Origin of the sequence: Fibrobacter sp. UWEL (assembly GCF_900142535.1) — a bacterium.
GTDB lineage: Bacteria > Fibrobacterota > Fibrobacteria > Fibrobacterales > Fibrobacteraceae > Fibrobacter.
Window position 1 is genome coordinate 57,672 of sequence record NZ_FRBE01000012.1, and the last position, 53,201, is coordinate 110,872.

At 49.4% G+C, this 53,201-nt stretch carries 43 protein-coding genes and 1 other RNA gene (1 of these 44 only partly in view); 25 read left to right on the forward strand and 19 right to left on the reverse strand.

Translation table 11 applies throughout. The annotated features are described in order from the left end of the window. Window positions 1–2,242: the 3' portion of a M26 family metallopeptidase gene (locus BUB59_RS09045; protein ID WP_143160308.1), read on the forward strand. Its footprint begins 452 nt before the window's first position; 2,242 of the gene's 2,694 nt are visible here — the last part of the coding sequence; its start codon lies beyond the left edge, outside the window; the stop codon is at window positions 2,240–2,242. A gap of 3 nt (window positions 2,243–2,245) precedes the next feature. Here the strand turns inward: BUB59_RS09045 and BUB59_RS09050 are convergent, their stop codons facing one another. The 6 genes from BUB59_RS09050 to BUB59_RS09075 all read right to left on the reverse strand — a co-directional run bounded on the left by BUB59_RS09050 (window position 2,246) and on the right by BUB59_RS09075 (window position 7,416). Then, a complete protein-coding gene (locus BUB59_RS09050; RefSeq protein WP_073228874.1) occupies window positions 2,246–2,632 on the reverse strand; it encodes a hypothetical protein in 387 nt (128 codons plus the stop codon). Further along, window positions 2,629–3,312 (reverse strand): HAD family hydrolase, encoded by a 684-nt coding sequence (locus BUB59_RS09055; protein ID WP_073228876.1) that lies wholly within the window; start codon window positions 3,310–3,312, stop codon window positions 2,629–2,631. Before BUB59_RS09055 ends, BUB59_RS09050 begins: the two co-directional genes overlap by 4 nt. A gap of 242 nt (window positions 3,313–3,554) precedes the next feature. Then, window positions 3,555–4,973, reverse strand: coding sequence for an Asp-tRNA(Asn)/Glu-tRNA(Gln) amidotransferase subunit GatA (gene gatA / locus BUB59_RS09060; RefSeq protein ID WP_143160309.1), 1,419 nt, complete (start codon window positions 4,971–4,973; stop codon window positions 3,555–3,557). Beyond that, window positions 4,973–5,296: a DUF4321 domain-containing protein gene (locus BUB59_RS09065; protein ID WP_073228879.1), complete on the reverse strand. Its 324-nt coding sequence runs from the start codon at window positions 5,294–5,296 to the stop codon at window positions 4,973–4,975. The genes gatA and BUB59_RS09065 overlap by 1 nt, the downstream gene beginning before the upstream one ends. 82 nt (window positions 5,297–5,378) lie before the next feature. Further along, window positions 5,379–6,056 (reverse strand): uracil-DNA glycosylase, encoded by a 678-nt coding sequence (ung, locus tag BUB59_RS09070; protein WP_073229011.1) that lies wholly within the window; start codon window positions 6,054–6,056, stop codon window positions 5,379–5,381. Window positions 6,057–6,066: 10 nt separating this feature from the next. Further along, window positions 6,067–7,416, reverse strand: a complete 1,350-nt coding sequence (locus tag BUB59_RS09075; RefSeq protein WP_073228882.1) for a THUMP-like domain-containing protein — start codon at window positions 7,414–7,416, stop codon at window positions 6,067–6,069. A 69-nt stretch (window positions 7,417–7,485) separates the two neighbouring features. On the opposite strand from BUB59_RS09075, the gene BUB59_RS09080 reads away from it, so the two are divergent. The 6 genes from BUB59_RS09080 to BUB59_RS09105 all read left to right on the forward strand — a co-directional run bounded on the left by BUB59_RS09080 (window position 7,486) and on the right by BUB59_RS09105 (window position 13,913). Then, on the forward strand, window positions 7,486–9,108 hold the full coding sequence (locus BUB59_RS09080) for a glycosyl hydrolase 53 family protein (protein ID WP_083540258.1): 1,623 nt from the start codon (window positions 7,486–7,488) through the stop codon (window positions 9,106–9,108). A gap of 437 nt (window positions 9,109–9,545) precedes the next feature. Next, window positions 9,546–10,208: a hypothetical protein gene (locus BUB59_RS09085; RefSeq protein WP_159433356.1), complete on the forward strand. Its 663-nt coding sequence runs from the start codon at window positions 9,546–9,548 to the stop codon at window positions 10,206–10,208. 32 nt (window positions 10,209–10,240) lie between these two features. Beyond that, on the forward strand, window positions 10,241–10,495 hold the full coding sequence (locus BUB59_RS09090; RefSeq protein WP_073228892.1) for a chorismate mutase: 255 nt from the start codon (window positions 10,241–10,243) through the stop codon (window positions 10,493–10,495). 1 nt (window position 10,496) lies between these two features. Then, complete coding sequence (locus BUB59_RS09095) at window positions 10,497–11,645, forward strand: prephenate dehydrogenase/arogenate dehydrogenase family protein (RefSeq protein WP_073228896.1); 1,149 nt, start codon at window positions 10,497–10,499, stop codon at window positions 11,643–11,645. Beyond that, complete coding sequence (locus BUB59_RS09100) at window positions 11,645–13,021, forward strand: 3-phosphoshikimate 1-carboxyvinyltransferase (RefSeq protein ID WP_073228899.1); 1,377 nt, start codon at window positions 11,645–11,647, stop codon at window positions 13,019–13,021. The genes BUB59_RS09095 and BUB59_RS09100 overlap by 1 nt, the downstream gene beginning before the upstream one ends. 10 nt (window positions 13,022–13,031) lie before the next feature. Then, entirely contained in the window at window positions 13,032–13,913 is an 882-nt protein-coding gene (locus tag BUB59_RS09105; RefSeq protein WP_073228903.1) for an NAD(+)/NADH kinase, read from the forward strand. Window positions 13,914–13,951: 38 nt separating this feature from the next. Here the strand turns inward: BUB59_RS09105 and ssrA are convergent. The 5 genes from ssrA to BUB59_RS09130 all read right to left on the reverse strand — a co-directional run bounded on the left by ssrA (window position 13,952) and on the right by BUB59_RS09130 (window position 19,965). Then, window positions 13,952–14,311: a transfer-messenger RNA gene (gene ssrA, locus BUB59_RS09110) on the reverse strand. A 348-nt stretch (window positions 14,312–14,659) separates the two neighbouring features. Beyond that, a complete protein-coding gene (locus BUB59_RS09115) occupies window positions 14,660–15,670 on the reverse strand; it encodes an SDR family oxidoreductase (protein WP_073228907.1) in 1,011 nt (336 codons plus the stop codon). A 3-nt stretch (window positions 15,671–15,673) separates the two neighbouring features. After that, window positions 15,674–16,849, reverse strand: a complete 1,176-nt coding sequence (locus BUB59_RS09120) for an iron-containing alcohol dehydrogenase (RefSeq protein WP_073228909.1) — start codon at window positions 16,847–16,849, stop codon at window positions 15,674–15,676. A 438-nt stretch (window positions 16,850–17,287) separates the two neighbouring features. After that, window positions 17,288–18,169 carry a YicC/YloC family endoribonuclease gene (locus BUB59_RS09125; protein WP_073228912.1) on the reverse strand — a complete coding sequence of 294 codons (882 nt, stop codon included), beginning with the start codon at window positions 18,167–18,169 and terminating at the stop codon, window positions 17,288–17,290. A gap of 2 nt (window positions 18,170–18,171) precedes the next feature. Continuing rightward, the gene (locus BUB59_RS09130; RefSeq protein ID WP_083540259.1) at window positions 18,172–19,965 is read right to left on the reverse strand and encodes a homoserine O-acetyltransferase MetX; all 1,794 of its coding nucleotides are present in this window, start codon (window positions 19,963–19,965) and stop codon (window positions 18,172–18,174) included. A 207-nt stretch (window positions 19,966–20,172) separates the two neighbouring features. On the opposite strand from BUB59_RS09130, the gene BUB59_RS09135 reads away from it, so the two are divergent. Both BUB59_RS09135 and BUB59_RS09140 read left to right on the forward strand, forming a co-directional pair. Then, complete coding sequence (locus tag BUB59_RS09135) at window positions 20,173–20,589, forward strand: hypothetical protein (RefSeq protein WP_073228915.1); 417 nt, start codon at window positions 20,173–20,175, stop codon at window positions 20,587–20,589. Between the two features lie 11 nt (window positions 20,590–20,600). Further along, a complete protein-coding gene (locus BUB59_RS09140; protein WP_073228918.1) occupies window positions 20,601–21,107 on the forward strand; it encodes a flavin reductase family protein in 507 nt (168 codons plus the stop codon). 428 nt (window positions 21,108–21,535) lie between these two features. On the opposite strand, the gene ilvN is transcribed toward BUB59_RS09140, so the two are convergent. Together ilvN and ilvB are read right to left on the reverse strand one after the other, a co-directional pair. After that, complete coding sequence (gene ilvN, locus BUB59_RS09150) at window positions 21,536–22,030, reverse strand: acetolactate synthase small subunit (protein WP_073228926.1); 495 nt, start codon at window positions 22,028–22,030, stop codon at window positions 21,536–21,538. 21 nt (window positions 22,031–22,051) lie between these two features. Then, the gene (gene ilvB / locus BUB59_RS09155; RefSeq protein ID WP_073228931.1) at window positions 22,052–23,770 is read right to left on the reverse strand and encodes a biosynthetic-type acetolactate synthase large subunit; all 1,719 of its coding nucleotides are present in this window, start codon (window positions 23,768–23,770) and stop codon (window positions 22,052–22,054) included. 393 nt (window positions 23,771–24,163) lie between these two features. Here ilvB and radC point away from each other — a divergent pair, with 393 nt between their 5' ends. The 8 genes from radC (at window position 24,164) to BUB59_RS09195 (ending at window position 33,687) form a co-directional block, all read left to right on the forward strand. Then, the gene (gene radC, locus BUB59_RS09160; protein WP_083540260.1) at window positions 24,164–24,883 is read left to right on the forward strand and encodes a RadC family protein; all 720 of its coding nucleotides are present in this window, start codon (window positions 24,164–24,166) and stop codon (window positions 24,881–24,883) included. Between the two features lie 213 nt (window positions 24,884–25,096). Continuing rightward, on the forward strand, window positions 25,097–28,090 hold the full coding sequence (locus tag BUB59_RS09165; protein ID WP_143160311.1) for an OmpA family protein: 2,994 nt from the start codon (window positions 25,097–25,099) through the stop codon (window positions 28,088–28,090). Window positions 28,091–28,191: 101 nt separating this feature from the next. Continuing rightward, window positions 28,192–28,446 (forward strand): hypothetical protein, encoded by a 255-nt coding sequence (locus BUB59_RS09170; protein ID WP_073228938.1) that lies wholly within the window; start codon window positions 28,192–28,194, stop codon window positions 28,444–28,446. Window position 28,447: 1 nt separating this feature from the next. Next, window positions 28,448–29,260, forward strand: coding sequence for a thymidylate synthase (locus BUB59_RS09175; protein ID WP_073228942.1), 813 nt, complete (start codon window positions 28,448–28,450; stop codon window positions 29,258–29,260). Window positions 29,261–29,287: 27 nt separating this feature from the next. After that, window positions 29,288–29,776: a dihydrofolate reductase gene (locus tag BUB59_RS09180; protein ID WP_073228945.1), complete on the forward strand. Its 489-nt coding sequence runs from the start codon at window positions 29,288–29,290 to the stop codon at window positions 29,774–29,776. A 14-nt stretch (window positions 29,777–29,790) separates the two neighbouring features. After that, window positions 29,791–31,476 (forward strand): GGDEF domain-containing protein, encoded by a 1,686-nt coding sequence (locus BUB59_RS09185; protein WP_073228948.1) that lies wholly within the window; start codon window positions 29,791–29,793, stop codon window positions 31,474–31,476. Window positions 31,477–31,571: 95 nt separating this feature from the next. Continuing rightward, window positions 31,572–32,867, forward strand: a complete 1,296-nt coding sequence (locus tag BUB59_RS09190) for an MgtC/SapB family protein (RefSeq protein ID WP_073228952.1) — start codon at window positions 31,572–31,574, stop codon at window positions 32,865–32,867. A gap of 79 nt (window positions 32,868–32,946) precedes the next feature. Beyond that, on the forward strand, window positions 32,947–33,687 hold the full coding sequence (locus BUB59_RS09195; RefSeq protein WP_073229016.1) for a hydroxymethylpyrimidine/phosphomethylpyrimidine kinase: 741 nt from the start codon (window positions 32,947–32,949) through the stop codon (window positions 33,685–33,687). 148 nt (window positions 33,688–33,835) lie between these two features. On the opposite strand, the gene typA is transcribed toward BUB59_RS09195, so the two are convergent. After that, window positions 33,836–35,668, reverse strand: coding sequence for a translational GTPase TypA (gene typA / locus BUB59_RS09200; RefSeq protein ID WP_073228956.1), 1,833 nt, complete (start codon window positions 35,666–35,668; stop codon window positions 33,836–33,838). Window positions 35,669–35,772: 104 nt separating this feature from the next. Between typA and BUB59_RS09205 the strand changes: the two genes are divergently transcribed. Continuing rightward, a complete protein-coding gene (locus BUB59_RS09205; protein ID WP_143160312.1) occupies window positions 35,773–36,225 on the forward strand; it encodes a hypothetical protein in 453 nt (150 codons plus the stop codon). A 190-nt stretch (window positions 36,226–36,415) separates the two neighbouring features. Here the strand turns inward: BUB59_RS09205 and BUB59_RS09210 are convergent, their stop codons facing one another. Both BUB59_RS09210 and BUB59_RS09215 read right to left on the reverse strand, forming a co-directional pair. Continuing rightward, the gene (locus BUB59_RS09210) at window positions 36,416–37,663 is read right to left on the reverse strand and encodes a hypothetical protein (protein WP_073228961.1); all 1,248 of its coding nucleotides are present in this window, start codon (window positions 37,661–37,663) and stop codon (window positions 36,416–36,418) included. Between the two features lie 91 nt (window positions 37,664–37,754). Further along, window positions 37,755–38,246, reverse strand: coding sequence for a peptide chain release factor family protein (locus BUB59_RS09215; RefSeq protein WP_073228963.1), 492 nt, complete (start codon window positions 38,244–38,246; stop codon window positions 37,755–37,757). Between BUB59_RS09215 and BUB59_RS09220 the strand changes: the two genes are divergently transcribed. From BUB59_RS09220 to BUB59_RS09245, 6 genes are all read left to right on the forward strand, one after another. Next, the gene (locus BUB59_RS09220; protein ID WP_073228965.1) at window positions 38,241–38,978 is read left to right on the forward strand and encodes a hypothetical protein; all 738 of its coding nucleotides are present in this window, start codon (window positions 38,241–38,243) and stop codon (window positions 38,976–38,978) included. The genes BUB59_RS09215 and BUB59_RS09220 overlap by 6 nt on opposite strands. A gap of 26 nt (window positions 38,979–39,004) precedes the next feature. Further along, window positions 39,005–39,913 (forward strand): hypothetical protein, encoded by a 909-nt coding sequence (locus tag BUB59_RS09225; RefSeq protein ID WP_073228967.1) that lies wholly within the window; start codon window positions 39,005–39,007, stop codon window positions 39,911–39,913. Between the two features lie 18 nt (window positions 39,914–39,931). Next, window positions 39,932–44,023, forward strand: coding sequence for a C25 family cysteine peptidase (locus BUB59_RS09230; protein WP_234980011.1), 4,092 nt, complete (start codon window positions 39,932–39,934; stop codon window positions 44,021–44,023). Window positions 44,024–44,025: 2 nt separating this feature from the next. Beyond that, window positions 44,026–44,925, forward strand: coding sequence for a hypothetical protein (locus BUB59_RS09235; RefSeq protein ID WP_073228973.1), 900 nt, complete (start codon window positions 44,026–44,028; stop codon window positions 44,923–44,925). A 351-nt stretch (window positions 44,926–45,276) separates the two neighbouring features. Beyond that, window positions 45,277–45,618: a P-II family nitrogen regulator gene (locus tag BUB59_RS09240; protein ID WP_073228978.1), complete on the forward strand. Its 342-nt coding sequence runs from the start codon at window positions 45,277–45,279 to the stop codon at window positions 45,616–45,618. A gap of 15 nt (window positions 45,619–45,633) precedes the next feature. Continuing rightward, window positions 45,634–47,043 (forward strand): ammonium transporter, encoded by a 1,410-nt coding sequence (locus BUB59_RS09245; protein ID WP_234980012.1) that lies wholly within the window; start codon window positions 45,634–45,636, stop codon window positions 47,041–47,043. A 103-nt stretch (window positions 47,044–47,146) separates the two neighbouring features. Here BUB59_RS09245 and BUB59_RS09250 read toward each other — a convergent pair whose 3' ends face one another. From BUB59_RS09250 to BUB59_RS09265, 3 genes are read right to left on the reverse strand one after another with little or no spacing between them, the layout of a single operon-like run. Further along, entirely contained in the window at window positions 47,147–48,349 is a 1,203-nt protein-coding gene (locus BUB59_RS09250; RefSeq protein WP_073228980.1) for a hypothetical protein, read from the reverse strand. A 16-nt stretch (window positions 48,350–48,365) separates the two neighbouring features. Continuing rightward, a complete protein-coding gene (locus tag BUB59_RS15200; protein WP_143160313.1) occupies window positions 48,366–49,148 on the reverse strand; it encodes a hypothetical protein in 783 nt (260 codons plus the stop codon). Between the two features lie 9 nt (window positions 49,149–49,157). Continuing rightward, a complete protein-coding gene (locus BUB59_RS09265; RefSeq protein ID WP_073228989.1) occupies window positions 49,158–49,973 on the reverse strand; it encodes a TIGR02147 family protein in 816 nt (271 codons plus the stop codon). Between the two features lie 236 nt (window positions 49,974–50,209). On the opposite strand from BUB59_RS09265, the gene BUB59_RS09270 reads away from it, so the two are divergent. After that, complete coding sequence (locus BUB59_RS09270; protein ID WP_073228992.1) at window positions 50,210–53,053, forward strand: ATP-binding protein; 2,844 nt, start codon at window positions 50,210–50,212, stop codon at window positions 53,051–53,053. The last annotated feature ends 148 nt before the right edge of the window (window positions 53,054–53,201 follow it).

The window sequence follows — 53,201 nt, forward strand, 5'->3', positions numbered from 1 at the left end:
GGAAAACGGTAAAGTTTCCAATGTCCATGTGACCAACGGATTCGTCTATGGATATCGTTACGTTGGAGGCGTGGCGGGCCTTGTTTCTACAACGGATGAATACACGGTAGATTACTCTCTGGAGGATGTTTCTTATCAGGGGAGGGCTGTGGGTAAAAGAGATGTTGGCGGAATTGCGGGCTATGTAAGGGCCAATGTCAAGAAGGCTGTGTCGGATGTTTCAGTTTATGTGAAGGTGGAAAATGCCGGTGGAATCGCTGGCGATATGATTGCCTATAGCGATGGCTCCTGCTCTGTTGTGGAAAGTCAATCCAGGGTTGTTTTCCATTCGCTGGACTGGGGCATCGATAATGTGGGCGGAATTGCGGGTCGAGCAGACAATTGCGATTTGTATTTGAATAAGGCCAATGTGGATTTCAATGTGGTCAATCCATTTAGCCAGTATCCTATAGAAAGCAGCGTAGGTGGCCTTGTGGGATATTCTGACAATGGTCGAATTTATTTCTCCCGAGCTCAAGGTTCAGTATTTGGCCGGGCAACTGTAGGTGGCCTGGTGGGGAATAACGAAGGATCTCTTGCCTATTCTTACTTTATGGGTAACGTCAATGGCGGTAAGGTTGTAGGTGGCCTTGTGGGTATGAATAACAAGTCTGTGAACAATTGCTATGCCGTTGCTGCCATCTACGGAAATAAGGATGTGGGAAACCTGGTGGGGGACGGAAGTGAGCCGAAGAATTCTTTCTGGAATAAGGATGTTTCCAATTTGACGGTTGGCGATTATGGACTGTCTACAGAAGGGATGATCCAGTCTGCCGCTGATATAGGGAAGGAACTTGATAGTGAATCCTGGAGTTTTGAAATTGTCCCGGTTGCCATGCCTACTGCAGGTGGAAAGAGACCTGAGTCTCCGGAAGTAAAAGTTGCTGTTGGTGGCGATCACGAATTGTTTGGACAGTGGCTGGACTGGGCTGTATTCAATAAGGCTAGGGATTCCATCTACTTCGCCTATCGTGTGGGATACGTTTCTGGTATTGATACCATCTGGGGGACGTCCAGCTATATGGCCGTTCCTAACAAGATTGAAATTTCATCTTTTGAGGAGCTGGGTAAGATTGGTCGCGATGCGGCTTACCCGTTGGCCGCTCGATATGAATTGACTGCAGATATTGATGGGGCGGATATTCTCTTTACGCCTATTGGCGACACTCTGGATCCATTTACGGGAATCTTTAACGGGAACGGACATGCCATCAGTAACTTGAAAATCAATGAGCCCCGTCGTAACTATACAGGCTTGTTTGGGGTGACTAGTTACGGGACTATTGAAAACTTGAAACTTCATAATGCAGATGTGAATGGCTCTGTTGCTGTTGGCGCCTTGGTGGGTAATTCTAAGGATGCCATTATTCGTAATGTGAAGTCCGTTGACGGAAATGTGGTTGGCGTAGATTCCGTAGGTGGATTAGTAGGTGTACTTGGTTGGATTGACGAAGATGCTGGCTTTATGAATCAGGTTTCTGCAACAGGTAAGGTCACCGGACGTAACTGTGTGGGAGGGCTTGCCGGAACCAATACTTTCGTGGATGTGCAAAATTCCTATGCCATCGGCCTTGTGAAGGGCGTAAGCGATGTGGGCGGCTTGGTTGGCTTCAATTACGGCAACGCCCAATGGGCCAATGTCCAGACCTCCTATTTTGCTGGCGCAGTAGAAGGTAAAAACACCCAGGGTGTTGTTGGCTTTGAGGGGGATTCCAGGGATACTTTATGCTATTTCAATAAGGACCTGGTGAGAAATGATGATGATGCGTCTGGATTGACTACCAACGAAATGGTCCAGCAGGCATCCTTCAAGGGATTTGACTTTGATAATGTCTGGGAAATCCAGGAAGGAGTTTCTTATCCCTATTTCAAGGATATGGACGCTGTCATGCCTGGCGCCATGGGCGAAAGCGTTCGTCCTGAGAAGACGATGAACCTTGCGGAACCTGTTCCTGAGAATAAAACGCTTGTTGTTCTTCGCAAAGGCGTTAAGGCCAACGTGATGTTTGAAATCCCGCGAGAAGGTGAAGTCTCCTTCGCGGTCGTGGATGTGCAGGGACGTGAAATTCTCCGTAAGAATATGGGCCGCTTATCCGTAGGACCCCATGTGAAAATGATGAGCCTGGAAGATGCTGCGCAGGGGCGCTTTGTTGCCGTTCTTTCCTTGGATGGCGAAACAATAGAAAGCGTAACGCTGAAATAATCGTTATTGCTTTTTTCGTAGCTCCCGCATGGCTTGACTTGCCAATTCGTGCACTTGTTGCTGCTGGGAAAACTTGTGGAAAGGAAGAATCCGTAGGTCCACAAGATCCTGTTTTTCAAAGTTCAGTATGTACTGAACGTTGGATAGAAAGACGATTCTCTGTCCGGCGAATTTCTTGACGGCATGGTTCATGGCGGAAAAGATCATCTTGAATTCTGTGGTATTGAATTCTGAACAGGAGAAGGTGTCTATGGCTTTTCCGTCGGTGCTGTTTTTGGATTCATTGTCGAATATCTGAGCAATGTAGGCCCCGCCGCCGGCACGCTCCTTATGTCCATAATCGCAGCTGCCGCCTACCCAGACATAGATAATTTCTTTTTCGAATTTCATCGCAGCTCGGCCACCCAGTCATAATCGGGGGTAACATGAATGGTGCTGATCCCGCAGGATGCTGCTGCATAAATATTAGCCTTGTTGTCGTCCAGGAAAACTGTGTTTTGGGCGTTGGGAAGATCGCTTGCTGTCAAAGTGAAAATCTTCTGGAATGAACGGATGTAAATTTCCGGATTGGGCTTTTCCAGGTGCAATTCCTGACTGAGGAAAGTGTGATGGAAGCAATCGTTCACATTGTTGGGGCCATGGGCTCCTACGCCAACATTAAACCAATGGTCCAAGCAATATTTCCAGTGAAGGTCATTGGTGTTGCTCAATAGGAATACATTAGCCTGTTTTTTTATGGCACAGAGGGCGTCAATCTTTCGCTGGGGAATATTTAAACAAATGGAATTCCAGGCGTCAGCGACTTGCTGACGAGTCGGCTTCGTCTGACAATCCCCATGATTCATTGGGTTGGCTGCGTTGGGTTTGCATCTTGCAATAATGGCGTCGCAGAACTGTTCAGTGGTCAATTTTCCAAGTTGATAGTTCTGCATAATCTTTGCTGTTTCACCAGCGTCAAATCGCAGTTCTTCTTCAGGAACTCCCAGTGCCTTAAATCCATCCAGAGCTTTCTGCATGTTGATGTCCAGAATGACACCGCCTAAGTCGAAGATGTAGTTTGTGAACTTCATGTTTAAATACTTGCGCCTAGTTTATGTGCGATCAATATTAAAAAATTTCAGGGCCATTTCGTATTGCGTGGTGATGGCATCGAAAAGATTGGGGAGGCAAAGACTAAGGTGTCGGCTGTTGCAAGGGTTGCCAACGAGAATTAAAACCTTACTCATAATTGAACGCTAGAAAGAATTCGCGGATGTAAAAAAGAACTTGCTCCGAAGAACAAGTTCCTTTCAAATGGAAGAATCTTGAACGATTACTTGTTCAACTTCTCGGTTGCAGCTGCGACGGAGAGCAGGTCGGCTTCCTGGAAGGGCTTGCCAATCCACTGGAGGCCAACGGGCAGGCCGCCGGCCTTGCCGCAAGGAACGCTAACGCCGGGGAGACCAGCCAGGTTCAAGCTAACGGTGTAGATGTCGCTCAGGTAAACTGCCATGGGATCGCTTTCGTTCATGCCGCACTTCAGGGGGAGACCCGGCATAGTGGGGCTGGCGATTACGTCGCATTCTTCGAATGCCTTGTTGAAGTCGTCAGTAATGAGGCGGCGAACCTTCTGGGCCTGGACGTAGTAAGCGTCGTAGAAACCTGCAGAGAGAACGTAGCTACCCAAGAGAATGCGGCGCTGGACTTCCTTACCGAAGGCTTCGCTGCGGCTCATGGAGTACAGGTCGATAAGCTTGCGGGCATCCTTGCTGCGGTAACCGTAGCGAACGCCATCGTAGCGGCTCAGGTTGGAACTTGCTTCTGCAGTTGCAATGATGTAGTAGCTGGAGACTGCGTTACCGATGTTGGGGAGGCTCACTTCCTTGATGGTTGCGCCTTCTGCTTCCAACTTCTTCAGCATGGCTTCGATAGCAGCCTTGCATTCCGGGTCCAGACCTTCGGCGAAGTATTCCTTAGGAACACCGATGACCTTGCCCTTAACGCCAGCGTCCAGCTTGGCGGTAAAGTCTTCTGCAGGGCGGGTGCTGGTGGTGTTATCGTGAGCGTCAACGCCGACGATTGCGTTCAGCAAGAGGGCTGCATCCTTAACGGTAGAACCGAAGGGGCCAATCTGGTCCAGGGAGCTAGCGTAAGCCAACAGGCCGTAACGGGAAACGCGACCATAGGTGGGCTTCAGGCCAACAACGCCAGTGCAGGCTGCCGGCTGACGGATAGATCCACCAGTGTCAGAACCCAGAGCGCAGGAAACAGTGCCGCTGGCAACTGCAACTGCGGAACCACCGGAGGAACCACCCGGCACGCGGGTTTCGTCCAGAGGATTCTTTACGGGGCCGAAATAAGAAGTTTCATTGGAAGAACCCATGGCGAATTCGTCCATGTTGGTCTTACCGATGATGATGGCGCCTGCTGCTTCCAGCTTTTCGACTGCGGTAGCGGTGTAGGGAGCCACAAAGTTTTCCAGAATCTTGGAGGCTGCGGTAGTGCGAGTTCCTTCAAGGCACATGTTGTCCTTGATGGCCACGGGAATGCCGTCCAAGGCGCCCAGAGTCTTGCCTTCTGCACGACGCTTGTCGGATTCAGCGGCCTTTGCAAGGGCGCGTTCATTCAGAACGGAAATATATGCGTTTAAATTCTTAGTTGCATCAACCTTAGCGAGAGCTTCTTCAGTGAGCTTCACAGAAGTGGTGGCTCCGCTAGCCAGCTGAGCTTGCAATTCGTCGATAGTAATCATTACCTTTCTCCGGACCATTTCATAATATAAATGCCGACAACCATGCCGATGACGCTGGCAAAGTTAATCTTGAAACTGAAACCAAAGGCCAGTTTAATCATGTACAAGTCCAGAACCACGGGTTCCGGCTTGTCGGGAAAACCGATATTGAAGGGGAAGGAGGATACAAAGACGTTATGAACGATGTTGTTGTAACCGCCCGCATTCATCAATTCACCCAGCTGACCGAACAGCACGCCCAGGCATTCGCCAAGTACGCCACCGATAATCAGGCCCAGGACAATAAAAAGCACAAGACGTGCAAATGTGTTCTTTCTATTCATGGGAACAAATATAAAAAAAGCGGGTCTAGCCCGCTCGTATTGGAACAAGAATTAGGATTAAAACTTCCCTAATGAAGGCTAGTTACTTAATGCTCCAGTCAATTGTTTCCAGACCTTTACTTTCTAGGTAGGCGTTGGCCTTGCTGAAGTGTTTACAACCAAAGAAACCACGGTAAGCGGAAAGGGGGCTGGGGTGAGGGGCGGTTAGAATGAGATGACCCCGATTGGGAGCTACAAGCTCCTGTTTTTTTATGGCAAAGCTACCCCATAACAGGAATACCAAGTTTTCCCTCGTCTCGGAAAGGCGCTTGATGATGGTATCTGTAAACTGCTGCCAACCGATTCCCGCATGGCTGGCTGCCTGGTGGGCGCGTACCGTGAGGGAGGCGTTCAGCAGTAAAATTCCCTGCTGGGCCCAGGATTCCAGGTTGCCGTGGGGAGGGGGATTCAACCCCAGGTCATCGTGCAGTTCCTTAAAGATGTTAATGAGGGAAGGCGGAGGCTCAATCCCCATAGGGACGGAAAAGCAAAGCCCGTGGGCCTGTCCCGGATTATGGTAGGGGTCTTGCCCGATAATGACCGCTTTTACCTTTTCCACCGGGCAGAAGTCCAGTGCGGCGAAAATCTTGGAACCAGGAGGATAAATCACTTGTCCTGCGGCTTTTTCCTTTACCAGCGTGTCCTTGATCTGATGGAAGTAGGGCTGTTCGAACTGGTCTGCTAGCAGGTTCAGCCAGGATTCTTCAAGTTTTACGGTCATGGAAGTTTCCTTAGATTCGCTTGGCAAGAATGGCAATCTTTTCGCCCTTAAAGCGGGTGTAGAAAAGAATGGCGGATTCCTTGCCCTTGGGTTTTAGACGTTTGATTTCCTCGTCGGGATCCAGCTTTACGCCACGCAATTTCATAGTGAGCTTTCCCACGTTATGGCGTTTCAGCATGTCGCGTACAGCGCTAGTGGCGATCTCGCACTTGTCAAGAATCTGGAAGTTTGCAAATGCGGGTGCGGGCAGCGGGCTATCGCTTGTCACATAGGCAATGCCTTCGGATATCAGATGGGCGTCGGGAGCCGCCGCTACTGCAACGCTTCCAAACAGGTGGCTGCGAATGAGTAGTGCGGTAGGTTCGGCGATGAAATTGCTTACGGAACCCACAGGCAAATCGCTTTCGCTGGTGGCGTTGCGGAAACTACGTTCACAGCCGGGCAAGTCATGCTCGGCGTCCTTGTTGGAGGCCGCCTGAATGTCGCTGAGGGAACCGCTCCAGATGGCATCGGTGCCGTCTGCGGTCTTGACCACGTTGCCTTCCTTGTCTACCATAATGGCACGAACCTTCCCGGGGTTGATGGCCAACTTGCCGAACAGTACCAGCAGTTCGCGGCAGTCGGAGTGGCTGCCCAGATAGACCAGTTCCGCATCCTGCGGGATTTCGTCGGTGGGGTATCCCGGGGGAAGCTTTGCCATGCCGCCCTGATAGTGGCGGGAGATTTCCAGAACTTCCTCGAAGGTGGGCGTAAGATTGCGCAGGTCTCGCTGGTTTTCGCCTTCGACTGCGCGACGGGCCGGATCAATAGTGAAAAAGTCTGCGGGGCGTTTGGAATCTGCGTCTGCAGAGGAATTCTTGCGGGCCACTTCACGGACGTCGTCCAGAATGGTTTCGCCGGCGGTGCCACGGACCACCTGTGTGTTATAGCGATACATGGCTTGTCTTGCTTCGTCCAGATCGACTCCGATGACGTCGAAATCCTTCGGGATGAAATAGCTGTCGCCGCCCATCCCGCAGCAAAGATCGTGAACGACGGGGCGACCGCTCATCACTAGCCCCTGTTGGCCTGCGGACCATAAATTGGCTTTGTACTTGCCGATGTCCTGGGCGGTACTCTGTTCCAAGGCCAGCCTGTCGCACAGCAAGAACTTGTCGCTTTTCTTGCCCGCTTCGCCGTAAAACTTTTCGCGGAACTTGGGAACCAGGGCCATGTAATCCATAATGGCGGCGCGGTCCTCGTTGCTGTAACCCGCCTTGTTCAAGGCTGTGGAAATCTGCAAGGCGTCCATCTTTTTCTTGATGGCGTTCTGGATGAATTCCTGTACGGCAGGGGAGGTGAGCAAATCAAAGTCTTGCATACGGCAAATTTAAACATTGTTTACAAAAATAAACGAATCCAATCTTGCAAAATAGGATAGATTTGGGGTATGGGAAATTTTAAGGGAATAAAAAGGGCTTCGGCCTTCGGGTTGATGGTGACTGCCATGGTTGCCATTTCTGCATGTAGTGACTCCGATTCTGGAACTGGTTCAACATACGAATGTCAAACGCCTGGTGGGTGCGATGATCCTGGCTACATTTTGACCTCGTCATCTTCCAGTGTTTATGACATTGTCCCGGAATCTTCTTCTAATGTCATCCCCGACTCCGATCGGGGATCTAGCAGCTTGGAACCATCCCGTAGTTCTTCGTCTCATGTCGTCCCCGGCTCCGATCAGGGATCTAGCAGTGTGGAACTACCGGAAGTTTCGTCTTCCAGCGTGGTGTTTGATTCCGCTTTCTTTGGCGGTATTGAACCTCGCAGTTCCTCCTCTCATGTTATCCCCAGTTCCTCCTCTCATGTCATCCCCGACCACGATCGGGGATCTAGCGGCATGGAACCGCCTCGCAGTTCCTCTTCCCATGTCATCCCTGACCACGATCGGGGATCTAGCAGTGTGGAACCGCCGCCTAGTTCTTCGTCGGCACCGGCCCTCCCTCAGTATGCAAAGATTTTGGGAGTAGACATTTCCCAGATGCAGGAATTTGAAGCCAAGGGAACCCGCGTCTTGGATACGGATGGAACTCCCAAGGACGTTTTTGAACTGTTCCGCGATCATGGCTTCAACTATATTCGCTTAAAGACTTTTGTGGGTCCCAAGTCAAAGTACGGCTACGCTGCAGGTAGCTGTGACCAGGGGGCTGGAACCTTTGGTAGCAACTCCGAAGCCTTTGGTGACAAGGATCATGTGATTGCCTATGCCAAGCGTGCCAAGGCTGCGGGTATGAAGTTGTTGCTGGATTTCCATTATAGTGATAACTGGGCGGATCCGGGCAAGCAGATTATTCCCGAACGCTGGCGCAAGATCTCCAGTTCCGATGTGCTGGCGGATTCCGTTTATGCTTATACCAAGGACGTGTTGATCGCATTGAAAAATGCTGGTGCCCTGCCCGAAATGGTCCAGGTGGGTAATGAAATTACAAACGGCTTGCTTCGCGACGTGCCTAATGGATCCACCGACTGCTGGGGCAACAATGTGGACTTGGCCAACAGTTCCGTCAGCGGCGTCATGAGTAACGCCACGGGTATTGCCAATACAGCCAAGTATCTGGCTGCAGGCTCCCGCGCCGTGAAGGAAATCTCCAGCAGTATTAAGACAGTGTTCCATATCGAAAGTCCTCACAAGACTTCTACGGTGGAGTGGTGGATGAAATCCATTATCCAGAATTCCAAGGTTACTCCGGATGTAATGGCGTTCTCCGCCTATACAGCTTATGAGCACGGCAATCCTGATTCCTGGAAGACCCTCATGACTAATTTGGGGAAAACCTACACCAGTCTGGAATTTCTCATTGCGGAATACAATGGCGCTCAGACCAAGGATAGCTATAGCTTTGACGGATCCCGCGCTAAGACCCAGAAGGTTATGGAACAGGTCCCTCGTGGATTGGGTGCGTTCATCTGGGAGCCGGAACGTTCCGGAGCCTGGGGCACTTCCATGTTTGACTGGGTCGGGAACGATTTGAAGGCAAACCAGAGGGCCTTTGACGAGTACAAGGTGCTATTCTAGTTCACAAGTTGTTTATTCATTTTTGACGAAAAAATAAATTTCTGAGTAAGTAGGTGGGTGTCATGATTTGACACTCGCTTTTCTTATATTTGGGGTATGGATTTGAAGATTGTAAACTGTGATCCTTTTAATAATGCCTGTAAAGGGGTCTTTGTAAAATCCAAAAAAACTTTCGCGTGTGTATTGTTTTGTGTGGCTGTATTTGTATATTTGGCATGTACCATTAAATCGCTGTTAGAGGTGGAAAATTAAGCGCGTAATAGCGTGATTGCTGGCGGTCTGCCAGTAGTTAATAATGCGCTACGTATGGGCTTCGGCCTATGCGTAATCTGGTCCTTGGCCCTGTGGGCTTTGGCGGTTTTGGATTGACGTTTTTTTGACTAAAAATCATTTCGGGAGCAATGATTATGAACTACGATTACAAAAAAATTTCCGATATGGAAAATCGAACCGGCTTGAATGCTGAAGACTTTATCCTTCTGTGCGCTGCAAAGGGTGGTGATGATATTGCCTGCAGTAGGCTTTACCTGAACCATCAGGATGAAGTGGTGAATATGCACAAGTATGGTCCTGATGGAACCAACCCCAAGAATTTTGGCTTCAGCAAGAGTTACAACGGGGCTACCTACGAGGAGGCTTCCGGATACTGCTACCTGTGTTTCCACGAATGTGTGGCCCGCTATAACATGAATAGTGGAAAGGCCTTTATGGCTTGGGTTCGAGGCATTTTTGCCAAGCGAGGCCTGGACTGGGTAGAAGACCGCAATCCCGATCACTGGGATCGTGATGAGGAATCTGTACAGGCCGCCTCCGAAGATGTGTTCCGTCAGGATGACGTCCGCCCGGAAGTTTCCCATGAGGAAGAATTGCTTACTTCTGAGGGGGTGGAACAGATTCGTAGCTATATCAACAAGGCTGGGGACGATAACCTGAAGGAATTTCTGGAAGCCTGGCTTACTCTGGGCAATACCAAGAAGAATCCCATTACCGGCGTGGCTGCCGCTATGGGGGTGACTCGTCAGACCTCCCACAACTACATGAACGCTGTAAAGGCTCTGGCAAAGAGCCGTTTCGGCGAACATTTCTTTGGCCGCAGTTAAGACTGCAGGGGAGATTTTCTAAATTCCCGACCATGAAGATTGATGATTGGCGCATTCGTATTGATGAATTGAACGAGGAACTGATTGCCCTCCTGAACAAGAGGGCTACTTTTGCTACCGAAATTGGCAAGATCAAGAAAGAATTGGGCTTGCCGGTTTTGGATCAGGCCCGCGAGGACGCTGTGCTTGAAAAAGTAGGCTCCATGACCAAGGGCCCTCTTTCCTCCGATTCCATCAAGGAAATTTTCCGCACCATCATGGCTGAAACTCGAAAGGTGGAGGATTAAGATGGAACGCATCACGCTGGTTGGCTTTGGCCTTTTGGCAAGTTCCGTAGCATCCGCAATTAAGCAGGCGAACCTGCCTGTGAAAATCCGTGCGGTTAGTTCCCCTTCGACTCTGGAACGTGCCCGTCAGATGAACTTGGCGGACGAATTCTTCGGTTATGACCAGACCGCCGAATGGGTGAAGGACACGGACGTCATCTTGCTGTGCAGTCCTATCCTGCACATCTTAAAAACACTGGACGATCTTTCCAAGCTGCCCTCCGAAATCCTGCAGGCTTGTTCCAAGAAAATTCTGGTCAGCGATATTGGTAGTACCAAGGTGGAAATCTGCAAGGCAGGGACAAAACTGCCTGCGCCTTTCGTGTTTGTGGGTAGCCATCCTATGGCTGGTTCCGAAAAGCGGACCCTGGAATACAACGACCCCTCCATTTTTGAAAATGCTTACTGGTTTGTGTGCCCTCCTGACGGAACGAAGGAAGAAGACTACAAACCCTTATTGCAGTTGATTGACTTTGTTGGCGCCCATTCTGTGGTGTTCCCGCCGGAACATCATGATCGCACCATGGCATGGGTGAGCCATATGCCTCAGATGTTGAGCTCCACTCTGGCTGCCAACATCCCGGAGCGTCTGCTGAATTACAACTACCAGCATTATGCGGGCCGCGCCTTCCGCGATATGACTCGTATTGCCGCTTCCGGCTGGAATATGTGGCATGATATTGCGGTGACTAACCGTGGTGAAACCGTCCGCGCCCTCCGTGAAGTCCGTGAAGGTCTGGACGAGACCATCGCCGCCATGGACCGCCTCCAGGTGGTGAACGAAGGTAAGCCTGCTGAAAATGACTGCTCCGAAAATCTGGAAAAGGTTTTCAAGGCAGGAAATGACGGTCGAGCTAGTCTCTTTGCTCCGGGCCGTAATGCTGCCTCTTCCTTCTCCGAAGTGACGGTCCCCCTGAAGGATCAGCCGGGCGCCCTGCTTGCTGTGTTGAAACCCCTTGCAGAAGCGGGTCTCAATGTCCGTGATATTGAATTGATGAAGGTTCGTGAAAATGTGGCCGGCACCCTGTTGCTTGCCTTCAAGACGCCCGAGGAAGCCCGCCGTGCTATTCAAATCCTCGCTGTACTTGATTACGATGTAAAGGATCGCTAATGGATTTTGTGCTGAACCCGGATCGGGAACGCTTCCAACTGACTTTGGTCATGGCGCTGCTGGTGAATGGCCGCACGGTTCTTGAAGATTTCGCCTGGGCTGCAGGTGTGGAACGCTTTGCCAACGCCCTTAAGGAATTTGGTCTGGATTATGTCCAGCAGGGACACCAGCTGGTGCTGACGGGCAAGGGCTTCCAGTACGATTTGCCCTCCTTGCTTCCCATAGACTTTGACGAAGAATGCAATGTGATGCTCTGGACCCTGGCTTCCAAGGATGTGGAGCAAATCTACACCTTTGCCGCCGAAGCGGATGACGCAGGAATTGCGCAGGTCGCTAGTGCCAAGGAAACCTTGCAGAAGTACTTCAAGGTGAAGGCCGTTTCCGACGAACCGGCCAAGTTTACCTTTACCTTCGGGTATGATGAGCCTAGTATTAAAAAGGACTCCCTAGGAAACGTCGCCTATATCATGCGAAACCGTCTGCTGTTGCGCGGTTTGCTCCGTTCCGATTACATCACCTTCGAGGAAAAATCTACGGTTCACGACCAGTGGACCAAGATGCTGATGTATTTTGGCGTCAAGATGAAGTATGAAGGTCGCGGCATGGAGCAGCTCAGCGAGCTGGAACGTCGCATGATGATTGCCCGCGGCCAGAAGGTGGAGCGTACTCAGTTTACGGAAATGGCCGAAACGAAGGTCATTACCGCCCGTGAATATTATGTGCCTGGTGACGCGACGGAAGCTCTGGCTTTCGCCTTGCTTACCACCATCAGTAGCTTGCCCAAGACTGCGAAAGTCTGCGTGAAGAATGTGGACTTGAACTCTAGTCGCGCAGGTGCCCTCACTTGCTTTAAGCGTATGGGCGCAAGTTTTGAAACAGTAAGCCGTCGTGAACGTTATGGAGACGTGTACGGGGATATCGAAATGTTCCCTCTGAATCCCGGCAAGAGACTGCAGGGACGTCGCTTCTCGGAAGATGCAATCGCTACAGGCGTGAAGGATTATCCCTTCCTTGCGGTGGCCGCCTGCTTTGCTGAAGGTGAAACCATCTTGCGTCTCCCTAAGGAATGTCGCAAGGAACTGCGTCCCATTAACGACGCCCTGGCAGAAAACCTTCGTAAGACTGGTGCCGAAGTAGGCGTCTATGACGATGGTCTCGTCATTCGCGGTTTGGAAACTGTGGTGAATGGCAGTGACTTTGACGGTGGAGAAATTCCCGAAATCGGACTTGCCTTAAGCGTACTTTCCATCGCTCTGGAAAATGATGAACCGGTGGCTCACCGCGAAGTGGTGGAAAAGCGTTTCCCTGGAATTCTGGAAAAACTCAATCAGGTCATGAACCTGAAGAATGAAAAGCAGGAATCCGAAGAAAAGTAGGAAGGGTACCATGCAGAAAATAACCTTCAAACAGATTGGCATTATTGGCTGGAAGGAGAAAAGCCCTGAACTGGCTTTCGCTCTGGAACAGATTATCCAGTGGGCAACGGAACATCCTCAGGTGAAGTTCTGCGTTCTGGAAAACTTGAAGGAACAGGTGAAGGCTCCCATCAAGGTGGTGAAGGAACCCACCCTTCTGAAATCCGACTTGCTGTTGGCTGTTGGCGGCGACGGTACCGTTCTTTCTGCCGCACATCTGGCGTTGGGTCACAAGATTCCCATCCTGGGAGTAAATGCAGGGCACGTAGGCTTCCTGGCGGAAACCCGTATCAAGTGCCTCCCTCAGACTCTGGACGACCTGCTGGCAGGCGTGTTTAGCACCCGCGACCGCATGATGATCGACGCCACCGTTTTTCACGGCAGGAAGTGCATTGCCAAGCATACGGTGCTGAACGAAGTCCACTTCCGCGCCCACGCTCCCGAACGTATGGTGAACGTGAACGTGGAATACAACGGTACTGAATATACGGAATACTGGGCAGACTCCCTGCTGGTTTCTACTCCCACAGGATCTACGGCCTATAACCTGGCTGCAGGAGGCCCCATTATCCATCCCGCTACTTATGCCGTGGTGTTGACTCCCGTTGCTCCGGGAAGCCTTTCTGTCCGTCCTTTGATTATGTCCCTGACAGACAAGAAACTGGTGCTGAGGCCTGCGGAAAACAAAACCTTGGATCTTGTTTTCGATGGCCGTACTTGCATCCCTCTGGAACCTGGCGACCATGTGGTTTTGACTCAGAGCAAGTCCTTTACCACCTTCCTTCGCATGCGACACACTGGTTTTGTGGGCGCTCTCCGCGAAAAACTTGGCTGGACCGGAAAACGCGGCTAAGATTATCAAAAAGGCCCCGGTGAAACCGGAGCCTTTTTTAGTGGAGGTGAGGGGAGTCGAACCCCTGTCCAAGATCACATCCCTGTCCATTCCTACAAGCTTTCCCTTCGTATTTAAGATCTCGTCTGATCTACGCCCAAGAAGGTCGGCGCGGACTTCAACCAGCCTAGTAAATCTCGGATCCTGCACCCAGGCATTACAAGTTCCTATCCCATATTGCGTCCGGACGTACTACCCAATGGGAGTGGGTCGAGGCCCGGCGTAGCCGCTAATTAGGCTGCGAGTGCGTAGTTTTCTTCAGCACTTATTTTTTTTCAGACTTTTTAACGGGTGCCCTCGTCTGAGACCCCGGCTTGCAACTAACACTTCAGTAACCCTGTCGAAACCAGAGCACCCCCGATGTTATTTTTCAGTAATATAGCAAAAATCTTCAAGGCGAATGCCGTGCCCGAACGAATAACATTCGTTGAGGGCATGGTTGAGCCGTAGTATTTTCTTGAAAAATCGATTTTTGCTAAGTGCCCTGGTTGAGACAGGCCTGTCGACTGAATGGGAGCTGGCGACCATTCAGGCCCTTAAGCAAGCAAAGCTTGCGCAAGGCCCCGAAGGGGTGAGGTTGCCGCGAATAGCGGTGACCGAAGCAAACCAGGGCACCCCAAAATCCCGAGATAAACCTGACTCGACCAGATGGCTGATAGCAAACTTTCGTCGCTACATTCTTTTTATCGCTTCATCAGCGGTATTTGTCAAATCTTTTTGGCATTTTCCAGATTTGCGATGACCTTGTCGCACCATTCGTCGAATTCTGGATCGTCTTGCTGCAATTCCGGGTGGGCGAGAACGTTCTCGATGGTCTTCCGGATGCCTTGATCAAAACGTGTGGTGGCGCAGAATCCTGGAACAGCCTTCTTCAGTTTGGAATTGTCAAACACCACGGAGTTTGCCTTGTCCCCAAGAAGACTGCCGGTAAAGTCAAATCCTAGAGAATCTCCCACTGCGGCTAAAAATTCAGATGGCACATGGTATGCCTTCAATTCAACTCCCAGGACGTTGGCGATGGTCTGGTAAATTTGGTTCCAGGTCAGGCTTTCGTCACTGGTAATCTGGAAGGCTTCGCCGATAGCGTGAATGTTTCCCATAAGGCCGATAAAACCTTTGGCGAAGTCCTCGTTGTACGTCATGGTCCACAGACTGGTGCCGTCCCCGTGGATGATGACAGGCTTGCCTTGAAGCATGCGCTTGGCGACCTGCCAGCTGCCCTTTTTGCCATGTACGCCCAAAGGAATCTTCCGTTCATCGTAAGTGTGGCTGGGGCGAACGATGGTGACGGGGAATCCTTCCTCACGATACATCTTCATGAGGAATTCCTCGCCGGCGATTTTATTCCGGGAGTATTCCCAGTAAGGGTTAGACAGCGGGGTGCCTTCGGTAATGCGGTAATCCGAAAGAGGCTTCTGGTAAGCGCTGGCGGAACTGATAAAGATGAACTGCTTGGTCTTGCCCTTAAACAGACGGTAATCTCTTTCCAGGGCGCTTACATGGAATGCAATAAAATCACAGACTACGTCAAACTGCAGGGCCTTGATTTTGTCGGCCACATCCGCTTCGTTATAAATGTCCGCCACAATCTGTTTCGTTCCGACTGGTGCCTTGCGGTTTCCACGGTTCAGCAAATAGATTTCCCAGCCCAGTTCTAGGGCTAGGCGAGTGATTGCCATGCTGATGGTCCCGGTGCCGCCAATAAATAAAGCCTTCATGTCTTATACTCTTGCGTTAACTGCAATCTTGTAGATGGCGGTAATGTCATCTGCCTTCAACGGCTGGAAACCCCATCCGTCGCCGGGATTCATCTTGCGAACCATTTCGGGAATGTCCTCTTCCTTGGCGCCAAGTTCTGCAAAGTTGATGGGCATGCCGATGTTATGCAGGAAGGTGCGGAATGCCTTGATTCCTGCACGAGCCGTTTCTGCAGGATTTTCGAAGTTCATGGCACAGCCGAACACTCGGGTTGCCATCTGGCAGAATCGCATCACGTTATGGTTCATGACGTATTCCATCCAGGAAGGCATAATCACTGCGAGGCCTGCGCCATGGGCGCAGTCGTACTTGGCGGAAAGTTCGTGCTCAATGACGTGGCTGTTCCAGTCCTGACTGCGGCCTACACCAACGATGTTGTTGTGGGCCACCATGCCTGCCCACATGATGTTGGCGCGGGCATCGTAGTTGTTGGGATCGGCAATCACGCGGGGTGTTTCCTTCACCATGGTCATGAGCACCGCTTCGCAAAGACGGTCCGTGATTTCCACTTCGGTGGTGTTGGTGAAGTAGCGCTCGAATACGTGTGCCATAATGTCGGTGGCGCCGCATGCGGTTTGATAAGCCGGTATCGTGCAAGTGAGGGCCGGATTCAGCACAGAAAAGCGAGGACGAAGGCAATCACCACCAGTGCCCCATTTCAGCATGCCCTCTTCCTTGGTGATGACGGAATCGCCGGAGCCTTCGGAACCTGCGGCGGCAATGGTCAAGACGGTTCCTACTGGAAGCGCTTTAGATGGAGCTGCCTTGCCGCAGTAGAAATCCCAGAAGTCGCCTTCGTAGACTACGCCCAATGCGATTGCCTTGGAGCTGTCAATGGATGAACCTCCGCCAACGGCGAGAATGAAATCCACATTTTCCTTACGGCAAATTTCAATGCCTTCGTAAACCTTGGAATCCAGCGGGTTGGGGTGGACTCCGCCCAGTTCCACATGAGCAACGCCTGCTGCATCCAGAGATGCCTTGACACGATCGATAAGGCCCGACCTTACTGCGGAACCGCCTCCGAAATGTACCAGCACCTTGGTGCCGCCGTATTTCTTGACCAGAGAGCCGACTTCGTTTTCACGATCCTTTCCGAATACAAATTCCGTAGGACTATAAAAGTTGAAATTTTCCATTCCATTCCTCGCGTTTTTACAATGCTAAAGATATACGTATTGGACGCGAAAGCCAATTGTTTTTGGAGCGTTTCTGTACACAGCGGAAAACCACGGTCCGTATGCAAACCCAGCAGAATCAACCCGCTAGTGAGATTTTTAATGGTGTATAAAAGAAAAGGGCCGGACTCCTTGCGGAGTCCGACCCAGGGGGGTTAGGAGGCTCGTAACAAACTTTTTGGGAACTGCATTTTTCTTGAAAAAATTTTGCGCTTTTTATTTATTTCGCGCTCTTGGTTCCTTCTTGAAAAGAAAGATAACACTATTTACGGATTTTGGCAAATCAAAATGGCCTTTATTTTATGTAAAATTGTGTTATCTGTGCTAGCTGTATTTGAAAAAGCGCCGAAATTTTCTTTTTTGGGAGAAAATGTGACGTTTTTCACATTCCAAGCTGGATTAAGCAATGTTCAGAGACTGCTCTCTAATGCATTCCACTTCGTTCTTCAACTCAATTGCCAATGCTGCAATTTCCGCATCCTGGCACTTGGTTCCCAAGGTGTTTGCTTCGCGGCCCATTTCCTGAAGGATGAAGCCCAGGTTCTTACCTTGAGCGCCGCCTTCCTTGAGGGCATTGAGGAACAGCTTGTTGTGGCTCTTGAAACGTGTGATTTCTTCCTTAATGTCTAGTTTGTCTGCCATGATGCAGGCTTCCTGCAACAGGCGCACTTCGTCGATTTCGGAATCCTTCAACAGCACGTTAATGCGGTCGCGGAACTTCACCTTCCAGTTTTCAATACGCTTGGGGTCCAGAACTTCCACCTTGGAGAGAACTTCATTCAAATGGTTCACTCGGTTGGTCAGGTCGGCTGCAAGATTGGCTCCTTCCTTGGCTCGCATTTCGATGACTTTATCCAAAGCCTTGTTCAGCTCGTCGGCCAAATGCTTTTCCAATGCTTCTGCATCGGCGCCGCTGTCCGTGAACTGCAATACTTCGGGAAGTGCAAGGATGTTTTCCAATTTGATTTCACCAGCGATGCCGAACTTTTCCTGCATCGTCTTGGTGATGTCTACAAACTTTGCGATAGCTTGTTCGTTATAGCTGACAGGAACGTTGCCGCCAGAGCCTGCGCCCAGAGTGACGCTGAAAATCACGGAGCCACGAACCAGCTTATCCTTGATCTGATTCTTGAAGGAATTTTCAAGATAGGCCAAATTCTTGGGAAGTTTGCAGCTGATGTCCAAGAAGCGGTTGTTCACGCTGCGAACTTCAATCACGCAAGGAGCGCCCTGGAACATGGACTCACTCTTGCCAAAACCAGTCATGGATAAAATTGCCATAATTAAACCTTTTTAGAAACTACTGCAATAACGTGTTCTGCACCGAAGTTCTTCTGACCAATGGCGGTCAGGAACTTGCTCAGCAGCTGCTCGTTCTGGAAAGCCATCTTCTCAATCTTCAGGCCTTCCTTTTCGCACAAGGTATAGAAGTCCTTCACAGTGAGCAAACGGATGTTGGGAGTATTGTACCATTCGTAAGGCAGTTCCTTGGACTTAGGCATACGGCCGTGAAGCATCAAGGAACCACGGGCAGACCAGTGACCGAAATTGGGGAACGTAACGATAGCGCGCTTTGCCACACGGAGAATCTCGTTCAGCAAAGCCACCGGATCGCGAATTTCCTGGATGGTGCGGTTAATAATCGCATAGTCGTAGCTGTTATCCTTGATGTCGGAAATGCCACGTTCATCCAAGTTGCGCTGGACCACAGGAACGTCATTTTCCAGGCAGTCCATAATGTCCTTCATACGCTTTTCGATACCAAGGCCAGAGGCATTCTTGGTACGACGGAGGTAGTCAATCAAGTCGCCATTACCACAGCCAAGATCCAGAATCTTGGCCCCATCGGTAACCAGAGAGCCCAAGAGGTCGAAGTCCTTTTCGTCGTGGAAAACAGGAATGGTCTGCTTGCCGGTGAGAGCGTCAAACTTGCTGTCTAGGAAACGGCCTACCGCCTTGCCCATGTCTTCGTCTTCGATAAGGAAGCCGTCGTGACCGAAGATTGTGTCCAATTCCAGGCTAGAAACCACCTTGCCAGAATTCAGCAAGGCGCTGGTAATGCGACGGGATTCATGGGGCGGGAACAGCCAGTCGGTGGAAAGGTTTACGTTCAGTACTTCAGCCTGGACGTTTTCAAAAGCCTTTTCCAAGGACCCGTATTCGGTTTCAAGATCGAAGCAGTCGGTGGCGTGCGCGATATGCAGGTAGCTGTTGGCGTCGAAACGGTCCACGAACTTTGTGCCCTGGTAACGCAAATAACTTTCCAGCGGAAAATCTAGATCAAAAGGAGTGCTGTAAGTAATGGCGTGGTTCTTGTGTTCGTGATCCTGGGCGCGCTTGAACTTCTTTTCCATACCTACCGCACTGAGGTAGGTGATGTGTGCGAGCTTACGGGCGTTGGAGAGGCCCACGTCCGGATGGGCGGATTCGTAGTAATCGCCGTTATTGTAATTGGGGTCCTGGGTAATGATATCGCGGGCCACAATTTCAAAGCCAAGCGCCTGGCTGCTAAAGCGGGGAGACGTTGCGATGAGAACGCAGCGCTTAACCTGTTCAGGGTAATAGATTGCCCATTTCATGGCCTGGAAGCCACCCATGGAGCCTCCGATCACGCAATAAAGTTCCTTGATTCCCAGATGGTCGGCCAGTTCCTTTTGGGCATGGACCATGTCGCCAATGGTGATGGTGGGGAAGGTGCTGCCGTAAGGCTTGCCGGTGCGAGGATTAATGCTTGCGGGGCCAGTGGTGCCCTTGCAGCCACCCAGAATGTTGCTGCACACCACAAAGAAACGGTCCGTATCCACAGGCTTACCGGGGCCAATAAGGGGGTCCCACCAACCAGGCTTTTTATCATCGGGGGAATAATAACCGGCCACGTGGGCATCGGCTGTCAGCGGAGACGTAACCCACACGACATTATTCTTTTCGGCATTCAAGGTGCCGTAAGTTTCGTAACGAATTTCCAAAGCAGGAAGAGTCTTGCCGTTCTCAAGCAAGAAACCTTGGTCCCCATAATCCTTAACGAAGGTCTGGGGAACGACCGGGCAAAGACTACCATTATGCAAAGATTCACTCATGGGCGCAAATATAGAAAGATGTTATGGACGGGCCTGGATCCACAGGATTCAAGAGCCAGTATTTTGGAATAGGTTATGGCTATAATAAGAAAAAACTATAACTCGCAATACACTCGATTTATGACGTCTCTGGTTCTTTTTGTCTTCCTGTATTTATATTTGGAAACGTAGAATCATGATGTCATGAGTTCGCAAAAAGGAGTCCCCATGAGTTACAGAGTTCTTGTCCGTTTTGTAGGTGTAAGCAGCCAGCTTGCTGAACTGTACGATGCCTTTATGGAACAGTTCCCCGAAGCGGAACTCCCCAGCGAAGATTGCGGGGATTGGTATTCTGTAGACGATGTCATGATGGACGAATACGAATGTCGCTTCGAGGAACTTCCCGAAGGTGAATTGCTTGCTATGGACGGCTCCGTCATGGTGGAAGAAGACGAGTTCCCGGAGGAATTTTTCAGCGACTTGATGGACCGTTTTGAAAAAGTCTTCGGAGCCTTTAAGTGGTCCAGTTTTGACGTGGGGATGGGCTGCGGTACCAGCGATGGTTGGGGTGAATTCATCTGCGATTGGGCTGATGACGGCTCCGACGAAGCCAACGAAATCTCCGAAGCTGTCTTAGGATTTTAATAGAGGAAAAAATGATTGAATACAAAGTAACTTCTGCCGAAGATCTCCAGAAGAACCCTATCAAGATGATTGGTCAGGACTGGATGTTGATTGCCGCTGAAAAGGATGGCAAGATGAATGCCATGACTGCAAGTTGGGGCGGCATCGGCTTTATGTGGAATAAGCCTGTAGCCTTCGTGGTGATTCGCCAGACCCGCTACACCAAGGAGTTCGTTGACGCTGGTGAACGCTTTGCCCTGAACTTCTTCGATGGAGACTGCAAGCAGGAAATGGGACGCATCGGTAAAGTCTCTGGCCGTGACGAAGATAAGCTTGCTGTTACCGGCATGAAGGCTGAAATGGCTGAAGGTGTGCCCGCTTTTGAAAAGGCTACAAAGGTTCTAGTCTGCAAGAAACTTTTCGCGCAGAAGTTCGACGAACAGAGCTTTATCGACAAGAGCATTCTAGATCGCTGGTACGCAAGTGATACCATGCATACCTTGTATATCGCAGAAATCGAAAAAGTGCTGGAAAAGTAATGCCTCAAAGTCCTGAAGAAAAGCTCGATAGTCTAGAACGGAATCTAGATGAAATTCTAGCTGTTCTTGAATTGGATTCTGAAGAGTCTAGGAATGCGTGGCAGTCTTTGGCTTCATCCTTGACGGCGTCAAGAGTGACGGGGGAGGAGCTTCGGCGAAAATGCAAATGGTTTATACCATTGCTTCGTAAAATCATTAAGATTCCGTTAGTCCGAAACTTTTTTGCCTATGTGATTGACCTTACGATAAAGCACTCCTGGTTGAAGAAATTGTAATACAGAAAAACCCTCGGCGTTAACCGAGGGCTTTCTAGTTTCGTTCGATAAAATGCTGTGAGCGAAAAAGCCCCTGGTTGTTACACCAGGGGCGTTCGCGAGAGACTTTGCTTACGAGATGAATTTATTTAGACTCTAGCAAAGTCGGTCTTTTTAGGTCTTGTCTTCACCGCGGAGCATGATGACCTTACCGGTGCGGATGTATTCGACGATTTCGAACTTCTGGCACAGGCTCTTCATTGCATCGATCTTATCGGTGTTACCGGTAATCTGGATGATCATGGAGTTTTCGGTCATGTCAACGGTAACAGCCTTGAAGTGATCGCAGAGCTGCAGGATTTCGGTACGCTGTTCCGGAGCGCAACGAACCTTGATCAAGGCCAGTTCCTTTTCCACCACGTTCATGTTGGTGTGGTCCTTGGCTTGCACAACGTCAACCAACTTTTCCAGCTGCTTGATGATCTGCATCAGGATTTCGGGATTACCGTGAGCCACGATGTTCATGCGGCTGAAGTTGTCGTCCAGCGTGGGGGACACGACCAGGGAGTCGATGTTGTAACCACGGCGGGAGAACACCAGAGCAATGCGAACGAGCACGCCCGGGCGGTTTGCAACTAACAAACTAATAGAATGAGCTTTAGAAATCATTTTTAAATCTCCTTTCCGCGATTAGGTCGATCCGGTCGGCTTTTCGAGCTGAGCCTTGGGCTGTTCAGTAATCATGGAGGTCAAAGGTGCACCTGCCGGAATCATGGGGAACACGTTGTCTTCCTTTTCGCATTCACACCAGATAACGATAGGACCGTCGTTATAGTCCAGAGCCTTCTGGATCATGCGTTCTGCATCGGCAGCGCGCTTGATGCGGAGACCCGGGATACCGTAGGCTTCGGCGAGCTTGACGAAGTCAGGGTTACCCTGCATGTCAACGCTGGAGTAACGGTGGTCGTAGAACAGTTCCTGCCACTGACGCACCATGCCCAGGTACTTGTTATCGAGGACGAAAATCTTGATGGGCAGCTTGTGGAGTGCTGCGGTTGCAAGTTCGAATTCGGTCATCTGGAAGCCACCATCGCCGCTGAAGCTGCAGACGGGCCAGCCGGTAGTGTTACCGAATGCTGCACCGATTGCAGAGGGCAGGCCGAAGCCCATGGTGCCTGCGCCGCCACTGGAGTGGAGCTGGCGAGGATTGTTGATCTTGAAGAACTGAGCAACCCACATCTGGTGCTGACCCACGTCGGTAGTGACGATAGCCTTACCCTGGGTAAGATCGCTGACGGTCTGCACAATGTGCTGCATACGGAGACCGCCCTGCTTGGGGTAGGTCAACGGGAAACGCTTCTTCCAAGTCTGGCAGGTCTTGACCCATTCTGCGGTGTCCAGCTTAGAAACGAGGGGCAGGAGCTGTTCCAGAACCATCTTGGCGTCGCCGCACATGAACACATCCGGCTGGAGGACCTTGCCTTCTTCGGCGGGGTCGATGTCGATGTGCATCTTGATGGCGTCCTTGCAGAACACTTCAAGCTTACCAGTGATACGGTCGTCCCAGCGAGAGCCGATGGAAAGGATCAAGTCGCAATCCAGAACGGCCTTGTTGGCGTAGACGGTGCCGTGCATGCCCAGCATGCCGAGAGAAAGTTCGTGATCGGAGGGGAAGGTGCCCAGACCGAGAAGAGTGCAAGCTACGGGAGCCTGGAGTTTTTCGGCAAGTTCCTTCACCTGGCGAGCTGCGCCAGAAATCATTGCACCATGACCCACCAGGAGGAGGGGCTTCTTAGCCTTCTTCAGGTATTCAGCAGCCTTTTCAACAGCTTCGGTAGGAGCGTAGGTGGGAATCTTGTAGCCCGGAAGGTCCATCTGGTCGGTGAACGGAGCGGTGCAGGCACCTGCGGTCACGTCCTTGGGGAGGTCAATCAGCACGGGACCCGGACGGCCGGTACGTGCAATGTGGAAAGCTTCCTTCATGATGCGGGGAAGATCGTTGGGATCCTTCACCAGGTAGGAGTGCTTGACAGCAGCGAAAGTCATACCGCTGGTATCGCATTCCTGGAAGGCATCCTTACCCAGGTTCGGAGTGGTGGTCTGAGCGGCCAACACAACTATAGGGCTAGAATCCATAAGAGCAGTGTAGATACCGGTGAAGGTATTGGTAGCGCCCGGACCGGAAGTTACCAGGGCAACGCCCACCTTACCAGTCTGACGAGCATAGCCGTCGGCCATATGAGTTGCACCCTGTTCGTGACGAGTCAGGACAACCTTGATGTTGGAATCAAGAATTGCGTCGAACATGGGGATTGCGGATCCACCAGGATAGCCGAAAATGGTGTCGATGCCTTCACGCTTGAGGCATTCGATGATCACTTCTGCACCGCTTAAGGTTTTATTTGCCATAAAATTTCCTTTTCGGATGGTTAAACTTTCAAATTTTATGCCGAAAATATAGTCAAAGAATCTATAAAGGGAAGTGGTTTGTCTAATAAAAATTTAAAAAAGTGATAAATATTGGGCTAAAGTGTGACTTTTGGTACAAAAATGGGTGTAAAAAACTGGTTTTTTAGATGAAAGTTTTGAAAAACAATGTTTTGTACAAATGAAAAGAGCTTTGTTTTTTACGCATCGTGAAAAATCTGTCTAGTATTTTTATGAAAACTCGTGATTTTACACCCTGCGGACCTATGGAAAGAATCGTTTTTATTCTTGTAAACAAGAATTTTCAATAAAAATTCGTTTAAATGGGGTGAAAGAATCGTGTATAGGAGAAAACAACTTTAAAAAAGGACTCCTATGAATGGATATGTATGCGATCATCCTCTTGTAACCCCTCAAAATTACCTTCCTGTGCTGAATGGACTCCTTCCTCGGGAAAAAATGGAGCAGTATGGACCAGCCTCCCTGAGCAATGAGGAACTTTTAGCGTTGATTCTTGGCAGTGGGTGCCAGAATTGCGATGTTTTCGAGCTTTCTCGCAGACTTTCGGAATATCTTTCTACGGAAACGTCTGTACCCACGCTGGCTAACCTTCGGAAAATTCGTGGATTGGGAAAGGTGAAGGCCTTGCAGATCCTCGCTTGCCTGGAACTTTCGGGCCGATACATTCTGAGTGATAAGGCAATTCCTGTAAGTGCTCCGGAAGATTTGATGTCCAGGCTTTCTTATTTAAAGTATGAGGAACAGGAACATTTGGTGCTTGTAACTTTGAATTCCGCCAATTACGTCATTCGTGTCCATGAATTGACTACGGGGCTGGTGAATCAGACTCCGGTACATCCGCGGGAGGCATTCGTGAAGGCCATCGAGGATCGGGCGGTTTCCGTTATTTTCGCCCATAACCATCCGTCGGGATCCATGTCGCCTAGCCCCGAGGATATGGCGATTACCCGTACTCTTTGTATGTCGGGAAGGGTGCTTCAGATTCCCGTGTTAGACCATATCATCGTAGGAAAACGCGGTTTTACCAGTATTTGCAGGTCCCATTCCGAAATTTTCGAGGCGTCCTTCGCTTGAAAAGCGGATGTGGGATGATGTGAAAATCACAACGGAAAAAACAAGTCCAAAGGTGTAAAATTTTATTTTCAATAGGCTTTTTTGCCTTTTTTTGTGTGATTTTCCACGCTTTTACGGCTGCCGAGTTTGGAGCAAATGTTAACATAAATTATATTTAACGTAGTTAATTCGGGAATCTTTGTTTGGTAGGATTCCCATTCTTAAGGAGACGCTATGAAAAAAGTAGCTATGGGCGTTGCCCTTGCTTTGGCAGGTTCTGCCTTTGCAGCGCATCCCCAGACAATCAATAAGGAAGGCTTCGTTGGTGTCAACAAGACCCAATCAGCTCAGTCCTTGGGTAGCTCCAAGCTGGTGTTTACCCTTTTGGGCGATGGAACATTCGGCAACGACATGTTCCCGAACAATGATTTTACAGGTACGGCTCTTCAGCAGAAGTTCACGCTTGGTACCTCTTCTCAGACTATTGACGCTCCTATTTCTGACTATATGGGTGCAAGCGCCTATGTAGGTTTTGCAATTGGTATCGGTAGCTATTTTGATCTTGGTGTGACCTTGCCGGTTTACTATGATCAGATGACCGCTGAAGGTGTTGTTAGCAATAATGGGGTTCCTGCCTCTACGGAATCCGGTGCTGTTACTGCTCCGATTACCGGCGTCAAGATGGGTTATGTAGGTAACCTGAAGGGTGACTTGAAGTTCCGCTTCCCCCTGCCTGATGACCAGCCCATCGACATGGCTATTTTTGGTGGTGTGGAAGCTGGTACCGCTAACGTAACCAAGCAGGGTCTCTGGATCCGTCACTTGAGCTACATCAACAAGAACACTGGCGTTGCAATGCCTTTCGGTACCAAGAACACCTCCCTTAAGGGTGGTCTTGCAGTTACCGCAGACTTTAGCAAGCTGGATGGTGGTGACGGTTTCCCGTTCCTCGTTCATATTAACGGTGGTTACAACTACGTGATGAACACGGACTACATGTCCAACCCGTTCGTCAGCGCCGCTGCAGAAGTTTATGTCATGGACTTCCTGTCCCTGTTTGCAGAATTCTTCTGGGATATGCAGCTCGATCCGTTTGATTACTATGGTGCAACTGTGGATTCTCTCACAGGCGCTCGCATCCCTGGTTTGGAACAGAAGCTGGATAACAAGGCTATTACTGGTGGTGTCGTATTCCACCTGCCTATCGGTATGGACATCCACCTGGGTGCTTCTTACTACCTGGGCGGCAAGGACAACTTCCTGAACGATGTTTACGTATTGTCTAACGGCGAACGTAAAAACGAAAATATTGGTACTGCCGGTGAATTCAGCGTGAAGGCTGAACGTATCCGCGCAACTCCGCAGTACACTGTCTACGGTGGTTTGACTTGGAGCGGCTTCCTGCTTGCTCAGGACCGCGATGGCGATGGCGTTGTGGATGATGAAGATAACTGCCCGGATGACTATGGTCATCGTCTGAACCAGGGTTGCCCGCTGGGTAATCCCGATGCTGACGAAGATGGCGTTTGCGATGCCTGGGTTGCAGAAAAGGGCTTCCAGTCCGAATTTGCTGACGTCTGCGAAGGCGTTGACCAGTGCCCCAACGAAGCTGGCGAAGGCGATGATGGTTGCCCGCTGGATGACCCGGATCCGGATAAGGATGGCGTCTGCGATGCTTGGGTAAGCCAGAAGAAGCTTTCCAAGAAGTTCAAGGATATTTGTGAAGGTATCGATGAATGCCCGAACCAGGCTGGCTCTGCTCAGTTTGGTGGTTGCCCGACCAAGCAGCCGGATCCGGATGGTGACGGTCTCTGCTCTCCGTGGGTAACTGACGAAGGCGCTCTGGATCAGTTTGCTGGCGTATGTAAGGGTTACGATATGTGCCCGGGCGAAGCTGGTGCTGTTGCAAACAAGGGCTGCCCGTGGGATGATCCTGACTCCGATAACGACGGCCTCTGCGATGAATGGGTGACCCAGAAGAAGATGGGCTACTACTTCGAAAAGGCTGCTGAAGATGAAAACCTGAAGGCTGAATACGCAATTACCAAGACCTGTAAGGGTATTGATAAGTGCCCGACTGAATTCGGCCCTGCAAATAACGAAGGTTGCCCGCTGGGTAATCCGGATACTGACCAGGATGGCATCTGCGATGCTTGGGTTACCGAACGCGGTATGCTCGACCAGTATGATGGTATCTGCTCTGGTATCGATAAGTGCCCCAACGAAGCTGGTGAAGCCTTTGCTGAAGGTTGCCCCATGGACAATCCGGATGCTGACGGTGACAGCCTCTGCGCACCGTGGGTAACTGAAAAGAATATGCTCGCACAGTTTGCTAATGTCTGCCACGGCCTGGATAAGTGCCCCGTGGAAGCAGGTCCCGAATGGAATAAGGGTTGCCCGGCCGAAGATCCGGACCCGGACCAGGATGGTGTCTGCTCTCAGTGGGTGACCAAGCAGAAGATGCTTGACCAGTTCAAGGATATCTGTACTGGTAAGGACCAGTGTGAAGACGAAGCAGGTCCTGCATGGAATAAGGGTTGCCCGGCTGATGATCCGGACCCGGACCAGGATAGCCTTTGCTCTCCGTGGGTGACCAAGCAGAAGATGCTGGAACAGTATAAGGATGTTTGCCATGGCTATGACCGTTGCGAAGACGAAAATGGTCCTGAATGGAACAACGGCTGCCCGTCTGACGAAGATCCGGATGCTGATAAGGATGGCGTCTGCTCTGAATGGGTGACCAACAAGAAGCTCCTGAAGCAGTTCGAAGGCGTCTGCTCTGGTATCGACCGCTGCCCGGATGTGGCTGGTGACGATGGCCATGGCTGCCCGAAGAAGGCTCCTGAAAAGCTCGATGGCGTGACCTTCAAGTCTGGTAAGGCAACTCTCGAATCCAACGCTAAGAAGATCCTGAAGTCCGTCGCTAAGAAGCTTGTCGAAAACGACGAATATAAGGACCTCAAGATTGTGATTCAGGGCCATACCGACAACGTCGGTAAGGAAGCCAAGAACATTAAGCTGTCCAAGCAGCGTGCCGAAGCTGTGATGAAGGAACTCACCAAGGCTGGCGTGAAGAAGGATCGTATCAAGGCAATTGGTATGGGCCCGACTTGCCCCGTGGATGATAACTCCACCGCAGATGGCCGTGAAATGAACCGTCGTATCGAAATGCTCTTCGTGAGCCCGGACGATGACGGCGAAGGCTGCCACAGCAACTACGTTCCGTAATTTTACTGAACAGTTCTGAAATTAAGCTCCAGACGCAAGTCTGGGGCTTTTTTTGTGGAAATTTTTCAAATTTACGGATATATTATTATATCTTTACTAGTATGACCAAACTCGACGAAATTTTGACTGCTGTTGACGCTTCCAATCATGATGTTGTGGAAATGAATCCTGAACACCTGAATCACAAGATGGTTCAGAAGGCTCGCCTGGGTAAGAAACCCGTGCCTCGCCATACTCAGGATTTGATTACGGATGCCGTTAACGCTCTCCTGAAGGAAAAGGACGTGGAATCTCCTAAGACGTACAAACGTTCTGAAATCTTCGGAGAACTGCCCCCGAAGGATGGGGAGGTTTAATATGCAGCAGTATCTGGATCTTCTGAAAGATATTATGGAAAACGGTGTGGACCGTTCCGACCGTACCGGCACCGGTACTCGCTCCGTATTTGGACGTCAGTGCCGCTACGATCTGTCCAAGGGTTTCCCTTGCCTGACTACCAAGAAATTGCATTTGCGCTCCATTATTCACGAGCTCTTGTGGTTCCTGATGGGCGATACCAATATCAAGTATTTGCACGATAACAAGGTGACTATCTGGGATGAATGGGCCGATGAAAACGGCGACCTGGGTCCGGTGTACGGTCACCAGTGGCGTAGCTGGCCTACTCCCGAAGGTGGACATATTGACCAGATCAAGAATCTGGTGAACAGCCTGAAGAATAATCCGGATTCCCGCCGCCATCTGGTTTGTGCATGGAATGTTTCTGAAGTGGACAAGATGGCTTTGCCGCCCTGCCACTGCCTGTTCCAGTTCTACGTCGGTGGGGTAGGTGCAAGCGGCAAACGTAAGCTTTCCTGCCAGCTGTATCAGCGCAGTGCCGATACTTTCCTGGGGGTTCCGTTCAATATTGCAAGCTATGCTTTGCTGACCTTGATGCTTGCTCAGGTTTGCGATTACGAACCGGGTGAATTCATCCACACGCTGGGCGATACACATCTGTACTCCAATCACTTTGAACAAGTGAAGGAACAGCTGTCAAGAACGCCTCGCAAGCTCCCGACGATGAAGTTGAATCCGGATGTGAAGGATCTGTTCGACTTTAAGTTTGAAGATTTCGAGCTTGTGGATTACGATCCTTATCCAACAATCAAGGCGCCCATCGCGGTGTAGAGAACAACATAAAGGGATGTGTAGGTTATGTTGATTTCTGCTATCGTTGCGATTTCTGAGAATAACGTCATCGGTCGTGACGGACATCTGCCCTGGCACTTGTCTGCAGACTTGAAGCGTTTCAAGGCGATTACTACTGGCCATTCTATTGTTCTTGGTCGCAAGAACTATGACGATATTGGACGTCCGTTGCCCAATCGTACGAACTATGTGCTGACCCGGAACGCTTCCTTCGAGGCGCCTGGCTGCATCGTGTGCAACTCTCTGGATGCTGCAATCAAGGCTGCTGAAGTTGCCGGTGAAACGGAATGTTTTATTATCGGTGGTGCGGCGGTTTATGGCGAAGCCATGCCTCTTGTTAAAAAACTTTATGTCACTCGCGTGCTGGCTCAAGTTCAGGGCGATGTTTTCTTTCCGGATTGGGGAGAGGGGTGGCGTAAGGTAAGCGAAGAGCACTTTGGTATCGACGAAAAGAATGATTACGAAACTTCTTACGAAGTTTGGGAGCGAGTCTAGGCTCGAGGTTGCCCATGGTCAGTAAGCGAGACAAAATCCTTTCGTTCCTGGCATTTGTCGTGCTGCTATGCGTAGCATGGGGCTTTGTTGCGACACTTCAGGAACGGGGTGCTTCTGATAACACGGTAAGTTTGGATGATGGCTGGAACGTTACCTATCTGGAAAATACTTACCATGTTGATGACGCGTCCTTGTTCAAGGTTCCGTTTAGGGCTCAACGTGGAGATACCATTGTTCTTGAAAACGTGGTTCCCACATACATGCCTGATCATGCGGTGTTGCGTTTTAGAACCTACCATTCCGCAGTAGACGTAGCCGTAAATGATAGCGTGTTTTATAGCTATGGCTTTGATGATCCGAGAGAAAAGCCGTTCCTTGGAAGTGGCATCAATTATGTACTGATGCCAATGAATCCTATTGGTAAGAAGCTTCGAATTCGAATGATTGTTTATTCGGATGATTCCTTTAATGCGTTCCCTCACTTTGATTTCTTGCCAGAAGAAAAATCCATAAGTGATTACAATGCGGTTCATCTTAAAGAAATTGTCATAGGACTGTTCCTGGTTATTTTTGGAGTGATTGCTATTCTTGCAAGCGCTTTTGGAGGCGTTTGGTTCAGGAGATCCTTCCGCATGTTCATGATTGGCTGCGTCGCTTTCCTGCTGGGGCTCTGGACGTTGTGCTATACGAAGTTGATCCAGGCTTTCTCCATGGATTTTGCTTTCAATTCACTTTTGGAATTCTATACCCTTTATCTGACTCCAGTTCCGTTTGCCCTATTGCTGTATGACATGTGTAAGACTTCGGAAAAGGCATGGCATGGAATTGTCTTGAAAATTTTTGCGATTGCGGGAGCCTTGTTTGTTTTGGTATCGGCAGTCCTTCATCTGGAAGATATTGTGCAGGTCCACGATACGCTTTCTTTCTTCCATATCTATATCTTTATTGGATTCTTGTTTGTTATAGTTCATGTTCTTCCGTATCAAAAGAATACGAACCTTTCTGGAAAAATTCTTTCTTTGGGTGTGGCGATCTTTGGTGTGACGGCCTTTGCCGACTTGTTACGTTATAACGTGTACAAGTTCTTTACGGTGCGAAATGCTTTCTTTGAGACAACTTGGATTCCTATTGGTGTTTTGGCCTTCGTCATGCTGTTGTTGGCTAGTTATTTGTATTACCTCAAGGATATTATTGCTGCAAAGACGGAAAAGGATGTTCTTGCTGCGATGGTGTATAAAGACAGTTTGACTGGCCTTTATAACCGAACAAAGAGCAGCCAGATTTTTGACGTACTCGGTCGAAGCAATAGTGATTTTGCCATTATCAGTATTGATATGAACGGCTTGAAAGTGGTGAATGACCGGTTTGGACACATTGCTGGTGATAAGCTGATTAGAGTCTTCGGTTCTGTGTTTAAGAGAGCCTTTGATGGTATTGGAACCGCAATTCGTATGGGCGGTGATGAATTTCTTGCCATCATTCGAGATGAACATCTTAAGGATGTTGATGAGGCCATTAAACGAATGGTTGCATATGCAGAAGAAGCGTCTAGCAGAACTCCCGTTCATCTGGAAGCAGCCTATGGTATTGCCTATCGTAGTGAACTGGGTCATGTTTCTGCCGATGATGTATACCGCGAAGCGGACAAGCGCATGTATGACATGAAAATGTCCATGAAGTCGGACTTGGTCCGTCGATAATCCAACTTGTAATATAGGGTGTCAGTCGCTTTCATAAAATGAAAGTAGATTGGTGAGATAGTCCGTACAAAGCTTTTTGGAAAGGCGGTTTTCTCATGTTGGAATTTAGCGTCTTATATCGTCTGGCTGCATCCATCGGCATCGGGCTGATTATCGGCATGCAGCGTGAGCATACCTATTTTGACAAGTCGGATCGTCATCCGGCTGGTGTTCGCACGTTTACTTTGGTAAGCCTTGGTGGAGCCATGACTGCGCTTCTCTCGGATTCCATGGGCGGGGTGGCGCCTTTTGTAACAGGGTTTGTTGTCATAGGATTACTTCTGATGGCTAGCCACATCGCCTTCGGAATTTGCCATCGGGAGGAGCCTGGTGCTAGCGGACCTGCGGTTACGGCGGGTATTACTACCAGCGTGGCTCTAGTCATTGTTTACTTGCTGGGAACCATGTGCTGGCACAATCGCCTGCTGGAATCCTGCGTCATTATGGTGGTCATCCTCTGGATTTTGACCGCCAAGGAGCAGCTCCATAATTTCGCTCAGAAACTCTCCCGTGAGGATATTCTCGCCACGGTAAAATTCGCCGTCATATCCGCTTTAATCTTGCCTTTCTTGCCCAATCAGGCTTTCGGTCCCCCGGGACTGCAAGTACTGAATCCTCACACCATCTGGATGTTTGTTGTGTTCATTTCGGGCATTGGCTTTGTGGGCTACGTCTTGATTAAACTGGTGGGTCCGGGAAAGGGCATCTGGCTTACCGGCCTGTTGGGTGGCCTCGCCAGCAGTACCGCTCTTACTTTGAACTTGGCGGGACGAAGCAGGGATAATGAAGCTTATGCCAGTGACTTTACCTTGGGCATTGTGCTGAGTTGGTCTGTGATGTATGTTCGACTCTACCTCATTTGCATTGCCTTAAGCGGTAGCTTGGCTGGACCTCTGGCTTTGCCCTTGCTGGTTCCTGTGGTACCTAGCTTGGCTTATGCACTGTTCTTAAAGATTCGTGCGTCTCGAAACCATAGCGAGAAAACGGCTGATTTTAGTAATCCCTTCAAGCTGTTGCCGGCTATCAAGTTTGGCGTGGTGTTTACTGCGGTCATGTTCGTTGCGAATGCCGCCCGCGTGTACCTTGGGTCGGGAGCGCTTCTTGCCTGTAGCTTCCTAGGGGGCGCCGCTGAGATGGATGCGGTTGCCTTCTCCGTCATCGATATGCATCTAAAGTCTGGTCTTGGCGTTCGTGAACTGGTTCTTGCATTCCTCTTTGCAAGCCTTGCAAATACGCTGACTAAGGGTGGCCTGGTGTTCTTCCTGGGAGCTAAGGCCATGCGCAAGCCTATTGTCCCTGCGGTGGTCTTGATTTGCGCTACAACTGCTGCCCTCATCGCTTTTTACATCTAGCGTAATGTAAGATTGCGTTTAATTTGATACATCTCCTGGATGGTCTTGCCAGGGGATGTATTTTATTTATTTTATGGGCATGAACAATATGATTTGTGCTTTGACCATTGCTGGTTTTGACGGAAGCGCCGGAGCCGGCTTTATTTCGGATATCAAGACCATGTCCCATTTCGGGGTATATGGTCAGGCCGTCTGTACCGCTCTTACGGAACAGAACGAAGATGAGTTTGTGGCGCCCGGTTGGGTAATCTGGGAACGTATCGAGGCCCAGCTGGAAACCCTGTTCCGCAAGCATACCTTTAAGTACGTGAAAATTGGACTGGTGGAAAAAGCCAAGATCCTGAAGCGCGTTGTGGAATTCGTTCGCGAAAAATCTCCCGACGCATTCATCGTCTGGGACCCCATTGCAAGCGCCAGCGCAGGCTTTCACTTTATGCGCGATGCAGACGATTTTCTGCCCATAATGAAAATGATCGACCTGGTTACACCCAACGCCGACGAATACAAGTTCCTGGGTTTGGAACAGGCGCAGGAAAAGGGCCTCATCCAGATGGGGAAGGACTGCTCCGTACTTTTGAAGGGCGGCCACACTACGGATGTGGAAGCCATCGATACCTTGTTGCACGAGGGAAAGGAATATAAGTTCGAGAGCCCGAGGCTGCCTGGCGCAGGTAAGCACGGCACAGGCTGTGTCCTGAGTTCTGCAATTCTTGCAAATGTGGCTCTGGGCAAGACTCTGCCCGAAGCTTGCAAGATTGGCAAGGACTATATGAACGAATTTCTGAAAAGTGGTGAAGGCCGTTTGGGATTTGTATACTAGAGCATGATTCCTGCGCTGGTATAAAGAAAGGCCCGCTTAAAAAAGCGGACCTTTTAATATTTAGTCAGGGAAGCTAGGCCAGCTTCAGGATCAGGAAACGTTCTTCACTAGCGTTCACTAACTCCTAGATCCTAGCCTCTAGCCCCTATTACTCTTCTTCGGCAGGCTTCTTGGAAAGCTGCTTACGCTTGATCGGGTCGAGCTCGGTCTTGCGGAGGCGGAGAACTTCCGGAGTGACTTCGATGCATTCGTCTTCGTTAATGAAGGTCACGCATTCTTCCAGAGTCAGGCGACGGTACGGGGTCAGCTGAATCATGTCATCTGCGGACTTGGAACGCATGTTGGTAAGGTGCTTACCCTTGGTCACGTTCACGGTGATATCCACGTCACGGTTGTGTTCACCTACGATCATACCCGGATAAACTTCTGCACCCGGTCCGATGATGAGGTAGCCGCGGTCTTCCAGGTTGGAAAGTGCATAGCTTGCAGCTTCGCCCGGTTCCTTGGCAATGAGCACGCCGTTGATACGAGCGGGAATTTCGCCCTTGTACGGTTCGTATTCCTTGAAGATGGACTGGCTGATAGCGTAACCCTTGGACAGGGACAGCAGCTTGGGACGGATACCGATAAGGCCACGAGAGGGAACCAGGTATTCCAGGGTCACGCGATCGTTGTCGTCGGTGACCATGTTGACCATTTCACCCTTACGCTTACCGATTTCTTCAATGCAAGCGCCGCTGTATTCGCTGGGCACTTCAACCTTGAATTCTTCGATAGGTTCGAGAAGCTTGCCGTTTTCGTCGTTCTTGAAAATCACCTGGGGAGAACCGATGGTGAATTCATAGAGTTCACGACGCATGTTTTCAACCAGGATGGTGAGGTGAAGGATACCACGACCAGAAACCTTGAAAGTAGAAGCGCCATCGACCTTTTCCACCAGGAGGGCGGGGTCAGCCATGTGAGCGCGTTCCAGACGTTCCTGCAGCTGGTTACCGGTCATAAACTTTCCACCGTACTTACCAGCAAGGGGAGATGTGTTCACGGTGAACAGCATGGAGATGGTGGGCGGGTCAATATGAATACGGGGCAGTTCCACCGGATTCTTCGGATCGGACAGGGTATCGCCGATATCGAAGTTGTCGAAACCAGCCAGGAGGACGATGTCACCCGGACCAGCTTCTTCCACCGGCTGCGGAGTAAGACCGTCATAGCGCAGCACCTTCTGGAGACGGACGTTCTTGAACTTGCCTTCGACAGAGGACTGTGCAACGGTGAGACCCGGCTTGAACAAACCATTCTGGACGCGGCCTACGGCCAAACGGCCCAGGAAGCCGGAGTATTCCAGAGAAGTGATCTGCAGAAGAGGTTCTGCGTTCGGATCGCCCTTAGGAGCCGGGATGCGTTCGATAATCTTGTCCATGAGGATGGAGAAGTCGCCATCCGGATCTTCCATTTCTGCCTTGCAGATACCCTTACGGCCGGAACCGAACACCTTGTCGAAGTCCAGCTGTTCTTCGTTAGCGTCCAGTTCGCAGAACAGGTCGAATACCTTGTCCAGGGCGCCATGAGGATTACAGCCATCGCGGTCGATCTTGTTCACCACGACGATAGGAATAAGTCCCATTTCCAGAGCCTTCTGGGTCACGAAACGGGTCTGGGCCATAGGACCTTCGAAAGCGTCCACCACCAGAATCACGCCGTCAACGGTACCGAGAACACGTTCCACCTGACCACCGAAGTCAGCATGCCCCGGGGTATCAACGATGTTCACGCGGTAGCCCTTGTACATCACGTTGGTGTTCTTGGAAAGGATGGTAATGCCGCGTTCGCGTTCCAGGTTGTCGGAGTCCATCACGCGTTCGTTGACTTCTTCACCTTCGTGGAAAGTTCCGCACTGCTTGAGGAGCTGGTCCACCAGGGTAGTTTTACCGTGGTCAACGTGGGCGATAATGGCGACGTTTCTGATTTTAGATTGATCCATAGGGCCTTCTTTTATAAAGACTGTTGTATTTTTGCGCGCAAAGTTAGAAAAATCCGTTAATAATGGCAAGTTTTCAGGGGGTGTTTTACTATATTTGGGTTACTATGGCAAAGAATACTGAAGATTTTGATGATGAAGAAATGGATGAATCCGCCGAAGCTCTCTTCGACGAGGAATCCGAAGGCTCCGCCACTCAAGTTCGTGACTATAGCGATCGTTGTATCCTGATTTGGGAAGAAGACGATGCTCGTCGTGACGCTTGCCTGGAAGTTCTTACCGACCTTCTGGTGGGTGCAACCATCAAGGCTGTAAAGACCGAAGCTGAAGCTCAGGACTTGCTTGAAAACGAAGATTGGGACACTTTCGTGGTGGATTTCTACACGGAAGGTGTTTCTGAAAGCGAATTCATCAAGAATGCCAATAATTATCCGGGTGCAATCCTGGTGGCTATCAACATGGGTCCGTTGACCTTGGCTGAAGAACGTGAACCGGCTCGCACGGAACTGCTCCGTCGCCTGTTTGACGTGGAAAGAGCCAACTCTCAGATCCACGCATAGATAAAAATAGCTCGGGCTTCTTTATCCCTCGGCTTTGCCGAGTGAACGAACCCTCGCGCTCGCAAAAGGCCCGGTTATTCCGGGCCTTTCGCTCAGGAAAAAAGCTCGGGCTTCTTTATCCCTCGGCTTTGCCGAGTGAACGAACCCTCGCGCTCGCAAAAGGCCCGGTTGAAAACCGGGCCCTTTTTGTCTAGTTACAGAAGGAGAGTTCGCCGGGGGTGGGGGCGCCCAGGCACCAGGCGGTTGCATCGTAGCGGGTTTTCCACTTGTCGATGTCCAGCTGGCCAGAACTTCCGTACTTGCCGGAACCGAGGGCGGGTACCGCACTCGTGTGGATACTGTCGGGTTCCGTTGCGTAATACAGTTCGTCCATCACTTCGTTTCCGCACTTTAAGGAAATCGCTCCCTTGGAGTTCCCAAGGTCAAGCCATCCCTCGGTGTTTACGTACCCCGCGGGAGTACGCTCGGAGTTGGCGGAACCTAACACCAGGACTTCTGCAGGAGGAATCTCGCTGACGGTCAGGACGAAACTCTTGCTGGTACTGCCGCTGGTAACGTTCAAGGTGCAGTCGTCCAGAATCAGAGTGTCCAGACTGCCGTTGAAAATTTCAACGAATTCATACTGGCTGGAATCCTTGGAATCCGGGGCGGAAAAGTATTCCGTAATCAGCAATTCTTCTGCCCGAGGGAGGCGGTAGCCTGCGGGAAGCGGCAAAGTGAGGTTCACGTTCTTTTCTGCAGCGGCCTGGATGGCAAGAGAAATCTGAGCCCTCAGGGCCTGGAGGGACAAATCCGGATTGGGACTGTCCTCGCTCAACAGGAACTTGTCCGACAGACTGTAGATTTCGTTTCCATCGGCGTCCATCAAGGCGATTGTCACGTCATAATGGACTCCCAACTTCAACATCTCGCTCTTGAAATAGCCCTTGCTGGTGCCCAGGACCATGGGAATCTCGTAGCGGTTCTCATCCGAGGTAAGCGTCATCAAGCCGGACTGAATTCCCGCGGAATTGCCAAGACCTAAGGGAATCTCCACATATACAAATCCCACGAGGGGATGCATCTGGATGTTCAAGTTGACGTTTGTGCCTGCCTCCAGCTTCGTCTCCAGTTCGCCCACCTGCATGAGAGCTCCGTTGGCGTAAATCTTCGCCTTGAAGTTCCAGTGGTCGCTGGGGAACAAGTCCAGACTGAAGTTTCCGTCGTTCGAACTGTGGACCAGATGGAGCGTATCCGCACCCTCGCAGTCCAGAACAAGACTGTCCAGCAGGGGCGGGGCGTTGTATTCCAGCTTGAGGGCTACATTGGAAGATGCTGCGTTCAGGGCTGCGGAACTGTTCTCGCCAGTGGTGTCGGAAGAACAATTCCAGAGAGCGCCTGCGCACAGAAGGGTTGCCGCAGTTCCAAATAAACCGCGGGTTTTGATCATAGGACTCATATAACCTCCATTGTTAAGATGTCCTATTTCCTAACACGAGGTAATTGTCCGAAAATTTCCGTTTTTGCTAAAAATAGTTGTAAAATGATTTTTACAACTTTAAAGGCTTTTGACCATTTTGCTGGCGACTGCCCTGCAGTTTTGTGGCGCAGGCCTTATCCTGTCGCAGAATCTTGACTAGTGCACTGGGGGTTAGCTTGAATGCCGCTGCCGCCATCTTGGTGTCTCCGCCCTTGCTTGCCATAATGTCGAACACATGGGCTACAAAGAGGGGAAATAGTGCATTGGAGGTCTGGATATGTCCGTTGCTTCCTGGGAAGGGTATTTCCGGGGAAGCCGGTTCGCATCTAACTTGAAGTGCCAAGGCCATCTGCATACGGTGCAACGCATGGACCTTGTTTTCGTGGGCGCTTCTTCCTTCGCAGGATTTGATTTCTAAATTAAATTCGCGAAGTGTCAGGAGAACTCCTGTATTGGTCTTGTTGCGGTGTTGTCCGCCCGGACCACTGCCCTGGTAACCTTTCAGGGTACAGGCTCTCAGAAGTTCATCTAAACTCATTCTTAAGTAGGTATCGCGATGCATGTACTGAAAAATAAAATTCTTACGGTTATTATGGGCTGTGCCCTCTCCATTTTTGTTGGCTGTGCCGGCTCCAATACCGATGGAGCTAAGCCTAGTGCCCTAGACGCCACCCTGGGCCAGTCCGCAGATCAGAAGGATGCCAAGGTTCAGGCTCGTGAACAGGATAAGCAGACCCTGCTGGAATCCATGTTCCAGAATTTTGTGAGTTCCGTCTCTAATGGCGCCACGTCCGAACAGTTGCTGGAAATGCTGACTGATTCTTCTGAATACTGGCTGGATACTCTGGAGGCTCATGCCAAGAGCTATACCTCCGAAGATCTGGATACTTGCCAGTTCTATGAAGCATATTCCATCCTTCTTTATCGCCTTTACGAGCGCGAACACCTGTGGGAAGTTTCCGAATACAAGATGCTTTGGCTGTTCCTTTCCAAGGGCGGCATGTTTGAACGCTTTACCAGCTTGAATCTGGGTCCTGTAAAGATCAAGAATGACCGTGGAAGCGTAGGCCTTGCCAAGAGCCCCGAAGTTCCCATTATGCTGTTTACCTGGGATGATTCCGATTGGAAATTGGACTTGGTGGAAACGGTTCCCCTGATTACCAAGGGCATCGAAGCTACTGCATCCAAGAAGAACTGGAGCAACAAGAAGCTGGCTCTTTATTGGTTGGATCAAGAATATCACATGACTTACAGTCGTCTGGATGAATCCCTCTGCGAACCCATAGGCTTTTAACAATTATGAGTTATGAATTGCGAATTATGAAAAACTCATATATTTCGTTTTTATTTGTTCTGCTGGCTGCTGCTGTGATGTGCGCCGCTGCGCCCCTTAAATCGGGAAAGGGCGCCAAGCTAACGTCTGGATCCGCCATCGTGATGGGGGCTGTAGAATCGAAGAATCTCTTTGAGGGCGATCGCCTTTTTGCGGTTCTAGATTCCGTGGGCGGTTCCGGCACCTGGATGGAATGGGACGTCAATGGAGTTAAGGATCCTTCTGTTATGGAAGTGCTGAACCCTCTTTTGAAGTCCAGTAACAAACCCAAGATGGTTTGGGTACTTACCGAGCGAGAAGACGGAAATGCCAAGCCTTTGATGGCTGTTCTCCTGCCTAAGGGCAACGGCGAAACCATTGTCTTTTATGAACTGAAAAGCTTGGATGCCAAGCCTGAAGCCTTGTCCATCAATGGAGTTCTTGATCCGCTGGTGGTCTTGAGAGATTACAGACAAGTGAATGATAATGAGTTCGTACATCGTGACCAGCCTAACCTGAAGGCTTACGTGAACAAGAATATCATTCGACTGTCTTATGAGAAAAGAGGGGAGAACCCGCTGGTTCTGGACCCTGGCTTTTCCAAAAAGAACATGATGGAAAAGCGTGTGGTGCTCCGTGACTTCGAGGATTACTTCAAGTATGAATACTCCCTGATGCTTCGCGCTTTCGTTCAGTCTACCCGCAGTATTTTCAACTGGCAGGCTTGGCACTGGTATATGCCCTCCTGGAATGGAAAATTCATGATGAAGCAGGATGAACTGGAGGCTATTCTCAATCGTGGAATCACTCCGGATTTTTTCATCCTGTTCAAGGCAACCACCCCGAAGGGTGAATCCATCGAATTGCGGACAAATGGGTCCGGATTATCCGTTCTGGAAGTAAAAACGAAAAACTAAAATTGCTATTTTGGGAGCGTGAAGTTCCCCGTATTAAAAATATGCCTTGGGATGCTGTTGGCTGTACCTGCCATGGCATCCAGAATTGTTGAAGATTCCAGATCCAAGTTTGTGCTGGATGACGAAGTCGTCAGAAGCCAGGTTAGCAAATGTGATGATCCGGAAAGATCTTTCGTTGATGATGATAACGGCGTGCCCTACCGTTCCTATCGGGTGGCGTTGCCGTCCAAGAATCGTCCCTCCGTCTCCTTAAGTGGTGAATCTCTTTTGCCCTTGGGAAATTCCCTTCAGGATACCTCGTCCTGCGAGAAGGGTGACTTTGGACGGGCCCCGCTTCGTTTTACGTCTGTCAGTGTTTCTGATCCGTACTTTAAGGATGGCCTTTGGGTTGCCGACATTCGTGTCCCGCTGTATGTGAAAAGCGGGAACTCCGTTGCCCTTCGTAAGAATTATCGGGTCAATGTCCAGTTTGAAAAGGCTTCCCAAGGGGTGAATCCGGGAAAACGTGCCCTGTCTTCTGTCATCAATACCAGTGGCGCAGAAAAGTTCGGCGTGTCCATGAATGCCGCCCGCAAGGCGATACGTAAGGCCAGCGCCGACCAGACAGCGGATGTCTCGTTCCTTGCTCAGCTTCTGGTGACGGGGGATAAGAACCGACCGGGATCTCCCAGCGAAGATGGTCTCTATGCGGTGGATTTCAAGACCATTCGTACTTCGCTTCTTTCTCTGGGTCGACAGAATGATCTGGACGGCATTCCTGTGGATCAGCTATGCCTGTATGGCGCCTCTCCGGATACCATTTCTTCTTTTGGGCCCGGTGCTGAAGGTCGCAATCCTAATCAGATATTTGAAATTCCCATCGAGGTTCGAGATCATTCTCCCAATGGAAATGGCCCTGATGGTACTTTCAACGAAGGGGACTCCATCGTCTTTATTGGATATGGCAATGGATTCTGGAAACGTGCGGATCGTGAGGATCCGTCCTACGTGAATGGATCTATGGACTACTTCCACTCCTACTCTCCTTATTCCACCTACCAGAGCTTCCTCTTTGGCGTGAAGGAGAGCGGAAAGGGTAAGCGTTTAAGTGAAGTTCTTCCCGCGGTCAATGGAACGGGTAAGGATGTGGACTGGATGCGCTATGTCCGTGCGGAAAAGGACGCTATCCTCCGTGATACTTACTTCGGCAAGGACCTGGACTGGGAATCCTCTACAGGTAAGGAATGGTTCTGGGCTTGGGGCGAAGTCTCCGATACGGTGGAGGTGAGTTCCTCGACCTTGTATACCAGGGAAACGTCTTCCTTACCGGGTCTTATTGCTGGAGGCAAGAATTATGTGGCCGTCTCCTATTTCCCGAACCGTTCTGTGTGGGACAATACGGCATACGCTGGCCAGAAAATTACCTCCAACTTGTCCGGCAAAACCTATGCGGAACGTATGGACGAAATCTGGTTTGTGATGGACGTGAATGGAACTAAGGCCACCATGGATTCTCTCAAGAAAGAGAATATGGTTCTAATGCCTGGCGGAAACTTCCGTATGGAAAATGCCGCCTTGAAGGCTGAGGGGAACCAGTATGCTTTGACCATGCTTCCTTCCAGACGTTTCCAGCGTTTTGATGGTTATAGCGTTGCTTACCAGTGGACTCCTGTGGTGGATTCTGCAGAATGGCTCTTGCCCGGCGCTGTGTCCGGCGTGATTAACGTTCCCGTTCCTGCTGGAACCCAGGTCATGAAATTTGTGGACTTACAGCCGGTAGGTCTTCTGAACGCATCCAGCGGGATGGCTAAGGACAGCGTGAATGCTGCTGAAGATGTTCGTTATCTTGCCGTCAAGAAAGACGTGTTCCGCACCAGCCTGAAGGTCTCTGGAATTCCTTCCAAGAGGGATGGCGTCATTTCCAATTTAAGTCGTCCCAACAGTAATATCGAATACTTGATTATCACTCCTACGGAATTCCTGGCAGGCGCAGATTCTATTGCGGAATTCCGTTCTAGTGGAAAGGCTTCCTCTGTAATCCCTACGGGTATTGTTACCGTGGAAGATATTTATCGCAAGTATACTGCGGGTCGTGTCTCTCCCGGTGCTATTCGTAACTACATTGCCTACGCTCGTGAAGTTTGTCCTAACTTGAATTATGTCCTGCTCGTTGGCTCGGGTCATTTTGACTATCGAGGCATGAATGCCAAGTTGGGTCCCATCTATATTCCGCCCTATGAAATTGAAGATAAGGCTGTGGATGACTTCTATGCCGTTCTAGATTCGGGTGAACAGGTGATGTATGGCGTCTACGATCTGGATGTTTCTCTTGCTCGATTGCCTGTGTCCAGTAATGAGGAAGTACTCAACTACTACCGCAAGGCTAAGGATTACGAAATGTCCGGCACCATGGATTTCTCCAACTGGCGCTCGGTGCTTCTAATTTCTGCAGATGATGGCAAGAATAGTGGAAGTGTTGATAAATCCAAGCATACACTTACTACGGAGTCCTTGAATGCTGTTATTGATAGCGCTTCCTTAAAGCATGGTATTCGCTGGAATTTCAAGAAAGTCTATTTGATTGACTATGAAGAAGACGCTGCCGCCCAGAAGAAGGATGCTGCAGAAGACTTCATGAATGTGCTTAATCAGGGCGCCTTGTTTACGTCCTACTTTGGACATGGTTCCATGACGGACTGGGCTAGCGAAGGCTTGATGAAGGTGGGTTACGTGACTCGCCTGAACAACAAGGGTCGTAACACGATTTTGGGATCCTTCTCCTGTACCGTGGGACGATTTGACTTTGGTGTCAAGAAGTCCTTGTCCGAAGCATTTGTTCTTGCTAAGGATGTGGGCGCAATTGCGTCTGTGGGCGCCACTCGTGAAACCTGGGCATCCTCCAACCGCAGATTTGCAGAAGCCTATATGCTAGGCGGCCTTGTGGAAGGTCGTTCCAGATTAGGCGACGCATTCCGTTACGGAAAGAAGGCTGGTTCTGGCAAGACTTCCTACAATTCGGACCGTTATAACGAGGAGCGTTATACCTTGTTTGGCGAACCTGTGGTTCCTCTGCCAAACTTTACGGGGCTTGTCCATCTGGATCGCGAACTGGATACTCTTCGTGCCTTGGATAAGGTGACTCTCTCCGGTTCTGTGGATAACATTCAGGATGGCTATGTGGATTTGATGATTACGGAAGGCAGGTTTAGTCGTCGTGTTTCCCTGCAGGTGGATGACGATTCCATTACCATCTTTAATGAAGGTAACCTGATTTTCTCCGAAGAAGTGGCTGTGAAAAATGGACGCTTTGAAACACAGTTTATCACCCCGAAGAAGCTTTCGTTCGGTGATTCACTGACCGAAATCCGTATGTGGGCCTTTGACAATAAGAAGTCCGATGTGGCGAAGTATCTGCATCGTGACATGCGTATTGAAGGCGTGTCCAGTTATGCGGATTCCTTGAAGGATACTGTACCTCCGACGATTACCATACAGCCGTGTTATGCTGGAGCGAACGCTGGTTTTACCAATGGTGAAATTGTGAAACTTCAGACGCCAGCTTGCTTGCAGGTGGTGGTAGAAGATTCTACGGCTCTTGACTTTAGAGAACAGGCTGATGAAGGTATTTCTTTTGAAATTGCCGGTGTGAAGGATCCGTTCCATCCTTGGCCTTATTTGGAACAGACTTCCAAGATGGCTAAGATCCGCATGAATTTTGCTGAAAATCTTTATCCTGCAGGGAACTACATTTTCAAGGTTCGCGCCTTGGATGTGCTTGGCAATCGCAGCGTCAAGATGGTTTATCTGGATATTACGGATGACTTGACTGCTGGCTTGCAGAATGTCTATAACGTACCTAATCCCATGGGCAAGAAGGGAACGACCTTCTACTTCAAGGATCTGGCCGTAGGTAAAGACGCAAAGATTGATATTTTCATCTACAACCAGAATGGTAAGCTGGTAAAGGTTATCAAGAACGCAGTGTCTGGTGTCACCCATTGGGATGGCCGCGACAATCATGGACGACTTCTGGCGAATGGCTTGTACCATTATGTGGTTCGTTCCCAGGTGTCTTCCGGAAATGACAAGAAGACCTTCACGAAGAAACAGAAACTTTTGATTTCGAGGTAATTATGGATTTGAGACAAAAACCGGGTAAGGTCCAGAAAGTTCTGGAAATTTTGATGCGTATTAGACTTTTGTCCGTTGTGGGCTTGGTGGTGGCGACAATCGCCATTATGGCCTCCAACTGGCAGAATGTGGTTTCCCTTCCCGTAGGTGCATCTGGCGCTCTTGCTGAATGGCTTCCTGACTTTAGCGTGGCTAATGCCTGGAATTCTGCTCAGTACCTGGTTGTTGCAACTATTGCTACGGTTGTGCTGAGTTTTGTTTTTGGAAAGGTCCGTGCAGGGGTTGCTTCCATTGTTTCTATTGCTCTTTTTGTGGGGAGCTTGATTTTGATGGATGGAAACGAAACCATGCCTCTGATTTTCTTTGGAGTGCTGGCTGGCGTTTCCGTAGTGTGCCTTCTGTTTGTGAAACTTGGTGTGGCTTGTGGCCTGTTCCCCTTTGTTTTGGGATGGCTGTTCCTCAGTGCGTTGGTTGCTGTTCTGCAGCCCTCTCTGGAACCCTCCTATCTGGTATGGGCTGCTCTTTCCGCACTTGGATTTGCTGGCGCTATGGGCTTGTCTGCTTTAGCGGGTAAATTCTTGGGAGAAGGAATGCCTCAGGCCGGCGCCATGGTAAAGGCAGCAAAGCAGATGGTGATTCCCATGCTGGTTTCCTCCCTGCTGGTTGTAACGGCTATCGCTTTCGATATGCCTGCCGCTCAGGTTGTGGAAGGCGCTGCAAAGCCTGCTGAGGGTGCTAACGTCTGGGGCGCAATCCTGTTCTTCTTCGTGTTTAACCTGTGGTATTTTGTCATCCTGTTCCCCATGATGACTTTTGCGCCCTGGGATCGTCTCCGTTCCGGTAGCCGCCGCGTTGAAATGAAGGACAAGAAAAAGCCCGCTGCAAAGGGCAAGAAGAAGTAATCGACAATCGTAGTTTAAAGTTTTACAAAAACTGAAAATTACAAAAATATGTTATTTTCTCGAGTAGGGTTCTGACCAGTGGTCAGGACCCTTTTTGTTAGGAAATTTTTGACTGAATTACAATTTTTGTAAATGCAATATTTTGCCTAATTCAAAAATTGTAATTGTAAAACTAGTTTGTTATCCCTGCAGAATTATTTGTTCTGAAACAATCTAATCGCTCTGGAAGCCTTATTTTATAAGGGCTAGCGGGATTTTGCCGCTGGTGTTTTTTGTTTATCACGGGATGTTGGCACGGTCTTTGCATATAGGGTGCGGAAACAAAAATAAACCTAAACAAGGACAACAACCATGAAGCTCATTACAGCTTACATTCAACCCGAAAGGCTTAATAGCGTAAAGCAGTCGCTTTATGAAGCCGAAGTTTTCAAGATGTCTGTCACCAACGTCCTCGGCTGCGGTCAGCAGAAGGGACACACACAGGTCTATCGTGGTGTGGAAACCGAAGTGAACCTGTTGAAGAAGATCTGCATCCGTATTGCAGTGAACGACGAATTCGTCAAGCCCTGCATCGACGCTATCATCAAGGGCGCTCGTTCTGGAAATATTGGCGATGGTAAGATCTTTGTTACCGAACTTGAACAATGTATCCGTATCCGCACCGGTGAAACTGGTCCGGAAGCTATTGGTTAATAAGGAGGTATAAAAATGGCTGATACACTTTCTACTATCGTCGATACCGCCGCTGCCGTAGCTGACACCGTTTCTAGCGCCGCCGCTGCTGTTGTTGAAACCGTTACCGAAGCCGCTGCTCCTGTTGCAGCCGCTGTCGAAGCTGCTCCTGCCGCTGCTGCAGAAGCCGCTCCCACTGTAGGTGACGCAATCTTCATGACCGAAAACATCTGGATCATGATTTCTGCAATGCTGGTGTTCATTATGGGCCTTGGCTTTGCTTGCGTTGAATCTGGTCTTTGCCGTGCAAAGAGCGCATCCAACATCTGCTTTAAGAATATCGCAGTTCCCGCAATCGGTATTTCCGTGTACGCACTGTTGGGCTTCGGCCTGATGTACCCGGGTGAATTTAACGGTTGGCTTGGCTTCGCTGGCTTCGGCATTGGCGACTGGCTGAACCCCGCAAACTTCACCGCCTCTTACAACGGACACTTCTCTCTGTTCACCGACTGGCTGTTCCAGGCAATGTTCGCTGCAACCGCTGCTACCATCGTCTCTGGTGCTGTTGCTGAACGTATCAAGCTTTCCTCCTTCCTGGTGTTCACCTTCTTCTACGTAGCGTTCGTCTACCCGGTAGTTGGTTCCTGGGTTTGGGGCGGTGGCTGGCTCTCCAACTTCGCTGGATTCGGTGCAGAAGGCTTCCACGACCTGGCTGGTTCTGAACTGGTTCACTCCGTTGGTGGCTGGGGCGCTCTCGCTGGCGTGCTGATTCTCGGACCCCGTATCGGTAAGTATGTGAACGGTAAGGCTCACGCAATTCCGGCTCACAACGTACCTCTCGCTACCATCGGTGTGTTCATCCTGTGGTTCGGCTGGTGGGGATTCAACGGCGGTTCCGCTCTCTCTGGCAACCCCTTCGATACTTCTCTGATTCTCGTTACTACTAACCTCGCTGCTGTCGCTGGTATCATCACTGCAACCGCTACTTCCTGGATCATTGCAAAGAAGCCCGATGCCACCATGGCTCTCAACGGCTGCTTGGCTGGCCTGGTAGCAATCACTGCTCCTGCTGACACCGTCTCTCCGCTTAGCGCATGGATCATTGGTGCAATCGGTGGTGTGATCGTAGTCCTGGCTGTGTATATGTTCGAAAAGCTTCGCTTGGATGACCCGGTTGGTGCTCTCTCCGTTCATCTGGTAAACGGTATCTGGGGTACTCTCGCTGTAGGTATCTTTGACTACACCGGCCGCTTCAATGTTGCAACTCAGGCTCTCGGTGTCGTTGCTTACGCAATCCCCTGCTTCCTGGCTGCATGCTTGATCTTCATCGTCATCAAGAAGACTATGGGTCTCCGTGTGAGCGAAAAGGAAGAACTGAAGGGTCTTGACCTGGCCGAACACGGACAAGAATCCTACGGTGGCTTCCAGATCTTCAGCAACACCTAATTGCGAAGACAATAACTTTAAAAGCCATAATAAAAACAAAGAACCTCGCACCGGGTGGTGCGGGGTTCTTTTGCTTTAAGGAGAGATGAAGTTTTTGTGGTGATTAACGTTCCAGTGGATTTTCGATGGTGTATTTTTTATCCATGAAGTGTACGTACTTGGCGCCCTTTAGAAGTTCCTCGTTCACCTGGAAATAATGATCGCTATAACAGCGGCATTTTGAGAGTGTTGCGGTCGAACAGCTTTCATCGTACTGATATAGGGTAAGGACTGTTGCGATGTCTGTTGTGTCTGTTGGGTGGTAGTACTCTTCGTGTCTTTCGCAGGTTAGGTCGTATTGAATTGTTAAATCTTCGCCGGCCAAGTAACGTATGACTCCAGTACTGACGGCGCAGTAGTCCGACGCATCAGGAATCATAATCTCGTAGGAACCTTCGCCAATTTTTGTGATGGTTGCATTTCTTTCGGTGGATGCGTCGCTGTTGGCGACTGTCTTTGCGAGCGCATTCGCCTTGCATTCTCCAGTCTTGACCCAGTTCGTAGAGTCTTGGCTGCCGTTTGCATTGCTGGTATCGGGCTCGCTTACTTCTGGTTTGATGCTTACGGGTAGGTCCTTGCAGGTGTTCAATACGGCTCTTCCGTACTTTGCCCAGTAGGGGTCGTTGTAGTAGATGAGATTGTCGTCTGTAGAATCTACGGGTGTGATGGAGCAGATATCTCTGCCGTCTTCGTCCAAAGAGTAGGTTCCGCCTTCCTGATTGCAGTCTTTCTGGAATGCTTCCTCCACATGCTCGTCATTTCCGATGAGCCTTTTCTTTATACGCATGTCTTTCGTTTCGATATCGCTATATGAGATGGAGATGCTGTAATACAATAAGGTGGAGTCACCTTGTTCGCAGCCAATAAATCTGTCGAAACCGTTGAAGTTGTTGACGAGTACTTTTCCGGTGGACAAGGTGTCCCTCTGGCCAAGGCAGGGCCCCAGGCCCATTTCTTCGCTAAAGCAGTCTACAGCAATTAAGTTGCTAACGAAGTCTTCCTTCAGAAGTGATTCGTAATACTGTTCTCGCAGGGAGTCTAGCTCTTCGGGCGTAGGCATGTATACAGAATCGCGAATGAGTATAATGGTGTCCGGAGGGGCCTGGACAGTGTCAGAAACTGTGGGAATGCTATCCTGCGGGTTTTCCTGGGACAGTTGTCCCTGTGGGGTTTCCTGCGGGGCGGTGCTTGTGCTTTCGTTATCGCTACAGGCAACGAGAGCCATAGCGACCATCCCGCTTGCGATGGTCTTCTTTGTGAACTTCATGATTTGTTCTCCTATGTTAGTTTCGGCAATGACCGATTACTGCCTGACTGTATTTTTCCCAGACAGGGTCTTTGTATTGGGCTTGACCTTGCACGTTAATGGTGCATTGCAAATTCCCTTCACTGATTAGCTCGTACCTTCCGCCTTCGGCTTCGCAGTCGTTCTTGAAGCTTTCCGTATCCGTCATTTCATAATCGAAGAATGATTTGATGACAATTTCTTCAAGGGTTTTGATGGAATAGCTGAATGTTAATCCGCCTTGATTGCAGGTTACGCTTCCAAATTCTTTCTGGGAGTTGTATGAGATATCTCCTGTTTCTCCATTTACGATAACGGTATAACTCGTGTCGGCCATGGAGTCGAAGTCGCCCTTGGAGGCAGAACTGGAGCTTGGTGGTGTAACTGCTGGCTCGCTGGGATTATCGGGCTGTCCCGCTGAAGGAATAGTGGAATTCTCTGAAGGAACGATGTAGAAGGTCTGATCATTGCAAATAATCAGAATTAAACTATCCAGGTTAGTGCCGTTCCTGTCATTTAAACTTGCTGCAGATGCCGAGGAGAGGATGATGCCTGAATTGCCTGTACTTGGATTGACTGCGACGGGATCTGAATTTTCGGCTGAACTGGAGGATTGTGCAGTTGTGGGCGTTGCGTCTGTTGAGGGATTTGCCGCAACCGTGTTTTCCTGCTCGTCCGTTCCCGCCAAATTGAACCCGCAGGCGGTCAACGCGGTTAACATGAAGTATGCAACCGGCTTGATTAATCTTGCAGCTGTTTTTGTGAGGGCGGAACTGGTCATGTTTCTCTCCTAAACCTTTTCTGTCAACGGGAACAGCTGTAAATTTAATCGATAAACCTGATCAATGTTGTCGCATTTGTTCGCAATGGCTATGATTTTCTTGCGACATGCGTTTAGCTCGTCTGAAATCTGCTTGAATGTGTCTGCGTTTACGCCCATGGTGACGCCTGAAACATTCCTTTCATTGGAGTCGACGATGTCCAGGGATTCCCTGGCCAGGTCAATCATCTGACGATTCATGGAACGAATTGCTAGAGGGATTGCTTCTCCGGATCCCGTAATAGCCTTGTCGGTCTGTTCGTAGGCGTTAACGCCTACTTCCCGCAGAAGTCCAGCCTTTACCAAAAATGCCAGGGATTCTCGTACGTGCTGGGCCGAAAAGGAATGCTTGATCTGCTTTGAAATTTCGTTGGGGAGAGCTCCCTTCATCAAGGGGGCCAGTTCGCGTACAATGGAATTCACGGCAGAATCGTAGTAGGCGAAAGTGTCCGCATTCAATACACGGATGCGTTGTTCAGACGCGATGCGGGTCATTTCATTGAAGAAATGTGTTTTCTTTTTGTCGTCCTTGGCGTTTCCGAATTCCACAAGATTCACGAAGTAATCGTAATCTGCTCCGGTGAGGCCCATGGCCGCAGCCACCTTGGGAATACCCACCCGACTTAGGGAACTTTTGCCGTCGCATACCAATTTCAGATAGGAGGGAGAGGCAAAGCCTGCAGCCTTGGAAAAGTCACGCCAGGTAAAGGCAGACTTTTTCTTTCGGTCTTCGTAGTAATCCTGCATGCAGGCACGATAGTCTTGATATTCAAAAACGGGCTTCATATTGCTAAAAATAGACTATTCAATGATACAGAAGTCAGTGTTTTTTACGAAAAATGGAGTATTTATGGATTATTTGTAAGAAAATGTATGCGAATGAAACAAAAAGGACTGCGAATGATACAAAATGAGCTGGATGTCTAATGTGGTTTAATTTGGATGGCGTTTGGGGAAATGGTTCATGCTTTTATCAATAAAATGAATAGATTTTAAAATGGGATTATTAACTTGAGTGTAGTATGGTGAAAAAAATCGTTTTTCTTATTGTTTGGACTATTTTTGCGGGATATGCACTGTGTGCAGAAAATGGACCGAAAACGGTTCGTGTTGGTTATTACCATAGTGAGAATTTCCAGGATGGCGGTCAGGGGACTCCTCTGTATGGTTATGCCTACGAGTACTATCAGCGTGTAGCCCAGTATACGGGCTGGCGCTATGAATACGTCTTTGGATCCTTCGATGAAATTTACGATCAATTCCTGAAGGGTAATGTGGACTTGATGGCTGGTCTCGCACACTCTAAGGAACGAGAACAGTACATGGGTTTTTCCAAACACCCTATGGGTCGTGAGGTTTATCAATTCATAAAGAGGGCGGGGGATAGAAGCCTCTTTGGAAATCCCATGTCCATGCAGGGAAAGCGTATTGGTGTTCTGGGTGACGGAATGGATCAATCCTTGCGACAGTTTCTTGCGGAGAATCAAATCCAATCTCAGGTAATTGTTTATAAGAATGGAACTTTATGTGAGCGGGCTCTTGCTCAGGATTCCATTGATGTTGCTGTTGTGGAAACTCGTGGCTTGGAAGTGAAGTCTGATTTTGAAGTGTTCTTCAAGATGAGCAATTCCTTCTACTATCTGTGCGTTACGAAAAAACGTCCTGATTTGTTGGTGGAGTTACATCGCGCCTTAGGACAGTTGGTTGAAGACGATCCCATTATTACCGCAAAACTTTTCAATAAGTACGTTCGTCCTAGTTCGGTGAGTAAAAACCTATCGCCGATGGAAAAAGAATGGCTAGCTGGGCATGATACCTTAAAAATCGGGTATCTAAAAGGAATGCTTCCCTATAGTGACCTTTTGAATGAAGATAATGCGCCCTCGGTTTCTAGCACAAAAGAAAACATGACTGTTCTAGGCGATCTGCCGACGGGTATCGTCAGCGACATTTTTCTGGAAATGTCTAGATATCTGAGCGTAAAAAAGTTTGTCCTGAAATATACGGCTTACGACTCCTACGATTCTCTGGTAGCATCGATTGCTCGAGGTGGTGTTGATGTTGGATTCCCTACAGGTGGTAACCTATACTGGGCTGAAAAGAATGGAATTTATGAATCTTCGGCTGTGATTAGATCTGAAGCCACTCTTGTGTTTAAAGGTGCTTTTAATGAATCCGCCTTTCAAACGATTGCCGTAAATCAACGCAGTAGAATGATGGAACTGTTGGTAAGAGAATATTTTCCCAATGCGTCCGTTAAACTATGCGATAATGTGGAAGAATGTTTAAATGCTGTTCAAGAGGGAACCGTTTCCGCTACCATTATTGGAAACCTTCGGTCGAATCACATTTTAAAGAACCGTCAGTATTCAAATCTTTCTGAGAAACTTTTGAATATCCCCAATGACAAATTTCTGGGTGTTGCTATCGGTAATGCACCCTTGTTGAAATTGCTGAATCGCGGTATTGCCTTGATGGGGGATGATTATGCATTGAATCTTTCCTATCAATATGCGGAAAGACTTTACAAACCCTCGTTGCTTGATGATTTAAGCAATCACATCGGTGCGGTCATCGGGATTTCTGCTGGCGTATTTGGTACGATTTTCATTTTGCTAATTAGCTGGATTCGGCGTGCTAAAAAACGTGCCGCGAAGGAATTTGCACAAAATGAACGCTTGAGTATGCAGTTGGACGTGATTGCGACTATTAGTGACTTGTACCATAGCGTATTTCTCATTGACGTGAATAATAATTCCTTTGAGACGATCCACACGGCAGGCTTTATTGGAAATGCGATTGATCCTTTAAGGAATGATGTTCAGAAGGCTTTGTTCCTGATGGCCGAAAACATGGTCCGTGAAAAATATAAAGCTGAAATGCGTGACTTTAATACGATCTCTAGCTGGAAGAATTTCCTGGCGGACAAGGATTCCTGTAGCATTGAATATGAAGGTAATGTCTTTGGATGGTGCCGAATTACCATTCTCGCGGCTCGCCGTGATAAGGACGGAATTCCCACTCATGTGATTTATATTTCTCAGGAAATAAACAATCAGAAAAAAGTGGAGCAGGAATTACAGAATGCGCTGGATCTTGCGGAACAGGCCAATAACGCCAAAACTTTCTTCCTGAATAATATGAGCCATGACATTCGCACTCCCATGAATGCAATCATTGGCTTTACTTCGCTGGCTGCAGATCATATTGATGATAAGGAACGCTTGCGGGATTATCTGGCTAAGATTAATACCTCTAGCGAACACTTGCTTTCTCTTATCAATGACGTATTGGATATGCGTCGTATTGAAAGTGGAAATGTCAAGCTGGAAGAAATGGATACGAATCTTCCCGAATTGCTGAAGGATGTTCAGACCATTGTGCAGACCAATGCGAACCTTAAACATCAGGATTTGCTTTTTGATGTGAAGGTGAATCATGAGAATATCGTGGCCGATAGGCTACGCCTGAACCAGGTGTTACTGAATCTGTTAAGCAATGCTATCAAGTTCACTCCGGATGGAGGTTGTGTTCGCATGAGAGTGGAGGAAAAGCCTTGCGACTTAACCGACTCTGTCTGCTATGAATTCCGCGTGAAGGATAATGGTATCGGTATGAGTCCTAATTTTAAGGACCGTATTTTTGATGCTTTCTCTCGAGAAGAAACCTCGACAGTTTCCGGTATTCAAGGGACTGGCCTGGGCATGGCCATTACCAAGAATATTGTGGTCATGATGGGTGGCAATATTCAGGTGGTGTCCGAAGAAGGACAAGGTTCTGAATTTATTGTGAACTTACAGTTCAAGATTGGACATTCTGTAGAAAAATGTACAACTCCTGAACGTTATAGCGGTTTAAAAATTTAAGACAGAAAAATTTGATTCCTTAAGTGAAAAACAAAAGCTAAATTCAACATGAAAAAAGGAATCGAAAAATGAAAAACAACACATCTAAACCGGCAAGCAGCAAGGAAAGCATCAACGCAACGTCTCAGAGAACCCGTAGGGTTCTTGA

What these genes read in the sequence shown, in the direction of transcription:
- BUB59_RS09050 (WP_073228874.1), bottom strand. Translation starts at nt 2,632, where the DNA reads ATGAAATTCGAAAAAGAAATTATCTATGTCTGGGTAGGCGGCAGCTGC.
- BUB59_RS09055 (WP_073228876.1), bottom strand. Translation starts at nt 3,312, where the DNA reads ATGAAGTTCACAAACTACATCTTCGACTTAGGCGGTGTCATTCTGGAC.
- gatA (WP_143160309.1), bottom strand. Translation starts at nt 4,973, where the DNA reads ATGATTACTATCGACGAATTGCAAGCTCAGCTGGCTAGCGGAGCCACC.
- BUB59_RS09065 (WP_073228879.1), bottom strand. Translation starts at nt 5,296, where the DNA reads ATGAATAGAAAGAACACATTTGCACGTCTTGTGCTTTTTATTGTCCTG.
- ung (WP_073229011.1), bottom strand. Translation starts at nt 6,056, where the DNA reads ATGACCGTAAAACTTGAAGAATCCTGGCTGAACCTGCTAGCAGACCAG.
- BUB59_RS09075 (WP_073228882.1), bottom strand. Translation starts at nt 7,416, where the DNA reads ATGCAAGACTTTGATTTGCTCACCTCCCCTGCCGTACAGGAATTCATC.
- BUB59_RS09080 (WP_083540258.1), top strand. Translation starts at nt 7,486, where the DNA reads ATGGGAAATTTTAAGGGAATAAAAAGGGCTTCGGCCTTCGGGTTGATG.
- BUB59_RS09085 (WP_159433356.1), top strand. Translation starts at nt 9,546, where the DNA reads ATGGAAAATCGAACCGGCTTGAATGCTGAAGACTTTATCCTTCTGTGC.
- BUB59_RS09090 (WP_073228892.1), top strand. Translation starts at nt 10,241, where the DNA reads ATGAAGATTGATGATTGGCGCATTCGTATTGATGAATTGAACGAGGAA.
- BUB59_RS09095 (WP_073228896.1), top strand. Translation starts at nt 10,497, where the DNA reads ATGGAACGCATCACGCTGGTTGGCTTTGGCCTTTTGGCAAGTTCCGTA.
- BUB59_RS09100 (WP_073228899.1), top strand. Translation starts at nt 11,645, where the DNA reads ATGGATTTTGTGCTGAACCCGGATCGGGAACGCTTCCAACTGACTTTG.
- BUB59_RS09105 (WP_073228903.1), top strand. Translation starts at nt 13,032, where the DNA reads ATGCAGAAAATAACCTTCAAACAGATTGGCATTATTGGCTGGAAGGAG.
- BUB59_RS09115 (WP_073228907.1), bottom strand. Translation starts at nt 15,670, where the DNA reads ATGAAGGCTTTATTTATTGGCGGCACCGGGACCATCAGCATGGCAATC.
- BUB59_RS09120 (WP_073228909.1), bottom strand. Translation starts at nt 16,849, where the DNA reads ATGGAAAATTTCAACTTTTATAGTCCTACGGAATTTGTATTCGGAAAG.
- BUB59_RS09125 (WP_073228912.1), bottom strand. Translation starts at nt 18,169, where the DNA reads ATGGCAATTTTATCCATGACTGGTTTTGGCAAGAGTGAGTCCATGTTC.
- BUB59_RS09130 (WP_083540259.1), bottom strand. Translation starts at nt 19,965, where the DNA reads ATGAGTGAATCTTTGCATAATGGTAGTCTTTGCCCGGTCGTTCCCCAG.
- BUB59_RS09135 (WP_073228915.1), top strand. Translation starts at nt 20,173, where the DNA reads ATGAGTTACAGAGTTCTTGTCCGTTTTGTAGGTGTAAGCAGCCAGCTT.
- BUB59_RS09140 (WP_073228918.1), top strand. Translation starts at nt 20,601, where the DNA reads ATGATTGAATACAAAGTAACTTCTGCCGAAGATCTCCAGAAGAACCCT.
- ilvN (WP_073228926.1), bottom strand. Translation starts at nt 22,030, where the DNA reads ATGATTTCTAAAGCTCATTCTATTAGTTTGTTAGTTGCAAACCGCCCG.
- ilvB (WP_073228931.1), bottom strand. Translation starts at nt 23,770, where the DNA reads ATGGCAAATAAAACCTTAAGCGGTGCAGAAGTGATCATCGAATGCCTC.
- radC (WP_083540260.1), top strand. Translation starts at nt 24,164, where the DNA reads ATGAATGGATATGTATGCGATCATCCTCTTGTAACCCCTCAAAATTAC.
- BUB59_RS09165 (WP_143160311.1), top strand. Translation starts at nt 25,097, where the DNA reads ATGAAAAAAGTAGCTATGGGCGTTGCCCTTGCTTTGGCAGGTTCTGCC.
- BUB59_RS09170 (WP_073228938.1), top strand. Translation starts at nt 28,192, where the DNA reads ATGACCAAACTCGACGAAATTTTGACTGCTGTTGACGCTTCCAATCAT.
- BUB59_RS09175 (WP_073228942.1), top strand. Translation starts at nt 28,448, where the DNA reads ATGCAGCAGTATCTGGATCTTCTGAAAGATATTATGGAAAACGGTGTG.
- BUB59_RS09180 (WP_073228945.1), top strand. Translation starts at nt 29,288, where the DNA reads ATGTTGATTTCTGCTATCGTTGCGATTTCTGAGAATAACGTCATCGGT.
- BUB59_RS09185 (WP_073228948.1), top strand. Translation starts at nt 29,791, where the DNA reads ATGGTCAGTAAGCGAGACAAAATCCTTTCGTTCCTGGCATTTGTCGTG.
- BUB59_RS09190 (WP_073228952.1), top strand. Translation starts at nt 31,572, where the DNA reads ATGTTGGAATTTAGCGTCTTATATCGTCTGGCTGCATCCATCGGCATC.
- BUB59_RS09195 (WP_073229016.1), top strand. Translation starts at nt 32,947, where the DNA reads ATGAACAATATGATTTGTGCTTTGACCATTGCTGGTTTTGACGGAAGC.
- typA (WP_073228956.1), bottom strand. Translation starts at nt 35,668, where the DNA reads ATGGATCAATCTAAAATCAGAAACGTCGCCATTATCGCCCACGTTGAC.
- BUB59_RS09205 (WP_143160312.1), top strand. Translation starts at nt 35,773, where the DNA reads ATGGCAAAGAATACTGAAGATTTTGATGATGAAGAAATGGATGAATCC.
- BUB59_RS09210 (WP_073228961.1), bottom strand. Translation starts at nt 37,663, where the DNA reads ATGAGTCCTATGATCAAAACCCGCGGTTTATTTGGAACTGCGGCAACC.
- BUB59_RS09220 (WP_073228965.1), top strand. Translation starts at nt 38,241, where the DNA reads ATGCATGTACTGAAAAATAAAATTCTTACGGTTATTATGGGCTGTGCC.
- BUB59_RS09215 (WP_073228963.1), bottom strand. Translation starts at nt 38,246, where the DNA reads ATGCATCGCGATACCTACTTAAGAATGAGTTTAGATGAACTTCTGAGA.
- BUB59_RS09225 (WP_073228967.1), top strand. Translation starts at nt 39,005, where the DNA reads ATGAAAAACTCATATATTTCGTTTTTATTTGTTCTGCTGGCTGCTGCT.
- BUB59_RS09235 (WP_073228973.1), top strand. Translation starts at nt 44,026, where the DNA reads ATGGATTTGAGACAAAAACCGGGTAAGGTCCAGAAAGTTCTGGAAATT.
- BUB59_RS09240 (WP_073228978.1), top strand. Translation starts at nt 45,277, where the DNA reads ATGAAGCTCATTACAGCTTACATTCAACCCGAAAGGCTTAATAGCGTA.
- BUB59_RS09245 (WP_234980012.1), top strand. Translation starts at nt 45,634, where the DNA reads ATGGCTGATACACTTTCTACTATCGTCGATACCGCCGCTGCCGTAGCT.
- BUB59_RS09250 (WP_073228980.1), bottom strand. Translation starts at nt 48,349, where the DNA reads ATGAAGTTCACAAAGAAGACCATCGCAAGCGGGATGGTCGCTATGGCT.
- BUB59_RS15200 (WP_143160313.1), bottom strand. Translation starts at nt 49,148, where the DNA reads ATGACCAGTTCCGCCCTCACAAAAACAGCTGCAAGATTAATCAAGCCG.
- BUB59_RS09265 (WP_073228989.1), bottom strand. Translation starts at nt 49,973, where the DNA reads ATGAAGCCCGTTTTTGAATATCAAGACTATCGTGCCTGCATGCAGGAT.
- BUB59_RS09270 (WP_073228992.1), top strand. Translation starts at nt 50,210, where the DNA reads ATGGTGAAAAAAATCGTTTTTCTTATTGTTTGGACTATTTTTGCGGGA.